This window comes from Streptomyces sp. NPDC008238 (assembly GCF_042956445.1).
Classification (GTDB): Bacteria; Actinomycetota; Actinomycetes; order Streptomycetales; family Streptomycetaceae; genus Actinacidiphila.
Genome location: NZ_JBIBGK010000021.1, coordinates 1 through 56730, shown reverse-complemented (window position 1 = coordinate 56730; position 56730 = coordinate 1). Strand labels below are relative to the sequence as shown.

General features: G+C 73.9%; 51 protein-coding genes, 1 tRNA gene and 1 pseudogene (1 of these 53 only partly in view). 31 read left to right on the top strand and 22 right to left on the bottom strand.

The features are described 5' to 3' along the window. On the bottom strand, window positions 1-494 hold the beginning of the coding sequence (locus tag ACFZAU_RS31335; RefSeq protein ID WP_500554948.1) for an MFS transporter. It extends 607 nt beyond the left edge of the window; only the first 494 of its 1101 coding nucleotides appear in the window; the start codon lies at window positions 492-494; the stop codon falls past the left edge of the window. 138 nt (window positions 495-632) lie between these two features. Here ACFZAU_RS31335 and ACFZAU_RS31330 point away from each other — a divergent pair, with 138 nt between their 5' ends. After that, window positions 633-902, top strand: a complete 270-nt coding sequence (locus ACFZAU_RS31330; protein WP_500554947.1) for a DUF6343 family protein — start codon at window positions 633-635, stop codon at window positions 900-902. Between the two features lie 143 nt (window positions 903-1045). On the opposite strand, the gene ACFZAU_RS31325 is transcribed toward ACFZAU_RS31330, so the two are convergent. Further along, a tRNA-Met gene (locus ACFZAU_RS31325) sits at window positions 1046-1119 on the bottom strand. Window positions 1120-1172: 53 nt separating this feature from the next. Continuing rightward, on the bottom strand, window positions 1173-1448 hold the full coding sequence (locus ACFZAU_RS31320; protein WP_500554946.1) for a hypothetical protein: 276 nt from the start codon (window positions 1446-1448) through the stop codon (window positions 1173-1175). A gap of 455 nt (window positions 1449-1903) precedes the next feature. Between ACFZAU_RS31320 and ACFZAU_RS31315 the strand changes: the two are divergent. Then, a pseudogene (locus tag ACFZAU_RS31315) lies at window positions 1904-3516 on the top strand (ABC-F family ATP-binding cassette domain-containing protein). A gap of 75 nt (window positions 3517-3591) precedes the next feature. On the opposite strand, the gene ACFZAU_RS31310 reads toward ACFZAU_RS31315, so the two are convergent. Continuing rightward, window positions 3592-4218 (bottom strand): hypothetical protein, encoded by a 627-nt coding sequence (locus tag ACFZAU_RS31310; RefSeq protein WP_500554945.1) that lies wholly within the window; start codon window positions 4216-4218, stop codon window positions 3592-3594. Window positions 4219-4426: 208 nt separating this feature from the next. On the opposite strand from ACFZAU_RS31310, the gene ACFZAU_RS31305 reads away from it, so the two are divergent. Beyond that, the gene (locus ACFZAU_RS31305) at window positions 4427-5869 is read left to right on the top strand and encodes a helix-turn-helix domain-containing protein (RefSeq protein ID WP_500554944.1); all 1443 of its coding nucleotides are present in this window, start codon (window positions 4427-4429) and stop codon (window positions 5867-5869) included. Window positions 5870-5885: 16 nt separating this feature from the next. Here ACFZAU_RS31305 and ACFZAU_RS31300 read toward each other — a convergent pair whose 3' ends face one another. Beyond that, window positions 5886-6647: an SDR family oxidoreductase gene (locus tag ACFZAU_RS31300; RefSeq protein ID WP_500554943.1), complete on the bottom strand. Its 762-nt coding sequence runs from the start codon at window positions 6645-6647 to the stop codon at window positions 5886-5888. Window positions 6648-6815: 168 nt separating this feature from the next. Between ACFZAU_RS31300 and ACFZAU_RS31295 the strand changes: the two genes are divergently transcribed. Further along, entirely contained in the window at window positions 6816-7697 is an 882-nt protein-coding gene (locus ACFZAU_RS31295; protein ID WP_500554942.1) for a helix-turn-helix transcriptional regulator, read from the top strand. 9 nt (window positions 7698-7706) lie between these two features. Here ACFZAU_RS31295 and ACFZAU_RS31290 read toward each other — a convergent pair whose 3' ends face one another. Both ACFZAU_RS31290 and ACFZAU_RS31285 read right to left on the bottom strand, forming a co-directional pair. Beyond that, on the bottom strand, window positions 7707-8003 hold the full coding sequence (locus ACFZAU_RS31290) for a DUF4190 domain-containing protein (RefSeq protein ID WP_500554941.1): 297 nt from the start codon (window positions 8001-8003) through the stop codon (window positions 7707-7709). A 29-nt stretch (window positions 8004-8032) separates the two neighbouring features. Then, window positions 8033-8188 carry a hypothetical protein gene (locus tag ACFZAU_RS31285; protein WP_500462325.1) on the bottom strand — a complete coding sequence of 52 codons (156 nt, stop codon included), beginning with the start codon at window positions 8186-8188 and terminating at the stop codon, window positions 8033-8035. 158 nt (window positions 8189-8346) lie between these two features. Here ACFZAU_RS31285 and ACFZAU_RS31280 point away from each other — a divergent pair, with 158 nt between their 5' ends. Beyond that, complete coding sequence (locus ACFZAU_RS31280; protein ID WP_500554940.1) at window positions 8347-8976, top strand: TetR family transcriptional regulator; 630 nt, start codon at window positions 8347-8349, stop codon at window positions 8974-8976. Window positions 8977-9020: 44 nt separating this feature from the next. Further along, on the top strand, window positions 9021-9932 hold the full coding sequence (locus tag ACFZAU_RS31275; protein WP_500554939.1) for a YceI family protein: 912 nt from the start codon (window positions 9021-9023) through the stop codon (window positions 9930-9932). Window positions 9933-9947: 15 nt separating this feature from the next. Here ACFZAU_RS31275 and ACFZAU_RS31270 read toward each other — a convergent pair whose 3' ends face one another. The 4 genes from ACFZAU_RS31270 to ACFZAU_RS31255 all read right to left on the bottom strand — a co-directional run bounded on the left by ACFZAU_RS31270 (window position 9948) and on the right by ACFZAU_RS31255 (window position 13437). After that, complete coding sequence (locus ACFZAU_RS31270; protein ID WP_500554938.1) at window positions 9948-10742, bottom strand: VOC family protein; 795 nt, start codon at window positions 10740-10742, stop codon at window positions 9948-9950. A gap of 126 nt (window positions 10743-10868) precedes the next feature. Further along, complete coding sequence (locus tag ACFZAU_RS31265) at window positions 10869-11660, bottom strand: VOC family protein (protein WP_500554937.1); 792 nt, start codon at window positions 11658-11660, stop codon at window positions 10869-10871. Between the two features lie 96 nt (window positions 11661-11756). Then, window positions 11757-12527, bottom strand: a complete 771-nt coding sequence (locus ACFZAU_RS31260; RefSeq protein WP_500554936.1) for an ABC transporter ATP-binding protein — start codon at window positions 12525-12527, stop codon at window positions 11757-11759. Next, window positions 12520-13437 (bottom strand): ABC transporter permease, encoded by a 918-nt coding sequence (locus ACFZAU_RS31255; protein WP_499604180.1) that lies wholly within the window; start codon window positions 13435-13437, stop codon window positions 12520-12522. The genes ACFZAU_RS31260 and ACFZAU_RS31255 overlap by 8 nt, the downstream gene beginning before the upstream one ends. A 148-nt stretch (window positions 13438-13585) precedes the next feature. On the opposite strand from ACFZAU_RS31255, the gene ACFZAU_RS31250 reads away from it, so the two are divergent. Next, window positions 13586-14197 (top strand): TetR/AcrR family transcriptional regulator, encoded by a 612-nt coding sequence (locus ACFZAU_RS31250; RefSeq protein ID WP_500554935.1) that lies wholly within the window; start codon window positions 13586-13588, stop codon window positions 14195-14197. 333 nt (window positions 14198-14530) lie between these two features. Here the strand turns inward: ACFZAU_RS31250 and ACFZAU_RS31245 are convergent, their stop codons facing one another. The 3 genes from ACFZAU_RS31245 to abmR all read right to left on the bottom strand — a co-directional run bounded on the left by ACFZAU_RS31245 (window position 14531) and on the right by abmR (window position 16557). Continuing rightward, window positions 14531-15064: a SixA phosphatase family protein gene (locus ACFZAU_RS31245; RefSeq protein ID WP_500554934.1), complete on the bottom strand. Its 534-nt coding sequence runs from the start codon at window positions 15062-15064 to the stop codon at window positions 14531-14533. Next, window positions 15061-15789, bottom strand: coding sequence for a hypothetical protein (locus ACFZAU_RS31240; RefSeq protein WP_500554933.1), 729 nt, complete (start codon window positions 15787-15789; stop codon window positions 15061-15063). The genes ACFZAU_RS31245 and ACFZAU_RS31240 overlap by 4 nt, the downstream gene beginning before the upstream one ends. Window positions 15790-16011: 222 nt before the next feature. After that, window positions 16012-16557, bottom strand: a complete 546-nt coding sequence (abmR, locus tag ACFZAU_RS31235; protein ID WP_500554932.1) for an ATP-binding transcription factor AbmR — start codon at window positions 16555-16557, stop codon at window positions 16012-16014. Between the two features lie 147 nt (window positions 16558-16704). Between abmR and ACFZAU_RS31230 the strand changes: the two genes are divergently transcribed. Genes ACFZAU_RS31230 through ACFZAU_RS31200 form a run of 7 tightly spaced genes read left to right on the top strand, consistent with a single transcriptional unit; the run spans window position 16705 to window position 24537 of the window. After that, on the top strand, window positions 16705-17247 hold the full coding sequence (locus tag ACFZAU_RS31230) for a (2Fe-2S)-binding protein (RefSeq protein WP_500554931.1): 543 nt from the start codon (window positions 16705-16707) through the stop codon (window positions 17245-17247). Beyond that, window positions 17244-19640 carry a xanthine dehydrogenase family protein molybdopterin-binding subunit gene (locus ACFZAU_RS31225; RefSeq protein ID WP_500554930.1) on the top strand — a complete coding sequence of 799 codons (2397 nt, stop codon included), beginning with the start codon at window positions 17244-17246 and terminating at the stop codon, window positions 19638-19640. The genes ACFZAU_RS31230 and ACFZAU_RS31225 overlap by 4 nt, the downstream gene beginning before the upstream one ends. Then, the gene (locus ACFZAU_RS31220; RefSeq protein WP_500554929.1) at window positions 19637-20494 is read left to right on the top strand and encodes an FAD binding domain-containing protein; all 858 of its coding nucleotides are present in this window, start codon (window positions 19637-19639) and stop codon (window positions 20492-20494) included. The genes ACFZAU_RS31225 and ACFZAU_RS31220 overlap by 4 nt, the downstream gene beginning before the upstream one ends. A gap of 16 nt (window positions 20495-20510) precedes the next feature. Next, complete coding sequence (locus ACFZAU_RS31215) at window positions 20511-21644, top strand: AAA family ATPase (RefSeq protein ID WP_500554928.1); 1134 nt, start codon at window positions 20511-20513, stop codon at window positions 21642-21644. Between the two features lie 5 nt (window positions 21645-21649). Next, on the top strand, window positions 21650-22786 hold the full coding sequence (locus ACFZAU_RS31210) for a vWA domain-containing protein (protein ID WP_500554927.1): 1137 nt from the start codon (window positions 21650-21652) through the stop codon (window positions 22784-22786). Continuing rightward, a complete protein-coding gene (locus ACFZAU_RS31205; RefSeq protein WP_500554926.1) occupies window positions 22779-23891 on the top strand; it encodes an XdhC family protein in 1113 nt (370 codons plus the stop codon). Before ACFZAU_RS31210 ends, ACFZAU_RS31205 begins: the two co-directional genes overlap by 8 nt. A gap of 13 nt (window positions 23892-23904) precedes the next feature. Continuing rightward, window positions 23905-24537, top strand: a complete 633-nt coding sequence (locus tag ACFZAU_RS31200; protein ID WP_500554925.1) for an SRPBCC family protein — start codon at window positions 23905-23907, stop codon at window positions 24535-24537. Between the two features lie 671 nt (window positions 24538-25208). On the opposite strand, the gene lpdA is transcribed toward ACFZAU_RS31200, so the two are convergent. Beyond that, window positions 25209-26609, bottom strand: coding sequence for a dihydrolipoyl dehydrogenase (gene lpdA / locus ACFZAU_RS31195; RefSeq protein ID WP_500554924.1), 1401 nt, complete (start codon window positions 26607-26609; stop codon window positions 25209-25211). A gap of 153 nt (window positions 26610-26762) precedes the next feature. Beyond that, a complete protein-coding gene (locus tag ACFZAU_RS31190; protein ID WP_500554923.1) occupies window positions 26763-27467 on the bottom strand; it encodes a glycoside hydrolase family 75 protein in 705 nt (234 codons plus the stop codon). Between the two features lie 199 nt (window positions 27468-27666). On the opposite strand from ACFZAU_RS31190, the gene ACFZAU_RS31185 reads away from it, so the two are divergent. The 14 genes from ACFZAU_RS31185 to ACFZAU_RS31120 all read left to right on the top strand — a co-directional run bounded on the left by ACFZAU_RS31185 (window position 27667) and on the right by ACFZAU_RS31120 (window position 49168). After that, the gene (locus ACFZAU_RS31185; protein WP_500554922.1) at window positions 27667-28671 is read left to right on the top strand and encodes a polysaccharide deacetylase family protein; all 1005 of its coding nucleotides are present in this window, start codon (window positions 27667-27669) and stop codon (window positions 28669-28671) included. 177 nt (window positions 28672-28848) lie between these two features. Continuing rightward, the gene (locus tag ACFZAU_RS31180) at window positions 28849-31341 is read left to right on the top strand and encodes a SpoIIE family protein phosphatase (protein ID WP_500554921.1); all 2493 of its coding nucleotides are present in this window, start codon (window positions 28849-28851) and stop codon (window positions 31339-31341) included. 1037 nt (window positions 31342-32378) lie between these two features. Continuing rightward, entirely contained in the window at window positions 32379-32909 is a 531-nt protein-coding gene (locus ACFZAU_RS31175; protein ID WP_500554920.1) for a hypothetical protein, read from the top strand. A gap of 228 nt (window positions 32910-33137) precedes the next feature. Continuing rightward, complete coding sequence (locus ACFZAU_RS31170; RefSeq protein ID WP_500462304.1) at window positions 33138-33974, top strand: ABC transporter ATP-binding protein; 837 nt, start codon at window positions 33138-33140, stop codon at window positions 33972-33974. Then, window positions 33967-34683, top strand: coding sequence for an ABC transporter ATP-binding protein (locus tag ACFZAU_RS31165; protein ID WP_500462303.1), 717 nt, complete (start codon window positions 33967-33969; stop codon window positions 34681-34683). The genes ACFZAU_RS31170 and ACFZAU_RS31165 overlap by 8 nt, the downstream gene beginning before the upstream one ends. Before the next feature lies 1 nt (window position 34684). Continuing rightward, window positions 34685-35560 (top strand): branched-chain amino acid ABC transporter permease, encoded by an 876-nt coding sequence (locus ACFZAU_RS31160; RefSeq protein ID WP_499604147.1) that lies wholly within the window; start codon window positions 34685-34687, stop codon window positions 35558-35560. Window positions 35561-35567: 7 nt separating this feature from the next. Beyond that, complete coding sequence (locus ACFZAU_RS31155; protein WP_500554919.1) at window positions 35568-36662, top strand: branched-chain amino acid ABC transporter permease; 1095 nt, start codon at window positions 35568-35570, stop codon at window positions 36660-36662. A gap of 88 nt (window positions 36663-36750) precedes the next feature. Next, window positions 36751-38067 (top strand): ABC transporter substrate-binding protein, encoded by a 1317-nt coding sequence (locus tag ACFZAU_RS31150; protein WP_500554918.1) that lies wholly within the window; start codon window positions 36751-36753, stop codon window positions 38065-38067. A 79-nt stretch (window positions 38068-38146) separates the two neighbouring features. Continuing rightward, window positions 38147-38881, top strand: a complete 735-nt coding sequence (locus ACFZAU_RS31145) for a TetR/AcrR family transcriptional regulator (protein ID WP_500554917.1) — start codon at window positions 38147-38149, stop codon at window positions 38879-38881. 436 nt (window positions 38882-39317) lie between these two features. Next, window positions 39318-39545 (top strand): hypothetical protein, encoded by a 228-nt coding sequence (locus tag ACFZAU_RS31140; RefSeq protein ID WP_018558045.1) that lies wholly within the window; start codon window positions 39318-39320, stop codon window positions 39543-39545. Window positions 39546-39648: 103 nt separating this feature from the next. Next, window positions 39649-40455 (top strand): hypothetical protein, encoded by an 807-nt coding sequence (locus ACFZAU_RS31135; RefSeq protein WP_500554916.1) that lies wholly within the window; start codon window positions 39649-39651, stop codon window positions 40453-40455. Next, window positions 40452-42707, top strand: a complete 2256-nt coding sequence (locus ACFZAU_RS31130) for an NHLP family bacteriocin export ABC transporter peptidase/permease/ATPase subunit (RefSeq protein ID WP_500554915.1) — start codon at window positions 40452-40454, stop codon at window positions 42705-42707. Before ACFZAU_RS31135 ends, ACFZAU_RS31130 begins: the two co-directional genes overlap by 4 nt. Window position 42708: 1 nt before the next feature. After that, a complete protein-coding gene (locus ACFZAU_RS31125) occupies window positions 42709-45576 on the top strand; it encodes an NHLP bacteriocin export ABC transporter permease/ATPase subunit (protein WP_500554914.1) in 2868 nt (955 codons plus the stop codon). Window positions 45577-46219: 643 nt separating this feature from the next. After that, complete coding sequence (locus tag ACFZAU_RS31120) at window positions 46220-49168, top strand: S8 family serine peptidase (RefSeq protein WP_500554913.1); 2949 nt, start codon at window positions 46220-46222, stop codon at window positions 49166-49168. A gap of 133 nt (window positions 49169-49301) precedes the next feature. On the opposite strand, the gene ACFZAU_RS31115 is transcribed toward ACFZAU_RS31120, so the two are convergent. Continuing rightward, window positions 49302-49826: a universal stress protein gene (locus ACFZAU_RS31115; RefSeq protein ID WP_500554912.1), complete on the bottom strand. Its 525-nt coding sequence runs from the start codon at window positions 49824-49826 to the stop codon at window positions 49302-49304. A gap of 309 nt (window positions 49827-50135) precedes the next feature. On the opposite strand from ACFZAU_RS31115, the gene ACFZAU_RS31110 reads away from it, so the two are divergent. After that, entirely contained in the window at window positions 50136-51323 is a 1188-nt protein-coding gene (locus tag ACFZAU_RS31110; RefSeq protein ID WP_500554911.1) for a low temperature requirement protein A, read from the top strand. Between the two features lie 47 nt (window positions 51324-51370). Beyond that, on the top strand, window positions 51371-51757 hold the full coding sequence (locus tag ACFZAU_RS31105) for a hypothetical protein (RefSeq protein WP_500554910.1): 387 nt from the start codon (window positions 51371-51373) through the stop codon (window positions 51755-51757). Between the two features lie 13 nt (window positions 51758-51770). Here the strand turns inward: ACFZAU_RS31105 and ACFZAU_RS31100 are convergent, their stop codons facing one another. The 3 genes from ACFZAU_RS31100 to ACFZAU_RS31090 all read right to left on the bottom strand — a co-directional run bounded on the left by ACFZAU_RS31100 (window position 51771) and on the right by ACFZAU_RS31090 (window position 53891). Beyond that, a complete protein-coding gene (locus ACFZAU_RS31100) occupies window positions 51771-52106 on the bottom strand; it encodes a hypothetical protein (protein WP_500554909.1) in 336 nt (111 codons plus the stop codon). Between the two features lie 85 nt (window positions 52107-52191). Next, on the bottom strand, window positions 52192-52521 hold the full coding sequence (locus ACFZAU_RS31095; RefSeq protein WP_500554908.1) for a hypothetical protein: 330 nt from the start codon (window positions 52519-52521) through the stop codon (window positions 52192-52194). Between the two features lie 275 nt (window positions 52522-52796). Beyond that, window positions 52797-53891 (bottom strand): mechanosensitive ion channel family protein, encoded by a 1095-nt coding sequence (locus ACFZAU_RS31090; protein WP_500554907.1) that lies wholly within the window; start codon window positions 53889-53891, stop codon window positions 52797-52799. Window positions 53892-54205: 314 nt separating this feature from the next. Here ACFZAU_RS31090 and ACFZAU_RS31085 point away from each other — a divergent pair, with 314 nt between their 5' ends. Next, on the top strand, window positions 54206-54622 hold the full coding sequence (locus ACFZAU_RS31085) for a hypothetical protein (RefSeq protein WP_500554906.1): 417 nt from the start codon (window positions 54206-54208) through the stop codon (window positions 54620-54622). Window positions 54623-54687: 65 nt separating this feature from the next. Here ACFZAU_RS31085 and ACFZAU_RS31080 read toward each other — a convergent pair whose 3' ends face one another. Together ACFZAU_RS31080 and ACFZAU_RS31075 are read right to left on the bottom strand one after the other, a co-directional pair. After that, the gene (locus ACFZAU_RS31080) at window positions 54688-56232 is read right to left on the bottom strand and encodes an elongation factor G (RefSeq protein WP_500554905.1); all 1545 of its coding nucleotides are present in this window, start codon (window positions 56230-56232) and stop codon (window positions 54688-54690) included. 28 nt (window positions 56233-56260) lie between these two features. Beyond that, a partial coding sequence (locus tag ACFZAU_RS31075) for a transposase (protein ID WP_500554904.1) occupies window positions 56261-56730 on the bottom strand: 470 nt, incomplete at its 5' end.

Sequence of the window (56730 nt, the reverse complement as noted above, 5' to 3'; positions counted from 1 at the left end):
GCCCTGCGGCCCCGGGGCTCGGGCAGGGCGAGGGCGGCCGGCGCGGTCAGTACGGTGACCGCGACACTGGCCAGCCCGACCGCCCGGTCACCACCGGCCGCGAGGAGCGGGCCGGCCAGCGCGGTCGCGGCGAGGGCCGCCGTGGTGCCGATGGCCTGCGCCCGGCCGGTGAGACGGGCGTACGCGTGGGGGGCGCCGACGCGGGTCAGCTCCTCGTGGACCAGGGCCTGCAGCGCACCGGACCGCAGGGCGGAACCGGCGCCCCACAGCACGAAGCCTGCGGCGAAGGAGGCGTAGCACGGCCACAGGGTCCACAGCGTGAAGCCCGCCCCGGCGAGCAGAGGCGCGAGCGTGAGCAGGGCGCGCCGCGAGAAGCGGTCGGCCCACACGCCCGAGGGCACCTCGAGCAGGAACGCCGTGAGTGACCACACGGCGAAGAGCGAGGAGATCCCGGCCTCCGACAGCCCGGCGTCGGCGAAGAGCACCGCGTACACCGGGTAGAGCGGGATCAGGTCCTCGAGGAACGCGTAGGCGCAGAGCCTGCGCGCCAGTGGTGACTCCGGTGAGGATCAATGTCGCCATGTCATGGGAAGAGCGTAGCCGGGTACGAACCGGTTGAGGAGGCGTTTTCCATGCGCATGGGACGTACCGGCAACGAACCCCTGCGGGCTCGCAGCGCTCTGCGGATGCGGCTCGCGCTGGCGGCCTTCGGCCTGGTCTGGGCGATCGCAGGGACGGTGCTCTTCGCGGACCTCGGAAGCACCGGGTGGGCCGTCTTCTTCGGTGTGCTGGCACTCGCCGCGGCCGTGGACCTGGTCGTGGTCGTCCGGCACATCCGCCAGGGCCCGCACTGGCAGCCCGGTCGCGACGTGCCGCCCTACGAACCGGTCCGCAAACGCTGAGGCGGACGCCGGGGTGGCCGCGGGGGCCCATCAGGGTTGCCCGCGGGGGCGACACGGCGCGCACGGCCGGACACGTACGGGTACCGGAACGGGAAGGGGAACGCCGAAGGCCCGGTGCAGATGCACCGGGCCTTCGGATCCAGTAGCGGGGACAGGATTTGAACCTGCGACCTCTGGGTTATGAGCCCAGCGAGCTACCGAGCTGCTCCACCCCGCGTCGGTGAACATCACTCTACGGGGTGTCGGCGCCAGGACCAAATCCATTTGCGGTCAGCCCCCGCCGGCGCGGACCCCGGCCTCGGCGGTGGCCACCGCCGGCGCGCCCGCCGGCACCGCGACGGGCCGGGCCGGATCGCCCCGGAGGCCACGACCGCGCCGAGCTGCGGGCGGCACCAACGCGATGGTCGCCGCGCCGGGGCCGGGGACGACCACGTGGTGCGCCCGCAGGGGCGGGACGAGGCGGTGCGGGAGCTGCTGCGGACGGCGGCGCCGCGCATGAAGGAGCAGGTCGGCGAAGTGTCGGAGCGGGTCATGGCCCGGCTGCACGCCGAGGTCCCTGGTTTTGTGGACCGCGCCGACGATCCCGACTGCTCCCTGGACGGCTTCGCGAGGATGATTCACCACGTACCTCGACCGGCTCGCCGACCCGGAGCGCGCCGTGGCGCCGGGGGTGGCGGACACCGCCGGAGGGCCGGTCGGCACGACCGACGGGAACGCCGCGGGCGGCCAGGAGCGCCCGGAGCGGGCCCACGGGGGCGCCCGGTAAATGCGTTGCCGGGTGCCCGGTCCCGGCGTAGTTTCTGCTCCGGCCCTGTCACCGCCCGATTGGAGAAGGCCGTTGCTCTTCTGAGGTCAGGGACACCGTGCCCGCGGCGCCGAACCGGCGTCCGCGTGGGCCGTGTACGACCTCGGCCGTGAGCAGCCGCCTCCGCGCAGCGCCCGCCTTCCGGTGTCCCCGTGTGCCGACCCCGTCGACATCCACGAGCACCCCGGAGGACCGCATGGGACATCCCACCCTTTCCATCACCTGCACCGACCTCTCCTTCGCCTGGCCGGACGGCACTCCCGTCCTGGACGACTTCCAGCTCGCCGTCGGCCCCGGCCGTACGGGCCTGATCGGGCTCAACGGCTCGGGGAAGTCCACCCTGTTGAAACTCATCGCGAGCGAACTGGCGCCCGTGGACGGCACGGTGCGCGTCGCGGGCGAGATCGGGTACCTGCCGCAGGACGCCGTCCTCGACACCGCGCTGCGGGTGGACGAGGCCCTGGGTGTCGCGGATGCCCGGGCCGCCCTGCGCGCCATCGAGGCCGGCGACGTACGCGAGGAGCACTTCGCGGCGGTCGGCGACGACTGGGACGTGGAGGAGCGGGCACGCGCCGCGCTCGACGGCATCGGGCTGGACCACGTCGGCCTCGACCGGGTCGTCGGGGAGCTGTCCGGCGGCGAGGGCGTCCTGCTGCGGCTGGCGGCCCTGCTGTTGCGCCGTCCGGACGTGCTGCTGCTCGACGAGCCGACCAACAACCTGGACCTGGCGGCCCGGCGGCGGCTCCACGAGGCGGTCGCGGGCTGGAACGGCGTGCTGGTGGTCGTCTCCCACGACCGCGAGCTGCTCCGGCACGTCGACCGGATCGCCGAGCTGCGCGACGGCGGGGTCCGCTGGTACGGGGGCGACATCGAGGCCTACGAGGAGGCCCTGGCCGCCGAACAGGAGGCAGCCGAGCGGATGCTGCGCGTGGCGGAGGCCGACGTGCGCCGCCAGAAGCGGGAACTGGCGGACGCCCACGTCAAGCTGGCCCGCCGGGTGCGGTACGGGCAGAAGATGTACGACTCCAAGCGGGAGCCGCGCGCCGTGATGAAACTGCGCAAGCGCAGCGCGGAGGTGTCGGCGGGCAAGCACCGCGTCCTGCACACCGAGCGGCTGGCGGAGGCGAGAAACGGCTGGACGAGGCCGTCGACGCGGTGCGGGACGACGACGAGATCCGCGTCGACCTGCCGCACACCGCGGTCCCGGCCGGCCGGACGGTGCTGACGCTGCGTGCGCTGCGGACGGCGTACGGGGCGCCGGCCGGGGACCTGGAACTGCGGGGCCCGGAACGGATCGCGCTGATCGGCCGGAACGGCGCCGGCAAGACGACGCTGCTGCGGACGATCACCGGTGAACTGCCCCCGGCGGCGGGCGAGGCGGTGGCGCACGTGCCGTTGCGCTTCCTGCCGCAGCGGCTGGACGTCCTGGACGACGAGCTGTCGGTGGTGGCCAACGTGGCGCGGTTCGCCCCGGAGGCCACGGGCAACCGCATCCGCGCGTCGCTCGCCCGCTTCCTGTTCCGCGGCGGGCGGGCCGACCAGGCGGCCGGTTCGCTGTCGGGCGGGGAGCGGTTCCGGGCGTCGCTCGCGGCGCTGATGCTCGCCCAGCCGGCGCCGCAACTGCTCCTGCTGGACGAGCCGACGAACAGCCTGGACATGGCGAGCGTGCGGCAGTTGACGACGGCGCTGGCCTCCTACGAGGGGGCGCTGGTCGTGGCGAGCCACGACCTGCCGTTCCTGCGGGACATCGGCGTCACGCGCTGGCTGCGGCTCGACGCGGAAGGCCTGACCCGCGTCGAGCCGCTGTGACGGGTACGGTGCCGCTCCGGCGGCGGGGCTCCCCCCGGGGCCCCGCCGCCGGTGTCCGTGGGCCGCTCGGCGGCGTCAGCGGTAGAGCTTGTTCACGGCGGTCCGGGTGGTCTTCTTGAAGGCCTTCAGCGGGATCCGGTCGAGGGTGCCCATCTGGCCCCACTCGACGACGGTGACGGTGCGGCCGTCGCGCCCGATGCCGTAGAGCCGGACGTTGTGCTCGGACTCGGGGGGCGCCACGTGCACGCCGTAGACGTGCGCGCCCTCCTCCACGGCGAGGCCGCCGAAGTCCTTCCAGTCGGCCTGGGAGCCCGGGTTCTGCTCCATGAAGCGGGCGACGCAGCCCCGCACGGACGAGCGGAGCTCGGCGGCCAGGTCGCGCGCGGCCTTGGTGTTCTTGGCCGTGAAGGTGACCTGCTGGGCGTTGGTGTCGAGTTCGGTCCAGAACGAGCGGTAGGAGACGCCCTTGCGGGGCAGGCCGCTCAGGGCGCAGGCGACGCCGCCCTCGGGCAGGCCGGCGCGGACCCGGTCGGCGTACCAGGGCGAGAAGGAGTAGGGCGGCAGTTCCTTCGGCGCGAGGAACCTCGGCGCCTTCGTGGACGCGGCGGCCCCGGCCTCGGCGGAGCCGGCGGCGAGGAGCGAGGTGGCGGCGACCGTGGCGAGCGCGGTCGCGGCGGCGCGGCGGACGGCGGTGCGGTTCAAGGTGGATCCCCCGTGGTCAGGTCGTGGACGAGGACCGTCGCCGGACGGCGGCGGTGCTGCACCCCAGCCTGTGCGGCGCCGTCACGGCCCGGCAACAGCCGAGGCCGCTTCCGGGACGCCGGAACGGTTGCGCGTACCCTGGCCTGGGGAGACGTGAGCGCCCTGGAACGGGCGGCCGGGACACGGGAAGGCGTCGGGGGCGCGGGACATGGGTGGTACGGCGGCGGGCAGTGAGCACTTCGCCCGGAACTTACGGGAGCTGAAGGACCGTTCGGGGCTGAGCTACGGGCAGCTGGCGACCCGGTTGCACGTCAGCACGTCGACCCTGCACCGCTATTGCAACGGTGACGCGGTGCCGGCCGACTACGCGGTCGTGGAGCGTCTGGCGCGGCTGTGCGGCGCGGGACCGGACGAGCTGGTCGAGCTGCACCGCCGCTGGGTGCTCGCGGACGCGGTCCGCCGGGTGGGCAACCGCGGCGGCGCCGCGGGGGCGGCGGAGCGGCGTGAAGAGGGCGACGGCTCCGGGGAAGGCGATCCGGACGGCGGCACGGACACGGCCCCCGACGGGAACGCGCCCGCGCGCGACGGCCTGCGGCCGGAGGTCGACGTGGCTCCGGAGGCGGCACCTGGGACGGCTCCGGGCGCTGCTCCCGGGACGGCACCGCAGCCGCCCGCCGGGGAACTCGAGCCGATCGGCACCGTCCCGGCACCGCGGCGGCCGCGCTCCTGGCGCCGCCGCTTGTCCCGGCCCGCCGTCGCCGGATCGGTGGCCGCGCTGGTGCTCACCGGCGCCGCGCTGGCGATGACCGACGGCACCGGCGGCGAGGACCCGCCGGCCCGCGCCGCCTCCTCGCCCTCCACGCGCTCCGGCGACGCGGTGGGCGCCTCTCCCTCGACGGCTGTCACGGGCAAGGCCCCGGCGTCGCCGGGCGCGTCCCCCTCGCGGCGGGCGCCGTCCACCGAGCCGGGGGTGACGGGCTCGAAGGCGGTTCCGCGTCCACCCGGCGGGGTGGGCACCACCTCCCGCGCCCCGGTGCCGGCGCAGCCACTGGTCTGGAGCGTGCGCTCGCACGTCTGGGAGAACGGTTGCAGCCACCGCTACCTCATCGACCGGCCGCCCGCGGACGTCCCTCCCCCGCCGGTCTCCCAGGACGCGCGCGCCTGGGCCGGTGCCCTGGGCGCCGTGCACGGCGCCACGACCGTCGTCGAGGCCACGATCCGCGGGAAGGGCGCGGCACCTGTGGTGGTGCAGGCCCTGCACATCCGCGTCGTCGACCGCCGGAGCCCGCTGCGCTGGTCCACGTACTCGATGGACAACGGCTGCGGCGGGGCGCTGTCGCCCGCCGAGTACGCGGTGGACCTCGACGCCGCCCGCCCGCAGCCGCAACCGCGGGACGGCAACGACAGCGAGCACACCATCCCCGTCGTCCGGCTGCCCTACCAGGTCTCCGACCGGGACCCGCTCGTGCTCCGGGTGCACGCCCGCACGCTGCGCTGCGACTGCGACTGGTTCCTGGAACTGGAGTGGAGCGCCGGCGGCCGCTCGGGCACCGTCCGGCTCGACGACGGCGGACGCCCCTTCCGCACCAGCGGCGTCAAGGGCCGTCCCGAGTACGGCTACTGGTCCCCTTCCGGCTGGACCCTGAACTAGCACCGCGGCAAGGGGGTCAGCCCGCGCGGCCGGGGAGCATGGCCAGGGCCTTGGAGCGCTGTGCGACGAGCCCGTCGTAGGTGCCGTCGCGCTCGGCCCAGCGGTGCGTCAGGACGCGCTTCACGAGGACTTCGCGGGGGGTGGGGTCCTGCGAGAGCAGCTGCAGGACCTCGGTGGCGAAGTCGTCGAGCGGCAGCGCGTGCGGGTTCACCTTCTCCTGGCCGGCCGTGGCGACGGCCGGGGGGACGAGTTCGACGACGTCGACACCGGTGCCGTCGAGCTGCGCGCGCAGTGCCTCGGAGTAGGCGTGCACGGCGGCCTTCGACGCGGCGTAGCTGGGCATGGGCGGGAACGGCAGGAAGGCGATGCCGGAGGTGACGGTGACGAAGGTGCCCTCGCCCCGCCGGACCAGGTGCGGGGTGAAGGCGTCGACGACGCGGACGGTGCCGAGCAGGTTGGTGTCGATCGTCGTGCGTGCGGTCTCGAAGTGCGCGGGGTCGCGCAGGTCCTCGACGAGCATGACGCCCGACGTGACGACGACGGTGTCCAGCCCGGGGTGGCGGACGAGGACCGCGTCACGGAGGGAGGCGACGGAGGAGCCGTCGGTGACGTCGACGGCGAACGTGCCGAAGCCCTCTCCGGCGAGTTCCGCGAGGGCCCGGGTGCTGCGGCCGGCGACGGCCACGGTGCTGCCCGCCGCGGCGAACCGGCGGGCCAGCTCCCGGCCGATTCCCGAGGTCCCGCCGACGACGAGGACGGTGCGGTTGGAGAGATCCACGAGATCTTCCCTTCGGATCGGAACGCCGAGGGGGTTCGGACCCGCGGCGCAGACTGTGTTGTCGGTTCCGAAGTCTCGAACGTGTCCGCCGGACCCGGCAGAGCCCCCGTCCTCCCTGGTCCTGCCAGGTCCCCCTTCGCGGCGCGCGGACCGCATTACGGTGGCGGTATGAACGACGAGGAATCCGGCAACCGGCTCGGCGGCTACCTCCGCGCCCGGCGCGAGCTGGTCTCCCCGGCCCAGGCGGGCCTCCCGCCCGGCGGCAACCGGCGCGTGCCCGGGCTGCGCCGTGAGGAGGTCGCCCTGCTCGCCGGGATCAGCCCGGACTACCACCTGCGCCTGGAGCGGGGCCGGGACAAGAACCCCTCGCCGCAGGTCCTCGAGGCGCTCGCGCGGGTGCTGCGGCTCGACGACGTCGAGCGCGCCTATCTGCTCGGCCTGACGGCGGCACGCCCGAGGGCGCCGCGCCGCAGGCGGCCCGAGCACGTACCGCAGCGGGTGCACGAGCTGCTCGCGCACCTGCAGATCCCCGCGTTCGTGGAGGGGCGCGCCTTCGACGTGCTGGCCTCCAACCCGATGGCGGTCGCGCTCTCCCCCCGTCTGCGGCCGGGCGAGAACCGGCTTCGTTCCCTCCTCCTCGATCCCGAGGAGCAGGCCTTCCAGCAGGACTGGACGAGAGCCACCGCCGATTTCGTGGCCGCCTTGCGCACGACCATCGGGGACGACACCGACGACCCACGGTTCGTCGAGCTGGTCGGGGAGCTCGCGCTGTCCAGTCAGCGGTTCCGCACCCTGTGGGCCCGGCACGACGTCCGCACGCTGGACGGCGGCACGACCACGGTGAACCACCCCGTCGTCGGCGAACTGCGCCTCCACCGCGAGAAACTCGCCATCGACGACGTCATCCTCGTCCTCTATTACCCCGACAAGGGCAGCGACAGCGACGAGAAGCTGCGGCTCCTCGCCGCGCTCTCACCCGCCGGGTCCGACGCCACGGCGCCCGACGGGCCGAAGGGCACCCCCCGCGGGAAGGCACCCCGACGTCCCTGACCCCCGCGGTCAGAGGCCGAACGGCCAGATGAAGCCGCGGTTCATGGTGATGAGCACGACCAGCACCATCAGGTCGGCCGCGCCGAGCACCAGACCGGCGATCGCCCGTACGGGACGCCGGGTGCCCCGGACGAGCGCGACGCCGCCGAGGATCAGGGCGAAGGGGCCGAGCACGATGTTGAAGGCCAGCAGTCCGACCAGGCCCAGCACGAACGCGGCGACGGCCATGCCGTCGGAGCCGTCCGAGCCCGACTGGGCCTTCGCTGCGCGCAGTTCGCGCTCGTGGGCGGATGCGTAGGAGTCCATGGGTGGGTTCCCCCCTGGGAGACGTGGGATCAGCGGTGGCGGTGGTGTGCGACGCGCTCGCGGACGTAGAACGTGAGCAGCCAGGCACCGACCACGCCCACCGCGACGAAGAAGACGGGCAACGGGGTGTACGAGACGGTGCCCAGGAGGATCCCCATGGCGACCAGGACGACGAGGAGGGTCACGGGCGGGTGCCTTTCTCGGTTGCCGGATGGCACTGCGGGCTGCGGACGTCGGCCGACGGGTGCGGACGTCGACTCAGTGAACAACTGAAATAACAGTTGTTCACTGAGTCGGAAGTCTACTGTCGCGCAACTCGGCGAACAGCTGTTTACTGGATGACATGAGTCACACCCTCGGGGCCCGTGAGGCCCAGAAGCAGCAGACCCGGCGGGCCCTCCTCGACGCGGGCCTGCGCCTGCTGGAGAACCAGAGCCTGAGCAGCCTGGGACTGCGCGAGGTCACCCGCGAAGTGGGCGTCGCGCCCGCCGGGTTCTACCGGCACTTCCGCGACATGGGCGACCTCGGGGTGGCCCTGGTCGCCGAGTCGCTGGGCAGTCTGCACGGCATGATCCAGGCGATCATGGCCGAGCAGGACGACGCGGAGGAGGTCATCGCCCGCTCCGTCCGGCTGATCGCCCTGCACGTGCGCGACCACCGGCCGCACATCCGCTTCATCGCCCGCGAGCGGCACGGCGGCGTGCAGGCCGTCCGCGAGGCCATCGCCACCGAACTCTCGCTGTTCGCCCGGGAGGTGGCCGAGGCGCTCGGCGCGCAGCCCGTCGCGCACGGCTGGGCGCCCGAGGACGTCCGCATGCTCGCCGAACTGTACGTCGACCGCATGCTGATGACGGCGATCGCCTTCATGGAGGCACCGGCCGGCGACACCGCGACCGAGGAGCGGGTCGGCGAGCGGGCCCGCAAAGAGCTGTACCTGATCCACCTGGGACGACGGCACTGGCTGGACACCTGAGGGCGAATTGACACTTGCGTGGATTCACCATCTAAGGTGATCGCATGGTTTTCGCACTCTTTCGGCGCAATCGCACGGTCAACGGCGGCACGAATCCCGGGCTGTTGCCACCGATCGCCGAGGGTGCGGGACTGATCAGCTGTCAGGTGCTCGACCCCTCGGGCCGGCCGTTGGACGGTGCCGAGGTCACGGTGTCCGAAGCCCGCACCCGCCTCCCGCGCGTGACGGCCACCACCGATCCCTACGGGACGTTCCTGGCCACCCTGCCGCCCGGGCACTACACCGTGATGATCGGCGCGGACGGCATGCAGCCCTACCGGGGCACCGTGCAGATCGCGCAGGGGCTCCAGTCCCCCGTCGGCGCGGTGCGGTTGACGCCCTCGCCGGAGCGCGAACTGCCGCCGCCGGGCGCCTGGTTCTTCGACCCGCCGCACACGGCCGTCCGGTTCATCGCCAAGCACGTCGGCATGGCCCATGTGCACGGCCGCTTCGACCGCTTCACGGGCGGGATACGCGTCGCGGAGCGCATGGAGGACTCCCACGTCGAGATCACCATCGACGCGGCGAGCATCAACACCGGAAACCGGACCCGGGACGGCCACCTGCGCTCCGCGGACTTCCTCGACGTGGCCGCCCACCCCTGGATCCGCTTCGCGAGCGACCGCTTCGTGCACCAGGGCGGCTCGCGGTGGGCCGTCCAGGGCCACCTCAGCATGCACGGCGTCAGTCGGTCGGTGACCCTGGACACCGACTACCTGGGCATGGCCACCGGCGGCTACGGTGAGGAGCTGCGCTGCGCGGCCCTCGCCACCGCCGAACTGCACCGCGACGACTACACCCTGAACTGGCAGAGCATGCTGGCGCGGGGCATCGCGGTGGTGGGCCCGACCATCAAGCTGGAGCTCGACGTCCAGGCCATGTTCTCCCGCCACGACACCCCGACACCGCCGGAGTAGCCGCCGCGCGCGCCCTCAGGCCGCGGTCGGCGCGGGCGTGATGACGGCGAACGCCGCGCCCTGCGGGTCGACGACCTGCGCGAAGCGCCCGACCTCCGGCACGTCCACCGCGGGGAGGCGCACCGTGCCGCCCGCCGCGACGGCCTTGGCCAGCGTCCCGTCGCAGTCGGCCACCGCGAAGTACGGCAGCCAGTGCGCGCCGGCGCCCGCGGCGAGCATCTCCTCGTCGAGCTGCATGACGCCGCCGTGGGCGTCGCTCTCGCCGCCGCCCGCCGGGGAGACCAGGGTGTAGACCATGCCGGGCATCCGGGAGTCCTCGGTCCTCCAGTCGAAGACCGCGCGGTAGAAGGCCAGTGCCGAGGGCGCGTCGGGGGTGAAGAGCTCCGTCCAGTACAGCGAGCCGGGCTCGTCGACGACGTCCAGGCCCTTGTTGGCGCCCGGCTGCCACACGCAGAACCGGGCCCCGGTCGGGTCGGCGTAGGCCGCCATCCGCCCGAGGTCGAAGACGTCCATGGCGGAGAACCGCACGGCTCCGCCGGCCTGTTCGACGGACTTGGTGGTGGCGTCGGCGTCGGCCGTCTGGAAGAACGGCTCCCAGGCCGCGGCGGTGGCGCCGGGTTGGTTGTTCGGTCCGATGCCGGCGACGGTGCGGTCGCCGATCCGGAACATCCCGTAGCCGCCCGCTTCAGGTCCGGCCGACCGGAAGTCCCAGCCGAAGACCTCGCGGTAGTAGGCCGCCGAGGCCTCGACGTCGGGAGTGCCCAGGTCGAGCCAGTTGGGGGCGCCGGGTACGTAGTTGGTGTTGAGCATGGTGTGCTCCTTCGACGGGGTGCTGTGCCCTGGTCGCTCCCAGTCTTGCAGCGGGCACTGACAGTGGCCCCGTACCGCCCCGTCGCCGCCCCCGGCGCGGCCCTGTCACCGGCTCCTGCCGCGCCGTCAGCTCCGCCGCGGCTGGCTGGTGATGACCGCGAACAGCGCGCCGAAGGGGTCCGCGAGGTGCGCGAAGCGCCCGACGCCCTCGGCGTGCTGGGGTGCCTTGACGACCTTCCCGCCGAGCTGCGCGGCCTCGGCGACCACCGCGTCGGCGTCCTCGACCTCGAAGTAGGGCAGCCAGTGCGGGGTGACACCGGCGGCCCTCATCGCGTCGGTGATCTCCACGATCCCGCCCAGGGACGCCTCCCGGCCGCCGCCCGAGGTCGACAGCACGCTGTAGCGGGTCGTGCCGAGCGGCACGTCCTGCGCCTGCCACTCGAGGACCGCGCCGTAGAAGGCGCCGGCGGCGGCCGCGTCGGGCGCGTACAACTCCGCCCATCCGAAGCTGCCCGGCTCGGTGACCACGTCGAGGCCCTTGGTGTCGCGGGGCTGCCACACGGCGAACTCGGCTCCCCCGGGGTCGGTGAAGCCGGCCATCCGGCCGTTGGTGAAGACGTCGAAGGGCGGGAGGCGCACCGTCCCGCCCGCCTGCTCGACCGCCTTGGCGGTGGCGTCGGCGTCGGCCGTCTGGAAGTACAGCGTCCAGGAGGACCGCACGCCCTCCTCGCTGAGCGGGCCGAAGGCGGCCACGGTCTTCCCGCCGAGGCGGAAGAAGCCGTAGCCGCCGGCCTCGGGCCCGAGGGACTGCGCCTCCCAGGAGAAGAGCCCGGTGTAGAAGGAGACCGCCGCCCCGGGGTCCGGGCTGCCCAGGTCGATCCAGTTCGGGGCGCCGTTGACGTACTGGGTGGTGAGCATGGCGGTCTCCTTGGCCTGCGTGCGTGCCCGGTGCTGCCGTGGTCCCGGTGTCCGTTCCTCAGTCTGGCACCGGTGCCCGGCTCGCGCCGGGCGGCGTCACTTCCCCTGGGTGAACGCGTCGTAGGCCTTGAGCACCTCGTCGGTCGGGCCGTCCATCCGCAGCGTGCCGTGCTCCAGCCAGATGGCGCGGTCGCAGGTGTCGCGGATCGACTTGTTGTTGTGGCTGACCAGGAAGACGGTGCCGGCCTCCTTGCGCAGCTCGCGGATCCGCGCCTCCGAGCGCTTGCGGAACCGGTTGTCACCGGTCGCCAGCGCCTCGTCGATCATGAGGACGTCGTGGCTCCTGGCCGCGGCGATCGAGAAGCGCAACCGGGCCGCCATGCCGGAGGAGTAGGTGCGCATCGGGAGGGAGATGAAGTCCCCCTTCTCGTTGATGCCGGAGAACTCGACGATCTGCTCGTAGCGCTCCTTGACCTCGTCCTGCGACATGCCCATCGCGAGGCCGCCGAGCATGACGTTGCGCTCGCCGGTCAGGTCGTTCATCAGGGCGGCGTTGACGCCGAGCAGCGAGGGCTGCCCCTGGGTGTACACCTTGCCGCTCTCCGCGGGCAGCAGCCCCGCGACGGCCTTGAGCAGGGTGGACTTGCCCGAGCCGTTGGAGCCGATGAGCCCGATGGACTCGCCGCGGTAGGCGGTGAAGCTCACGCCGCGCACGGCGTGCACCGTGCGGACGTTCGGGTTGCCGCCCTTGCGGCGGACCAGCCGCGTCAGGGCGTTGACCGCGGTGCCGCGGCCGGCGCCCGCGCCGTGCACCCGGTACACGATGTGCAGGTCGTCCACGATCACGGTGGGGATGCGCTCAGCCACGGCCGTACCTCTCCTCAGCCTTCCAGAACCAGACGAAGCCCCCGATGCCCATGACCAGGGCCCAGCCCAGGGCGACCGCCCACACGTGCGGCGGCAGCTGCTCGGAGGTGAAGCTGTCGATCAGCGCGAAGCGCATCAGGTCGATGTAGACCGCCGCCGGGTTCAGTCCGAGCAGGATCTTCACGGCCTGCGGCGCGTGCGCCGCCACGTGGCTGATGCTGTACATGACGCCGGAGGTGTACATCCAGGTGCGCAGGATGAACGGCATCAGCTGCGCGAGGTCGGTCATCTTGCTGCCGAGCCGCGCCATCACCAGCGCCAAACCCGCGTTGAAGACCGACTGCAGCAGGAGCGCCGGGAACACCAGCAGCCAGGACGGCCCCGGCACCTCGCCGGTCATGAGCACGATGGCGACGAGCACGAGCATCGACATCAGCAGCTGCTGCAGCTGCATGATCGTCTGCGCGATCGGCAGGCTGGCCCGGGGGAAGTGCAGGGCCCGCACCAGGCCGAGGTTGCCGGAGATCGCACGGACGCCCGCCATCACCGAGGACTGGGTGAAGGTGTAGACGAAGATGCCGGTGACCAGGAACGCGATGTAGTTGTCGACGCCGCGGTCGGTGCCCAGCAGCAGGCCGAAGATCAGGTAGTACACTGCCGCGTTGAGCAGCGGGGTCAGCACCTGCCACAGTTGCCCCAGGCGCGCACGCGTGTACTGGGCCGACACACGGGCGGTGGCGTACGAGGTGATGAAGTGCCGGCGTCCCCACAGCTGCCGCACGTAGGCGCCCAGCCCGGGACGGGCCCCGCTGACCGTGAGGCCGTGCTTGGCCGCCAGTTCTGCGGGGGACGGCGCCGGGGCGCCGGGCGGCGCGGGCGCCGCTGAGGAGGACTCGATGTCAAGGCTCACGAGGGGGGCGCTTCCGTTCGGGGGGTGATGCGCGAGGGGGCCGTTTGTGCGCGGACGGAACGAAACCGTATCGTCGTTACCAGGACGTTAGACCACACGGGCGCTGGAACGCAACCGTTCCGTCCCGTCGTCGCGTAGGCTGCCGGACATGGCACCGGACACCGCACCCCCACGACGCGCCCCCGCCGGGGCGGCAGTGCTCCGAGACGATGTCACGGAGGCGATCCGGGCGGCCGTCTTCGAGGAGCTCGCCGCGGTCGGGTACGGGCGGATGTCCATCGAGGGCATCGCACGCCGCGCGGGCGTCGGCAAGGCCGCGGTCTACCGGCGCTGGCGCTCCAAGCTGCCGCTCGTGCTCGACGTGGTGTCCGCCGTCGCGGCCGTCGGCGTCCCGGCGCCCGCCACGGGCAGCCTGCTGGGCGACATCCGGATGCTGCTGGAGGTGACGGCGCGGGCGCTGCGGCACCCCGTCGCCTCGCAGATCATCCCCGACCTGCTGGCGGAGGCCTCCCGCAACCCCGAGATCGCCGCGACACTGCAGACCGCGCTGCGCGACACCCAGCGCGGCATCGCCACCGCCATCGTCGACGCCGCCGCCGAGCGCGGCGAGCTGCCCGCCGGCACGGACCGCGACCTCGCCCTCGACCTCATCGCCGGCCCCCTCTACTGGCGCCTCGCGGTCCTCCGCTCCCCTCTCACCCCCCGCTACCTCGACCGCCTCGCGGTCGCGACGACCGCCGCGCTGGCGGCCTCGGCCTAGGGACGGGGCCCGGGCGGTCGACGCCACGGCGCCGGTGGCACCTCCGGCAGCGCGGGCAGTACGCCCCCGGCACACCGTGACCCGCCGCAGCGGCGCCACGACGCTTCACCTGCGCACCGCGAGCCGGGCGGCGGAGGAGGCCACCCGAGCCGGGCCCGCCAGCCGGGACACCCGCCGCCCGAGACAGCCGCCGCCGCGCACGCGGCTCCCGGGCTGGGGTGACCCGCGCGGATGCGGTTGCCACGCCACCGCCGCCGCGGCACGTTGTCCCCGTCACACGGCGGGCGAAGCAGCCGGACGAGCCGCGCGCCCCTCCCCCGCAGCCTCCGGGGATCAGCCGCGGGGGACGGCGAAGTCCTCGAGGCGGGCGCGTTCCGGGGCGAGGGCGGACCACGGCTCGGACCAGGTGAGGACGGCCAGGGCGGACGTCGGGAACTTGTCGGCGGCTCGCAGCAGGGCGTCGGCGCGGGCCTGGCCCGTCAGGCGGAGGACGAGGTCCTGGACCCCCGGGTTGTGGCCGACCAGCACCAGGGACCCGGCGTCCTCGGGGGCCTCGCGCAGGACGTCGAGCAGGGCGCGGGCGGTGGCGGCGTAGACCCGCTCGTCCAGGCGAACGGGCACGGACCGCTTGGCGCCCAGGGCCGCGGCGGCGAGTTCCCAGGTCTCCTGGGTGCGCCGGGAGGTCGAGCAGATCACCAGGTCGGGGGTGTGTCCGCTCTCCCGCAGCCAGCGGCCGACGGCGGGGGCGTCGCGGCGGCCGCGGGGGCCGAGCGGGCGGTCGTGGTCCGGGACGTCCGGGGGCCAGGCGGACTTGGCGTGCCGCAGCACGACGAGGCGTCGCGGACCGGCCTCCGCGCGTCGCTTCACGACCGCACCCCGCCGACCTCGGCGCTCAGCTCCAGGGCCAGCACCCGGTCCGCCCGGGCGAACGTCTCGAAGCGGGAGCCGTCGGGCAGGGCGGCCTCCTCCTCCAGCCGGTCGAGGACGGCCAGGTGGGCGGCGGTGTCGAGGTCCGCGTCCAGGGCGGCCTGGAGGCGTTCGACGTACTGCGCGCACATCGGCTTCGACGGCGACTCGGCCCAGCGGGCCACCGCGCCGCGCCACCGCCGCAGACCGGCGTCGGCCCCGTCGAGTACCGGCGCGGACAGGTCCGCGGGCGCCCTGCGGTCGAGCCGGAGCAGCGCGAGCCGTACGGCGGGGCCGGGCGCGGCTACTTCGTCCGGGTGAACCTGCGCGACGTCGAGACGGAGGCCGCCGGTCCCGGTGCCCGTCGGGGCGACGTGCACCCGGGCCGGGCCCGCGAGCGCCGCCTCCGCCTCGCGGACGTCGTCCCCGCGCGCCGCGCGGGGCCCGATGCCCAGCGCCGCGGCGGCAGCGTCCAGTGCGGGATCGGCCGGGCCGACCGAGGCGACCAGCACCTGCCCGCCATGGGTCTCCACGGCACGGGCCAGCACGTCCGCCACCAGCAGCACCCGCAGCGCCGTCGTCCTCCCGCCCGCGGCGCCGGTGTGCGCCAGCACCCGAAGCGGCACGCGCCGCCCCGGGTCGAGTTCCACGGGCTCCCCGCTCCTGCCGTCCACGATGCGCAGCACGCCTTTGAATCTAACCCGTACGGCCCACGGGCGCAGGTGCCCCTCCCGGGTGACGGGCTCTCCCACGGCGCTCCGGCTGCGTGGGGGACGACGCGGCCGCCCGCCCTCCCCGGCGCCCGAACCACCCACCAGGGCACCGCCCTTCGGGGCAATCGGGTCCCCGGCGGGCCCGCGGCCGGCCTCGGGCCCCGCGTCGCACGCCCCCTCGTCGGGGCCGGGCGGTCAGTCGTCCTCGGCGGGCGGCGCGGCGCGGTCCGGGCCCTGGGCGCGGACGCGCTGGACCTGCTCCAGGGAGTCGCGCAGGTCGCCGAGCCAGGTGTCGGTGTTGGCGCGGACGAGGCGCACGCACCAGGCGAGGGCCTCGCTGCGGCTGCGGGCGACGCCGCCCGCGACGAGGGTGTCGAGGACCTGGCGCTCGGGCTGGCGGAGCCGGGTCATGACGGGGACGGAGACGGTGGTGTACAGGGCCCGGCGCCCGCCGCACTCCACGCCCCAGGAGACCTTGCGCCCGAAGCGGTGCTCGGCCTCGCGGGCGACGGCGACGCGGTCCTCGCGGGTGCGCTCCCGGAACTCGGCGACGCGTCCGTCGAACGCGGCCTCGCGTTCGACGGGTGACGCGCCGACGGCGACCTCCGGTGCGGGGATGCGGCCGACGACGGTGATCTCCTCGCGGTCGACCGTGACCTCCACGAGCGCCTCGAACAGTCCGTCGGGGAGCCGCCCGGCGAGCCAGCCACGCAGGGCTTCCAACTGTTCGGTCGTAATCATGTAATTAACATTACACCTCGGATATCCGAGCACAAGAGGCCCGTGGAACTCGCGTCCGAGGCGTCGCGTTGTCCCCGGGCGCGACTTACAGTTGCGCGTATCGGAGCAGAACGGGGGAATCGCCACGCGGCGCCTCTGGGAGGCCTCATGACCCGCATCTCGGTGAAGGTGGACGGCACGGCCTACGAGGACGAGGCGGAGCCCCGCCTCCTGCTCGTCCATTACCTGCGGGACCGGCTCGGCCTGACCGGTACCCCCATCGGGTGCGACACCACGAACTGCGGCGCCTGCACGGTGGACCTCGACGGCGCGAGCGTGAAGAGCTGTTCCGTGCTCGCCGTACAGGCCGACGGCGGCGAGGTGACGACGATCCAGGGGCTGGCCTCCCCCGACGGCGAGTGGCACCCCCTGCAGCGGGCGTTCCACGAGCAGCACGCGCTGCAGTGCGGCTTCTGCACGCCCGGCATGATCATGGCCGCCCGCGACCTGCTGCGGGAGAACCCCGACCCCACGCCCGAGGAGGTCCGCGAGGGTCTGGAGGGCAACCTGTGCCGCTGCACGGGTTACATGAACATCGTGCGCGCCGTGCTGGCGGCCGCCGCCGAGGAAGGCCGCCACCAGGCGCCGGAGCCCGGCGCCGTGGCCGAGCACGCCGCGCCGAGCCCGGCCGGGAGCGGGGCGCCGGTATGACCGACCAGCTGACCGGACGCGAACCCGAGGTCGGCCGGGCCCGGGTCCGCAAGGAGGACGCCCGGCTGGTGACCGGCCGGACGACCTGGACCGACAACATCAGCGTCCCGGGGCTGCTGCACATCGCGATCCTGCGCAGCCCGATGGCGCACGCCCGCATCGAGCGGATCGACGTCACCCCGGCCCTCGAACGGCCGGGGGTCGTCGCCGCCTACAGCGGCCGCGACCTGGCCGAGGGGCTCGGGTCGCTGCCCTGCGCCTGGCCCGTCACCGAGGACATCGTGCTGCCCGAGCACCCGCCGGTCGCCGTCGACGAGGTCCGCCACACCGGCGACCCGGTCGCGGTCGTCGTCGCCCGCGACCGCTACGCGGCGGCCGACGCGCTGGAGGCGATCGACGTCGACTACGAGCCGCTGCCCCCGGTCCTCGACATGGAGGCGGCGCTCGCCGAGGGCGCCCCGCTGGTCCACGCCGACAAGGGCACCAACCGCTGCTACACCTGGCCGCTGGCCACCGGCGAGGACTACGCCACCGTGCGCGAGCGGGCCGACGTGGTGCTGCGCCGGCGCTTCGTGCAGCAGCGGCTCATCCCCAACGCCATGGAGCCGCGGGCCGTCGTGGCGGTCCCGCCGGACACCTCGGACCAGTACACCCTCTACTCCGCGACGCAGATCCCGCACATCGTGCGGGTGATGATGGCCGTCGTCACCGGCATCCCCGAGCAGCGGCTGCGGGTCGTCGCGCCGGACGTCGGCGGCGGCTTCGGCTCCAAGCTCCAGGTCTACGGCGAGGAGGCGATCGGCCTGGCCGTCGCCCGGAAGCTGGGCCGCCCGGTGAAGTGGACGGAGTCCCGTTCGGAGGGGTACCTGGCCACCCACCACGGACGTGACCAGATCCAGGACCTCGAACTCGCCGCGACGCGCGACGGCAGGCTGCTGGGCCTGAAGGTGGACCTGCTCGCCGACATGGGCGCGTACCTGATGATCGTGACGCCGGGCGTCCCGCTGCTCGGGGCGTTCATGTTCCCCGGCATCTACAAGATGGACGCCTACGACTTCACCTGCACGGGCGTCTTCACCACCAAGACCCCCACCGACGCGTACCGCGGCGCGGGCCGCCCCGAGGCGACGTTCGCGATCGAGCGCATGATGGACGAACTCGCCGCCGAACTCGGCATGGACCCGGTGGAGGTGCGCCGCCGCAACTGGATCGGCCACGACGAGTTCCCCTACACCACCATCGGCGGGCTCACCTACGACAGCGGGGACTACGAGTCGGCGACGGACAAGGCGCTCGCCCTCTTCGGCTACGCCGACCTGCGGTCCGAGCAGCGCGAGCGGCAGGAACGCGGCGACCCGGTGCGGCTGGGCATCGGCGTGTCGACGTACACGGAGATGTGCGGGCTCGCGCCCAGCCGGATCCTGCGCGACCTGCGCTACGGCGCGGGCGGCTGGGAGGCGGCGTCGATCCGCATGCTGCCGACGGGCAAGGTGGAGGTGCTGACCGGCACCAGCCCGCACGGGCAGGGCCATGTGACGAGCTGGAGCCAGATCGCGGCGGACGTGCTCGGCGTGCCCTTCGAGGACGTCGAGGTGCTGCACGGCGACACCCGCACGGTGCCGCAGGGCATGGACACCTACGGCTCGCGCTCGCTGGTCGTCGGCGGCGTCGCCGTGCACCGCGCCGCGCGGAAGGTGGTCGACAAGGCCCGCAAGGTCGCCGCGCACCTGCTGGAGGCGAGCGAGGACGACCTGGACTTCGCCGGCGGCGTCTTCTCGGTGAAGGGCTCGCCGGACGCGCGCCGGACCATCCAGGAGGTGGCCTTCGCGACGTTCACCTCGCACGACCTGCCCGACGGGCTGGAGCCGACGATCAACGCCGAGCACGTGGAGGACCCCGAGGCCTTCTCCTACCCGCACGGCACGCACCTGTGCGCGGTGGACGTGGACACCGAGACCGGGCGGGCGCGCATCCGCAGTTACGTGTGCGTGGACGACGTCGGCAAGGTCGTCAACCCGATGATCGTGGAGGGCCAGGTGCACGGCGGGCTCGCCCAGGGCATCGCCCAGGCCCTGTTCGAGGAGGCGGTCTACGACGAGGAGGGCAACCTGGTCTCCGGCACCATGGCCGACTACCTGGTGCCCTGCGCGGCCGACCTGCCCGACTTCCTCACCGACCGCACCGAGACGCCGGCGACCACCAACCCGCTGGGCGTCAAAGGCGTCGGCGAGGCCGGGACGATCGCCTCGACCCCCGCGGTGGTCAACGCCGTGGTCGACGCCCTGCGGCCGCTGGGCGTCACGGACGTGCCGATGCCGTGCACGCCGGAACGGATCTGGCGGGCCCTGCGGGACGCGCGGCGCTCCGCACGGCCGGAGGAGGACGGCTCATGATCCCCGCGTCGTTCGAGTACGCCAGGCCCCGCACCGTGGAGGAGGCGGTGCGGCAGCTCGCCCTCGCCGGGGAGGACGCGAAGGTGCTGGCGGGCGGTCAGAGCCTGCTGCCGATCCTGCGGATGCGGCTCGCCTTCCCCGAACTGCTCGTGGACGTCGGCCGGATCCCCGGCCTGCGCGGGGTGCGGGTCGACGGGGACGACCTCGTCATCGGCGCCCTGACCTCGCACCACGACGTCGTGCACGACCCCCTGGTGCGGCGGCACGCCGGGCTGCTGGCCGCCGCCACGGCCACGGTGGCCGATCCGGCGGTACGCCACCGGGGCACGATCGGCGGCTCGATCGCCCACGCCGACCCGGCCGGGGACGTGCCCGCGGCCGTCCTCGCCCTCGACGCCGAACTGGTCGTCCAGGGTCCGGACGGACAACGGACCCTCCCGGCGCGGGAGTTCTTCACCGACTACCTGCAGACGGCGCTGCGGCCCGACGAACTGCTGGTGGAGGTGCGGGTGCCCAAGGCGGACGCCTGGGGCTTCCACTACGAGAAGTTCCAGCTCAGCGCCCAGGCCTGGGCCGTGGTGGGGGTGGCGGCGCTGGTGCGGCGCGACGACGGCCACATCGTCGAGTGCCGTGTCGGGCTGTCGAACATGGGGCCCACGCCGGTGCGCGCCACCGCCTGCGAGGCCGCGCTCGCGGGCGCCGACGCCGCCCCGGAGGCGGTGGCCTCGGCCGCCGGCAGCGCCGCGGATGGCACCCGGCCCGCCTCCGACCTGTCGGCGTCCGCCGAGTACCGGGAGCACCTGGTGCGGGTGCTCACCCGCAGGGCGGTCCTCGCCGCCGCGGAGCTGACATGAGGAGCGGACGCAGCGCATGACCTGGCCGGCGCACGGGAATCCGCCGGGGTGGACCACCCCGGCGGGCGCCGCCTGCGGGCCGCTCCCCCTGGCGACGGCCCGCGCCGGGGCGGTGGGTCCGCACGGCCCCGGCACTCCGGCTCCCGCCCCCGGCGCCGGACCGGCCGGCGGACCGGCCGCCGCTGCCACCGGACCGGCTTCCGCGCCGTACCGTGCCGCCCGCGCCGCCGACCGGGCCGACGAGGCGGTCGGGGCGGTGCCGGCGATCTCCGGCCCCGAGGAGATCCGGTCCCGGCTGGAGGAGACCGGCTACCTGGTCGACGACGGCCTCGCGGTCGCCTGCTACCTGGCGCTGACGCTGCACCGCCCGATCTTCTGCGAGGGCGACGCAGGCGTCGGCAAGACGGCCCTGGCGCACGCGCTCGCCGGAGCCCTCGGCGCGCCGTTGATCCGGCTGCAGTGCTACGAGGGCATCGACGCCTCGCAGGCGCTGTACGACTGGGACTTCCCCCGGCAGTTGCTGCACCTGCGGGCGGCCGAGGCCGCGGGCGTCAGCGACCCGGAGACGCTGGAGGGCGAGCTCTACAGCCGGCGGTTCCTGCTGGCACGGCCACTGCTGCGGGCCCTGGAGACCAGCCCCTCGGTGCTGCTGGTCGACGAGGTCGACCGCGCGGACGACGAGTTCGAGGCCTTCCTGCTCGAACTGCTTTCGGAGTACTCCGTCACCGTCCCCGAACTGGGCACCCTGCGGGCGCAGTCGCCGCCCGTGGTGGTGCTGACGTCCAACCGGACGCGCGAGGTGCACGACGCCCTGAAACGGCGCTGCCTCTACCACTGGTTCGAACACCCCGGCTTCGAGCGGGAGCTGGCGATCGTACAGCGCAGGCAGCCGCATGTGGCGGCGCGCCTCGCGGCGCAGGTGACGGCCGTGGTGCAGTGCCTGCGCGAGCAGGACCTGGTGCGGCCGCCCGGGGTGGCGGAGACCATCGACTGGGCGGAGGCGCTCGCCGCGCTGGGGGCGACGGAACTCGACGCGGACCTGGCGATGACCACCCTCGGCTCGGTGCTCAAGTACCGCGAGGACGCCCAGCGGGCACGCTCGCTGGACCTGTCGGGGATCCTCGCCGCGCGGGCGGACGGGGCGCGGTGAGCACGATGCGCACGGTCACGGCGGACGGCACGGCGGGGGTGGTGGGCTTCGCCCGCGCCCTGCGGGCCGCAGGGGTGCCGGCCGGCCCCGACCGGGTCGCCTCGTTCCTGGCCGCGCTCGGCCGGCTCGACCCGTCGCGGCGCCGCGACGTGTACTGGGCGGGACGCCTGACGCTCTGCGGCGGCCCGGACGACCTGGAGCGCTACGACCGGGTCTTCGCGGCCTTCTTCGACGGCGAGCGGCCGCCGCCCCGCCGGGTGCGTCCGGCGGTCCGGCCCCCGCGCCCGCCCGCGGTGCCGTGGGCCGGCGCCGGGGAGCCCGCCACCGATGCGGAGGGCGGTGCGGGGCCCACCGCGGTCGCGCTCGCCAGCGCGACGGAGGTGCTGCGGCACCGTGACGTCGCCGCGCTGACCGCCGCCGAACGGGCCCAGCTGAACCGGCTGCTGGCGGTGTTCGCGCTCGACGGCGAACCGCGCCGCACCTCCCGGCGCCGTCCGGCGCGCCGCGGGACGGTGGATCCACGGCGCACCGTGCGGGAGTTGCTGCGGCGGGGCGGCGAGCCGGCCGCGCTCCTGCGGCGCGCCCCGGCCCGCACGCCGCGCCGGGTGGTGCTGCTGCTGGACGTCAGCGGGTCGATGGCCCCGTACGCGGACGCGCTGCTGCGCTTCGCGCACGCCGCCGCGCACGGTTCTCGCGGCCGTACGCCCACCGAGGTCTTCACCCTCGGCACCCGGCTGACCCGGGTCACCCGCGAGATGGCGCGCCGGGACCCGGACGCGGCGCTGGCCGCGGTCGCGACGGCGGTGCCCGACTGGAGCGGCGGGACGCGGCTCGGGGAGACGCTGCGGGCGTTCCTGGACCGCTGGGGCGCGCGGGGGACGGCGCGCGGCGCGGTCGTCGTGGTGCTGTCCGACGGCTGGGAGCGCGGCGACCCCGCCCTGCTGGCCGGGCAGATGCGGCGACTGGCACGGCTGGCGCACCGCGTGGTGTGGGCCAACCCGCGCAAGGCCGGGCCGGGGTACGCCCCGCTGGCGGCGGGCATGGCGGCGGCGCTGCCGAGCGTCGACGCCTTCGTCGAGGGGCACAGTCTGGGCGCGCTGGAACGTCTGGCCGCCGTGGTGAGAGGAGCCGACGGTGCGTGAGATCCTTCCGGCGCTGGACGACTGGTACGCCTCGGAAACTCCCTTCGGACTGGCCACGGTCGTCGCGGTGAGCCGCAGCGCGCCGCGCGGACCGGGCGCGGCCATGGCGGTGGGGCCCGGCGACGAGGTCGTGGGAAGCGTCTCCGGGGGCTGCGTGGAGGGCGCGGTCTTCGAACTGGCCAAGGAGGTCGTCGAGTCGGGCGAGGCCCGGCTGCACACCTTCGGCTACAGCGACGCCGACGCCTTCGAGGTGGGCCTGACCTGCGGGGGTGAGATCACCCTGCTGGTCCGTCCGGTGTCCCGGGCCACCGACGCGGGCTTCGGCGAGGTGGCGGCCTCGGTCGCCGCGCACCGGCCGGTGGTCACCGCGACGGTGCTCGACGGTCCCGCCCCGCGCGGCGCGACGCTCACGGTGTGGCCGGACCGGGTCGCCGGCACCCTCGGCTCGGAGGGCCTCGACGCGGCCGTCACGGACGACGCCCGCGGCGAGCTGGCCCAGGGCGCCACCGGGCAGCGCCACTACGGCCGCCACGGCGAACGGCGCGAGGACGACGTGACGGTGTTCCTGCAGTCCTTCGCCCCGCCGCCGCGGATGCTGGTGTTCGGCGCCATCGACTTCGCGGCGGCGGTGGCGCGCATCGGGCTGTTCCTGGGCTACCGGGTGACCGTCTGCGACGCGCGTCCGGTGTTCGCGACCCCGAAGCGCTTCCCCGAGGGCGTGGAGGTCGTCGTCGACTGGCCGCACCGCTACCTGGGCGGCACGGAGACCGACGACCGCACGGTGGTGTGCGTCCTCACCCACGACCCCAAGTTCGACGTGCCGCTGCTGGAGGTCGCGCTGCGCCGGCCGGCCGCGTACATCGGTGTGATGGGCAGCCGGCGCACGCACGACGACCGGCTCAAGCGGCTGCGCGACACGACGCTCGCACCGGCCGAACTGGCCCGGCTGCGTTCGCCGATCGGGCTGGACCTGGGCGCGCGCACCCCCGAGGAGGTCGCGGTGTCGATCGCCGCCGAGATCATCGCGCTGCGCTGGGGCGGCAGCGGCACCCCGCTGTCGGGTACGGCCGGCGCGATCCACCCTCCGGTGCTCAGGCCGGTGTGACGAGGAGTAGATCATGGAACTGCACCACGAGTTCACGGTCCCCGTCCCGGTGGCGGAGGCCTGGCCGGCGCTGCTGGACATCGAGCGCGTCGCACCGTGCATGCCGGGCGCGACGGTGGACGAGTACGACGGCGAGACCGTCATGGGCACGGTGCGGGTCAAGGTCGGCCCGGTGACGGTGACGTACCGCGGCACCGCGGTCTTCGAGGAGCGGGACGGGACCGCGCACCGCGTCGTGCTGGCCGCCCGCGGCAAGGAGGTCCGCGGCCAGGGCACGGCGCGGGCGACGGTGACCGGCACCCTGACGGAGAAGGACGGCGCGACGGTCGTCTCGGTCACGACCGACCTCGCCGTGACGGGCCGGCCCGCGCAGTTCGGCCGCGGTGTGATGGCCGAGGTCGGCGACCGGATCATCGGCCGGTTCGCCGACTGCCTCGCCTCCCGGCTCGCCGCCCCGCAGCCCGCCGCCGTCGGCGAGGACGCCGCGGAGACCACGCCCCCGGCGCCGGCCGGCCCCGAGGACGAGCCCCTCGACCTCCTCCGCATCGCCGGCGCCCCCGTCGCCCGACGCGCCGCGGTGGCGGGTCTGGCGGCTGCGGCTGCCGCGGCGGCGGTCGTCGTCCTCCTGCGGCGCCGCAGGCGCTGAGGGGGGTAGGGGTGGGGTGGGGTGGGGGTGGGGTGGTCGTTCGGCTGTCCCGTCGTCTCGCGCCCTTCGGGCGCAAAGCGGCCGGCTGCGGAGGGGAGGTTGGGGGCTCGGGGCTTGTCGGCAGTGTGCGGGGCGGTGCGTGGCTGGGGTTCAGGCGCCGGAGCGGGCCTGGTTGTTCGTCTGGCTCGGGTCTCGTTGCCGTCCGCGGGTGCAGATGGCCGGTGACCACGCCCACCCTCCGTGGGTGGCGCGCCCGCCGTAACCGGCGTCTGCGGGTGCTTCCCCGATCCGAGGATCGGGCTCTGTTTCGACGGCTATACCGCTGAAAGAGAGCCCGATCTCCGTCCGGGCAAAGATCGGGCTCTGTTCCGACGTATATACCGTCGAAAGCGGGCCCGATCTCCCGACAGCACCTCGAAGCAGCCGCAGACGCGGGTTACGGCGGGCGCGCCCAGCACCGGGAGTAGGCGTGGAAGCGGCCATCTATACCCGCTGACGGCAACGAGACCCCAGGCCAGCGGAAAGGCAACCCGCTCCGGCGCCTGAACCCCAGCCCCGCATCAACCCGCACACTGCCGACAAGCCCCGGCCCCCCACCCTCCCCTCCGCAGCCGGCATCTTTGCGCCCGCAGGGCGCGAGACGGCGCGACAGCCGAACGCCGCCCGCGGGCTCAGAAGTTGATCATGTGGCCGGCCAGCCCGTGGACCGCCTCCTGCACGGCCTCGCTGAGCGTCGGATGACCGTGGACGTTGCGGGCCAGTTCGGCCGCGGTGAGGTCCCACTTCTGGGCCAGCGTCAGTTCCGGCAGCAGCTCGGTGACCTCGGGGCCGATCAGGTGGCCGCCCAGGATCTCGCCGTACTTCGCGTCGCTGATGAGCTTCACGAAACCGCTCGCGTCACCGAGGCCGTGCGCCTTGCCGTTGGCGGTGAAGGGGAACTTGGCCACGCGCACGTCGAGCCCGCGCTCGCGGACCTGCGCCTCCGTCCACCCGAAACTGGCGATCTGCGGCTGGCAGAAGGTGACGCGCGGGATCATCACGTACTCGAGCGCCATCGTCTCGGCCTCGGCGATGGTCTCGGCGGCGACCACGCCCATGGCCTCGGCGGCGTGCGCGAGCATCAGCTTCGCGGTGACGTCGCCGATGGCGTAGATGTGCGGGACGCTGGTGCGGCAGAACTCGTCGACGTCGATGGCGCCGCGCTCGGTGAGCCGGACGCCGGTCTGTTCCAGGCCGTAGCCGGAGATCCGCGGCTGGAAGCCGATGGCCTGCAGCACCTTGTCGGCCTCGAGCGTCTGCCGCTGGCCGCCGGTGGTCACCATGACCTTCACCGAGTCGCCCGCGTCGTTGATCGCCTCCACCCGGGTCGAGGTGAGCACGTCGATGCCGAGCTTGCGGTACTGGCGGGAGAGTTCGGCCGACACCTCCTCGTCCTCCAGCGGCACGATCCGGTCCAGGAACTCCACGAGGGTCACCTTCACCCCGTAGTTGTGCAGGACGTACGCGAACTCCACACCGATCGCGCCGGCGCCCGCGATGAGGATGCTCCCCGGGAGGGTGTCCGTCATGATCTGCTCCTCGTACGTCACGACCCGCTCGCTGAGCGAGGTGCCGGGGAGCAGCCGGGTGGTGGCGCCGGTGGCGATGATGCAGTGGTCGAAGGTGACGGTCTCGCTGCCGCCGGAGCCCAGCGCGACGTGCAGGGTGTGGTCGTCGGTGAAGGTGCCGTGGCCCTCGAACTTCGTGATGTCGTTCTTCTTCATCAGGAAGTGGACGCCCCTGACGCGGCCGTCGGCGACCTTGCGGCTGCGCGTGAAGGCCTCGCGGTAGTCGAAGCTGAGCTCGCCGTTCACCCGAATGCCGAAGGTCTTGGCCTCCTTGGTGAAGATGTGCGCCAGTTCCGCGTTGCGCAGCAGGGCCTTGGAGGGGATGCACCCGACGTTGAGGCAGACCCCGCCCCAGTAGCGCTCCTCGACGATCGCCGTGCGCAGCCCCAGCTGGGCGGCCCTGATGGCGGCGACGTACCCGCCGGGTCCCGCGCCCAGGACGACGACGTCAACGTGTGTGCTCATGCGGCGACCCCTGTGTGGACCACGGTGCGGAAGCCCGAGCGGGCCGGAGTGTCCCTCGGCCCACGATCACGTGCCGGGGGCGGCCGCGCAACACGGAGGGGGCGTCCGCCGCGTCGCATCGGCCGCCCGGCGTACGTCGGCGCCGACGGCGGGTCAGTTGTCCGCGAGGAACCGGCGGGCGAGCGTGTCGCCGAGGGAGACCGCCTGGGCGTGGCTCTCGATCGGCGTGACGGAGGAGTTCTTGAAGAGGATGTACGTCACGCCGGACTCGGCCCCGCCGGTCTCCGGGTCGGGGTCGATGCCGAGGGCCTGCGCGGTGGCGTAGGAGGCCTCGCCGATGATCGCGGTGGGGCCGGTGTCGCCGACGACGGCGTACTCGACCTTGCCGCCGTACACGACGGCGACGACGCCGCCGCCCTTGATGCCGGCGCCGCGGTAGTCCCAGGTGCCGCTGGGGCTGGGGACGACGACGTAGGGGAGCGTCTCGGCGTTGAGCGGGCGGCCGTCCGACTGGTGGAAGGCCGTGTCGTCCTGGAACCAGGGGTCGGTGTCCCAGTTGCAGCGGGCGGTGACCTGGCCGTCGCAGTCGATGTCCATGTCGGCCTTCCAGAAGACGGCGCCGTTGGCGCCGCAGACCGGGACGGTGGCGGAGGTCTCCTCGTCGGTGCGGTACCTGCTGTGGGAGATCTGGGTGCAGCCGTTCACCTTGGCGAGTAACTGGGAGGCGGTGACGGAGCCCTCCTGGGGGCTGCGGGGCGCGGACCCGGCCGTCCCGGCGGCGCCGGCGGCGGGGGTGAGGAGGGCGGCCAGCAGGGTGGCTCCGGCACCGGCGGTGGCGAGTGCGAGGCGCTTGCGCACGATGGACTCCTTCCGTTAGGAAACTTTCCTGTCCTGTAGCCTGGCACCTTGTCGCGCGCATGCCAATAGGACCAAGGTCCCGCCGACGAAGGACCCGAAGATGACCGAAAGACCGGGGGCGCGCCGCCGCGCGCCCCCTACGGTGGGGGGCTGATCCGCATGCCCGGCATGCCGGCAGCCGGCCCCAGGAGGTACCACCGTGGCACTGACGACCCGCGCGACCCGAGCCCTCGGAGCGGCCGCGGCGGCGACGCTCGCCGGAGCCGCGCTCGCCGCCTGTGGCACGGAGCACATGATGAGCAGCGCCGGTGCGACCGCCTCCGTGCCCTCCGTCCGTGCCTCCGCCCCCGCCGCGCCCTCGTCCGCCCCCGCCGCGAAGCCCTCCACGACACCCGGCACCCCGTCCGGCACCCCGTCCGATGCACCGGGCGCGGCCCGTACCCCGGCGGGCACCGGGCACCACGGCACCGCGCACCACGGCACCACCGCCCCGGGGACCGGCCGGCCGCAGGCACCGGGCCACGGCGCGCAGGCCCCCCACGGCACGGGGGCCCACGGGACCGCCGTCCAGGCCCCCGCCCGTGGCACGACGGTGACCGCGGCCTCGATCCAGCACGGCGTGGAGGCACCCGGCAGGTCGGTGGCGCTCACCTTCGACGACGGCCCGGACCCGGTGTGGACCCCCGAGGTCCTCGACGTCCTCGCCCGGCACCACGCCAAGGCCACCTTCTGCGAGATAGGCCCCAACGCCCGGGCCCACCCCGACCTGGTGCGGCGGATCGCCGCCGCGGGCCACCGGCTGTGCGACCACTCCGTCCACCACGACGAGGCGCAGAGCGGCAAGTCGGAGGAGTACAACCGCCACGAGATACTCGACGCCCGGGACGAGATATCCCGAGCGGCCGGCTCCGGCGACACGCCGCTGTGGTACTACCGCGCCCCCGGCGGCGACTTCTCCCCCGCGATCCGCGCCATCGCCGCCGGTCACGGGCTGCGCCCGCTCGGGTGGACCGTCGACTCCGACGACTGGCGCCGCCCCGGCGCGGACGCCATCCTCGCGACCGTGAACCGCGAGCTGAAGCCGGGCGCCATCGTGCTCATGCACGACGGCGGCGGCGACCGCAGCCAGACCGTGCAGGCGCTGGAGACGCTGCTCGACCGCCTCGACGCGGCCGGCTACACGTACACCTTCCCCCAGCGCTGACCCCTGCGCGCGGGCCCTTCCGCCACGGTCCCGTCCGGCGCTGGAGGGCGCCGGATCGCGGCGCCCGCGCGCCCGTCGCACCGCGGACGGAGAGCCCGGCCCCCGTTCCTCTCACGCCGCGTGACGATTCCCCGCACACGGGCTGCGCCGGGGCCCCGGAGGCGGTGTAATGACCACGTGGTCAGCGACGGCGCGAAAGGACGCAGAGTACGGGCGCTGTCCGCCGAGCTCGCGCTCAAGACGCTCCGATCCGACCTCGGCCGTTCCGCCCGCCTGCGAGCCGTCATCGAACAGGCACTGGTCTTCACCGGTGCGACCCATGTCGCGGTGTACGCACCCTCGGAGACGGGCGGCGAGTTGTGCCTGGTCGCCTCGGCCGGGGTGCCGCGCGCCCTGCACGGGCTGCGCCAGAGCTACGCGACGGACGGCGCTTCCCCCATGGCCGTCGCCGTGCGCCAGGACCGCGTGGTGACGGCGGGACCCGCGGAGGTCGCCAGGCTGGTGGGCAACGGGACCCCGGAACCGCTGGAGGTCTCGCTGACCGCCCTGCCGCTGCGGGCGGACCACGTGAGCGTCGGCTGCCTGGTGGCGGTCACGGACCGGCCCGGCGGCTTCGACGCGGAGGACCGGCAGGACCTCGAACTGTTCGCCACCGCGATCGGCCATCCCGGCCCCACCCCCGGCGACGCGTGCGCGGACACCGATCCGATGGCCGGGGCGGAGTCGCGCGGCACCGGCTTCACCCTCGACATGGACACCGGCTGGATCAACGTCGGCGACGACGTGCTCGCCCTCTTCGGGCTGGAACCCGCGGGGTTCGACGGCCGGGTGGAGACCCTGCTCGCGCAGACGGTGCCCGAGGACCTCCCCGCGCTGATGTCGGTGGTCGAGGCCGGGCACATGGCCACCGGCGACCGCGAGCTGGAGTTCCGCATCCGCCGGCCCTCCGGGGAACTGCGCTGGCTGCGGCTGCGCGGGCGGGTCCTGTTCGCCCCCGACGGCCGCCCCGTGCGGCTGCTCGGCACGGTCGGCGACGCCTCGCGGATGCGGGCCGGGGTCAACGACGTGGGCCGGGTGCAGCAGCTCGCCGCCGACCTGGCCAACGCCTCGACCGTGCGTGACGTCAGCACGGTGGTGGTGACCTCGCTGCGCCGCCCGCTGAACGCCGACCGGATCGCGCTCGCCGAACTGGAGAACGACCGGCTGGTGGTCACCGTCCTCGACCCGGCGGACCCCTCGGCGTGGCCGGAGGTGTGGCGCACCGAATGGCGTTCGGAATGGCCGGACGCGCCGACCCGGGCCATGCCCACGCTGGCGACCGCGCTCCGCGAGGGCCGGGTCGGCTTCTGGCCGGCCGGGGCGCCGCTGGAGTCCACGCTGGCCGGGGTCGGCCCCGGCGGCCTCGCGGTGCTGCCGCTGCCCGCGGCCGGCCGGGTCGTCGGATGCTGCATCATCGGCTGGGACGAGCCCCACGAGTTCGGCGCGGACGAACGGGCCGTGCTGACCGCCGCGGCCGGCCTGGTCGGCCAGGCGCTGGTGCGCGTGAGGGCCTTCGACGCCGAGCACGAACTGGTGGGCACCCTCCAGCGCACCCTGCTGCCGCGTCGGCTCCCGGTGCTGCCGGGCGGCGTCGCGGTCGCCCGGTACCTGCCGACTACCGGCGGGCTGGAGGTCGGCGGCGACTGGTACGACGTCATACCCCTGCACGACCACCACGTCGCGCTGGTCATCGGCGACGTCCAGGGCCACAACGCCGGGGCGGCCACGCTCATGGGCCAGATGCGCACCGCGATCCGCGCGTACGCCGTGGAGGGCCACTCCCCCGACGTCGTCGTCTCGCACGCCAACCGCCTGCTCGTGGGCATGGAGACCGACCTCTTCGCGACCTGCTGCTACGTCAGCATCGACATGGAGGAGGGCAGCGCCTGGTGCGTGCGCGCCGGACATCTGCCCCCGGTGCTGCGGCTGCCCGACGGCAGCACCCGGACCGTGGAGGGCGACGGCGGGCCCCCGCTGGGCGTCGTCGACGACGCGGACTTCCCGCTGATCCCGCTGCGGCTGCAGATCGGCGCGGTCCTCGCGCTCACCACGGACGGCCTGGTGGAGTCGGCCGAACTCCCCCTGGACGAGGGCATGCAGAGAATGTCGCGCGAACTGTCCGAGGCCGATCCCTCCCACCTGGGCCGCATGGCCGACGCCCTGCTCAGCGCCGCCACCCGCAGTGACGACGTGGCGCTGCTGCTCATGCGCTACGACGGCATGGCCGTCAAGCCCGTGCGCGAGAGCTGGACGGTGTGGCGGCTCCCCGACGCCGCCTCGCACGCCCGCCGCTTCACCGCCCGCACCCTGCGCGCGTGGGGGCTCGGCGAGGCGGCCGACACGGTGCTGCTGGTCGTCTCGGAGCTGGTCACCAACGCCCTGGTGCACACCGAGGGCCAGGTCCGGCTGGACCTCACGCTCACCGGGGACCGACTGCGGATCGCGGTCGGCGACGCCTCCCCGCGGACGCCGGTCAAGCCGGCGATCATCAACTGGCACGACACCGGCGGCCGCGGCATCCTCCTCGTCGAGGCCATGTCCGCCGCCTGGGGCACGATGCCGCTCAGCGGCGGCAAGCAGGTGTGGTGCGAGGTCCCCGTCCACCCCCCGTACCCCGAGACAACCGGCTGACGCGGCCTTCCGCCCCGCGGTGGTTGACGCGGAGTCGCCGCGCGCCCGAGGACCCGCGCCGAGGCCCCTCCGACCGTCCGCGGGCCCGCGGACGGCGGTTGCGCCGCCAAGAGGCAGCTCCCGCGAGGTCGAGCCCCTGAAGCCGACGGGGGCGCGACCCCGGCCCCCGGGGTACCGGGTGGGAGCCACCCCATCCCGTGACGCTGCCCGCGAGGGCCGGCACCGGGAACGCAACCGAGGAGCATGGCGGTTGGACCGATCCGGCTATCGCGGACGCGACCCCGGACTCGCGCCCGTGCCGTCCCGCCGCGAGCTGCCCCCGCAGGCGTGCGGCTCCAAACCGCACCCAGCGCAGGGCAGTTTCCCTCAGCCCGGTCGGGCCCGGGCTCGGCGGACCCGGCGCCCGGCCGGGTAGCCACGCCCCCGCCGCAAGGTGCGCCCACCGGTCCGCGCGGCTCCCATCCGCGCTCAGCGCCACGACAGGTCCATCCCGTGACGCTGCCCGCGAGGGCCGGGACCTGAAACTCGACCGAGGCGCACGGCGGTTGGACCGATCCGGCTGTCGCGGACGCGACCCCGGGCCCGGGCACGTGTCGTCCCGCCGCGAGCTGCCCCCGCGGGCGTGCGGCTACAAACCGCCTTCAGCACAGGGCAGTTGCCCTCAACCCGGTCGGGCTGCGCGGGTCCACGCAGGCGTCCCCGGACCGGGACGCCCTGGTCCGGGGGCGGGTCGGACGGCCTGGACGTGCCGGTTCCGCATCCCTGTCTCGAGCGCCTGCCGGTCCCGTGAAACCGTCCCGGAAATGCGGGAGTCGGGCCCCGATCGGGGGCAGGACCGGGGCCTGGGCGGGCCCCGTCCGGCGCCCGGGCACGCGGTGCTCCAACCGTGACCTGCAGCACCTCTTCCCGACATGCCGACCAGTCGGTATCGTGCGGCCACTCCGGGGCACCGACGCCCCGGGGCGTCCGGCCGAACCTGCCCGTCCCCCACCGCGCCCGCACACCCCTCGCCACGCAAGCCGCTTGGAGACCGCGCGATGACGTACCACGGCGACACCTGGCACCACCGGCAACCACCGCCACCCGGCGGGACGCTGCTGTCCTCCGTGTCGGGGCTGACCCTGGCCGCCGCGTCGCCCCTGGCGCACGACCTGTTCGGGCACGCGATGCGCGACGGGCGCGCCGGCCCGCGACCGGAGCCGGCGGTGGCCCGGTGGGCGGCCGTGGGGGTCGGCGCGGCGGCGGTGGCACCGGCCCTCACGTACGCGTTGTTCTGGCGGGGCTTCGGCCGTACGGGCCTGCCGGCCGCGCTCTACGGGGGAACGGCGTGCGTCCTGCTGCTGACGGTGTTCCCGACGGCGGTGGCCGGCGGTCCCACGGCGCTCTTCCCCGGCCGTGACTTCCACTGGTTCCCGCTGCAGACCGCCGGGTTGGTGTCCATCCCCTTCGGCTTCCTCGCCGGCCGGCTCGGCAGCCGCTGGGACCGGCGGCGCCGCGACGGGACGGCCGCCGAGAGCCGACGGCTCTACGAGGCCGGCGAGGCACGGCTGCTCGCGGGCGCCGGCTAGCCGGACTCCCCGTCACCGGGGGCTTGTCAGCGCTTCGGACAGGGGTCACCCTCAGTCGGAACCGAATCCGATTCTGATTCGGTCGGGCTGGGAGGAGCCCTCCCGAACGGCAGGCCACCGAGCCGCCGGAGCGCCGGGCGGCCCGCACGATCCGACCCCGATCCCGATCCCCGACCCCGCCCCTCTCGTCCCGTACCAACCCGCCGAACTCCCAAGGAAGGGTGACTGGTGGAAAGCCTCCTGCGCATCGACGGACTCGAGGTCTCCTTCGGAGGCCTGTCCGCACTCGATGCGGTGTCCCTGTCGGTCCGGCCGGGCGAAGTGCTCGGCGTCATCGGCCCCAACGGGGCCGGAAAGACGACCCTGTTCAACGCCGTGTGCGGCTTCGTGCGCCCGGCCGCCGGGACGCTGCACTGGCAGGACCGGCCGCTGCCCTGGCCCCGACCGCACCAGCTGGCCCGGCTCGGCATCGCCAGGACCCTGCAGGGCCTGGGGCTCTTCCCCCGGCTCACCGTGCTGGAGAACGTCATGGTCGGGGCGACCCGGCACGCGCGGGCGGGCTTCGCCTCCGCGCTGCTGGGCCTGCCCCGTTCGGACCGCGACGAGCGGCTGCTGCGGCACCGCTCGCTGGCCGTCCTGCGGGAGCTCGGCGCGGAGGACGCCGCCGGCCGGCTCCCCGGCGAACTCCCCTACGGGGTGCAGAAGCAGGTCGCGCTCGCCCGGGCGCTGGTCGGCGAGCCGCGCCTGCTGCTGCTCGACGAACCCGCCTCGGGGCTGTCCGAGGAGGGCATGCGCGAGCTCGGCGAGGTCATCTCCGGGCTGCGCGAACGGATGGCGGTCGTCCTCGTCGAGCACCACATGGACCTGGTCATGCGGGTCTGCGACCGGGTCCTCGTCCTCGACTTCGGCAAGGCGATCGCCTACGGCACCCCGGACGAGGTGCGCGACGACCCGCTGGTGACCGAGGCGTACCTCGGCGACGAGGTCACCGCGGGGACACCCGCACCGGGCGGCACCACGACGCCGGCCGCCCCCGGGACGCGAGAGGGGTCCGCCCGTGCTTGAGGTCCGCGAACTCGTCGTCTCCTACGGCATGGTGCGGGCCCTGGACGAGGTGTCCCTCACCGTCGAGCGGGGCAGCATCACGGCCGTGCTCGGCGCCAACGGCGCCGGCAAGACCACGCTGCTGCGCACCGTCAACGGGCTCGTGCGGCCCCGTTCCGGCAGCGTCCTGCTCGACGGCACCGACATCGCCGGGCTGCCCGTCGAGGAGGTCGTGCGGCTGGGGCTGGCCCACGTGCCGGAGGGCCGCGGGGTCATCACCGAGCTGACCGTCCACGACAACCTGCGGCTGGGCGTCCTGTGGCGGGACCGGCGCGAGCGCAGGGCGCTGCAGTCGGCCGGCCTGGAGGAGGTGTACGCCCTCTTCCCCGCGCTGGCCGAGCGGCGCGCGCGGACCGCCGAGACCCTCTCGGGCGGGGAGCGGCAGATGCTCGCCATCGGCAGGGCGCTGATGACCCGGCCTCGGCTGCTGCTGCTCGACGAACCGTCGCTGGGGCTCGCGCCCCGGATCACCGCGCAGATCCTCGCCGTCCTGCGGGACCTGCGGGAGCGGCAGGGGCTCACCGTGCTCCTGGTGGAGCAGAACGCGCGCAGCGCCCTGTCCGTCGCGGACCAGGGCGTCGTGCTGAACCTGGGGCGGGTGGTCGCGGCCGACGCGGCCGCGCGCCTCGCCACCGCGGACGACCTCCGCCACGCCTACCTGGGGTTCTGACATGTACTTCATCAATCTGACACTGGGCGGGGTGACCAGCGGCATCGTCTACGCGGCGGTCGCGCTGGCCCTGGTGCTCATCTGGCGGGCGACCCGGATCGTCAACTTCGCCCAGGGCGGGATGCTGATGGTCACCAGCTTCATCGCCCTCGGCGTGATCCACGCGACCGGTTCGTACTGGCTCGGGCTGCTGGCCGCCCTCGCCTCCGGCTTCGTCCTGGGGGCGGTCGTGGAACGGGTGCTGGTCCGCCCGGTGGAGAACGGGCCGCCGATGAACGCGGTGATCGTCACCCTCGGGCTGCTGCTGTTCCTGCAGGCGGTGGCCGGGATGGTGTGGGGCGGCTCGCCGCGCTCCTTCCCGCCGCTGCTGGGCATCAAGGGCTTCACGGTGGGCGACGCCCGGCTGCTGCTGTCGCCGTCGGACCTGTTCGTCATCGGTGCCGTGCTGGTGGTGATGGCGCTGCTCGTGCTGCTCTTCCGGGTCACCCCGGTGGGGCTGCGGATGCGGGCGGCGGCGTTCTCCCCCGAGGTGGCCCGGATGTTCGGGGTGCGGGTCGGGCGGGTGCTCACGCTGGGCTGGGCGCTGGCGGGGGCGGTCGGGGCGCTCGCCGGGGTGCTGGTGGCGCCGGCGACCTTCGTCGGTCCCAACCAGTTCGACGCGGTGCTGGTGTTCGGCTTCGCCGCCGCGGTCGTCGGGGGGCTGGACAGCCCGCCAGGTGCGGTGGTCGGCGGGCTCGTGGTCGGGCTCACCCTCTCCTACGTCTCCGGGTACCTGGGGTCGGAGGTCGCGCTGCTGGGCGCGCTGGCGGTGCTGATGACGGTGCTGATGATCAGGCCCAACGGCCTGTTCTCGGGCACCTCCGTGCGACGGGTGTGAGGGGCAGATGACCGACACGACCGACACCACGAAGGACCTGGGCTCGCCCCTCGGCGGCCCGGGCGCCGCGGGCCTGCGGGCCCGGCTGCGGGGACCGGCGGACCGCACCGTGGTACGGCACCTGGTGCCCGCGCTGCTCGGACTGCTGGTGGTCTGCGGCCTGAGCGCGCTGCTGTCGCCGTTCCAGAACCTGGAGGTCGCCACCGTCGCCACGTACGTGTGCGCGGTCGCCGGGCTGACCGTCCTCACCGGCACCAACGGCCAGATCTCGCTGGGGCACGGCGCGCTGATGGCGGTCGGCGCCTACGGGACCGGCCTGTTCCTCACCGAACTCGGCTGGTCGCTGGGCGTCTCGCTGGTGGCCGGCACCGCGGTCACCGCCGCCCTCGGCACTCTGGTGGGGGCGGCGGCGGCGCGGCTGCAGGGCCCGTACCTGGCCGGTGCCACGCTCACCCTGGCCGTCGGGCTGCCGGCGCTGGCGAACTACCGGCACCTGACCGATCTGCTCGGCGGCGAGAACGGCCTCGTGGTGGCGTCGCCCCCGCCGCCCGAGGCGCTGGGCGCGTACTTCCCGCTGGAGCGCTGGCAGGCCTGGGTCTGCGTGCTGTGCGCGGTGGTCGTGCTGGTGCTCCTCGCGGACCTCGGGCGCAGCCGGGTGGGCCGGTCGTGGCGGGCGATCCGGGACGACGAGGTCTCCGCGGCGCTGGCCGGCATCCACGTGGCGCGGCTGCGGGTGCTCGCCTTCGTCGTCAGCGCGGCCTGCGCGGGCCTGGGCGGCGGGCTCCTCGCGGTGGTCAGCTCGCTGGCCGCGCCCGGGGCCTTCCCGCTGGCGCTCTCGCTGTCCCTGCTGACCGCGGCGGTGCTCGGCGGCCTCGGCAGCCTGGCGGGCGCCGTGTACGGCTCGGTGCTGCTCGTACTGCTGCCCAACTGGACGGGTGACGTAGCGGACGCGCTGCACCTGTCCCGGGGCTTCTACGCCAACCTGCCACTCGCCCTGTACGGCCTCGCCCTCGTCCTGTCGATGCTGCTGTTCCCGCAGGGCATCCAGGGGGCCCTCATCCGTCTGGTCCGGCGGCTCCGCACCCGGGGCTCCGGTACCTGACCGTCCACGTCCCGTTCCCTCGACCAGCGTCACCCCACGTGAAATCCGTTCAGAACCCACCGAATCAGATTCGGTTCCAGGAGGGGTCATGAGAAGAAGTCACCGACACGGCCTGCGCCTGCGCGGCGGCGCCGCGCTGGCCGTGCTGGCCCTGGTGCTCACCGCGTGTTCCGGCGGCTCCGGAGGCGGTTCCGCCGCGCCGGGCGTCACCAAGGACAAGATCGTCATCGGCAGCCACCAGCCGCTGACCGGGCCCGCGGCGCCGGGCTACAGCAACGTCTCGGCGGGCGCCAAGGCGTACTTCGACCACGTCAACGCCAACGGCGGGGTCAACGGCCGGAAGATCGAGTTCCGGTACAAGGACGACGCGTACAACCCGACCCAGACGGTGAAGGTCACCAAGGAGCTCGTCCTGGAGGACAAGATCTTCGCGATGGTGGGCGGGCTCGGCACGCCGACCCACACCAAGGTGGTCGACTTCCTCAACACCCGCCGCGTGCCCGACCTGTTCGTGGCCTCCGGCTGCCGCTGCTGGGACGAGCCCGACAAGCACCCGCAGACCTTCGGCTGGCAGCCGGACTACCTCGTCGAGGGCAAGATCCTCGGCCAGTACATCAAGGAGAACTTCGCGGGCAAGAAGGTCGCCTACTTCTACCAGGGCGACGACTTCGGCAAGGACGGCGTCGAGGGCCTGGACCAGTACATCCCCAAGGAGTCGGTGGTCAGCCGGCAGAGCTACCAGCCCGGCGGCACCGACATCGCCCCGCAGGTCACGGCCATCGCCCAGTCCAAGGCGGACGTGGTGGTGCTGTTCACCATCCCGACGTACACGGCGCTGTTCAAGCTCACCTCGCTCAAGCTCCAGTACAACCCGCAGATGGTGGTGACCAACGTCGGTTCCGACCCGACGACCCTGGCGGGCCTGCTGCAGTCCTTCGCCAAGCAGGCGGGCGGCACGGCCGACCCGGCGGCGCTCATGGACGGCATCATCACCGACACCTACATGCCGCCCACCAGCGACACGTCCAACAGCTGGATCAAGCTGTTCCGCGAGGTCCACGACAAGTACATCCCGAAGCTGCCCTTCGACGGCAACGTCGAGTTCGGGATGTCCATGGCCTACACCTTCGTGCAGGCGCTGCAGGGCGCCGGGAAGGACCCCACGCGGGAGTCGCTGGTGAAGGCCGTGGAGAAGGGCGGCTTCACCGGGCCCGGGCTGGTGCCGTTCCGGTTCAGCGGGGACTCGCACGCGGGCTACACCGGCGTCCAGATCGGCATCCTGAAGGGGAGCACCGACGTCGTCCTGCAGGGCACGCCGCTGGTGACGGACGACGAGCAGGGCGCCATCACGCCGTACACCACGGCGCCGCCGGAGGCCCCGGCAGGCGGCATCCCGGCGTCCTGAACGACCAGGGGTAGTGTGCTGCCCCGCCAGGCAGTGGGTTCACGGCGCCACGCCGCCGTGACGGACGGAAGGTCCCGGGATGGGCGACACACGCGGTGACGAGCTGCTCATCGGCGATCCCGCGGACCTCCCCACGACCGGTGGGGCGTCCGGGCCGGCCCCGGCCCGGACGCCCGGCCGGGCGGCGACCACCCGGCAGGCGCTGCTCGCGGCGGCCCGCGAGGTCTTCGGGGAGTCGGGGTACGCGGCGGCGGGCATCGCCGAGGTGGTCCGCCGCGCGGACGCCAGCGTCGGCGGGCTCTACCACCACTTCGACGGCAAGGTGGACCTCTTCCTGGCCCTGTGGGAGGAGTTCCGCACCGCGCAGGCGCAGACCACGGCGCGGGCGGTGGCCCGGCTCCGGGCGAGCGGCGAGGACCGCCCGCGTGCCCTCTTCCTCACCGGCACCCGCGCCTACCTGGAACACACCAGGGCGCGGCGCGAGATGGCCGGGCTCTTCTACACCGGGGACACCCCGCCGGGCTTCGACCTGCTGGGCCGGCAGAACCTGAGGACCTGGATCAGCCACAACGCGACCCTGCTCGGCATCACCCACGAGCGGCCGGGCGACCGCGCCCTGCTGATCGCGCTCACGACGACGATCGCCGAGATCGGCCGGGAGCTCGTCGCCTGCGACGACGCGCGGGAGGCCGCCGTCCTGACCGACACCGCCCTGGAACTCATCGGCAGGCTCTGCGACTTCGGACTTTCCGACGCCCAGGACGGCGCTCAGGACGGCGCCCGGCATGGCGCCGGGGACAGCGCCGCGGGCTGAGTCCGCCCCCTCCACCGTTCCCGCCGTACGGCCGCCGGACCCGTGTGCCGCGCGCCGCGGATCAGCCCTGCTCAGGGCGCGGCGGGACGGGCCCGAGCCCAGGGCCGAACATTACCTCCGGTAAATCTGCACACCGCACACGCGGGCGACATACGCCCGCACGTCCGCACGCGAACCGAGCCGCCGGTGCGCGCGGTTTGATCCGGAGTGCCCGGTTCCGCCACCACGGAACGACCCCGGGCTGTGAAGGAATTGCCACCGGGGCGTGGGAAATCCGGCACACCGGTGAAGCCGGGAATCCGAACCCAATTCGAACGCACCGGTCGGCAATTGGCCGTCCCAGCTGCTCCCATGCTTGTATCCCGTGCCGTGGCGAAGAGGTTGCCCCCCTGATGATTCGCCACACGAAATGTGTTCACACGAAGGGAAACCCCCCATGGACTTCACCTCCCAGGTCGAGACCCGCGAGATCTCCGACGCGGACCTGGACAACGTCTCCGGCGGTCTCGTGGGCGGTCTCGTGGCCAACGCCACCGGCACCGTCGAGTCGATCGCCCCCGTCGCCGGCACCGTGTCCGGTGTCGTCGGCACCGTCGAGGGCATCTCGGGCGTCAACACCGGCGCCGTGACCGGCCTGGCCACCGGCCTGATCGCGGGTCTCTGAGACTGATCGATCCGCGGGCCCCGGATACCTCCCTTCCGGGGCCCGCGGACGCCATTGCGGCCTTGGGCCCCAATGGCGGGGGATGCGGCCGAGGAAAGAGTCCGTGCAGTTTCGCCAAAAGGCCCTTGCCAAGCTCCAGTCACCGGAAGAACTCGATCTCCCGGTGCGTTTCGCGCGCCCGCAGGGCCGTCTCGTGCTCTCCGTCGCCATTCTCGTGATGGCCGCCGCGGCTTCCTGGGCGGTAAACGGTTCCGTGTCCTCGAAAATGAGCGCACCCGGAATTGTCGGCTACGGGCAGGGCAGTTACGTCCTGCAGAGTCCGGTCGCCGGACAGGTCACCCGGGTCCTCGCCGACGAAGGGGAACGCCTGCCCGCCGACGCCCCGCTGCTCAGCGTGCGCACAGCGGACGGCGACACCGTCGTCCGCACCGTGGCCGCGGGCCGGGTCAGCGCCCTGGTGGCCACGATCGGCACCGTCGTCACCGTCGGAGCGGACGTGGCGACCGTGGAACGCGCCGCCCGCCCGGGCGACCCGCTCGTCGCCACCCTCTACGTCCCGGCGTCGGGCGCCTCCTCGGTGCCGGTGGGCGCCGCGGTGGACCTCGCCGTCGAGTCCGCGCCGCAGGCCCGGTACGGGGTGCTGCGCGGCCATGTGAAGGCCGTCGGCCGCACCTCGCGCACCGCCCGGCAGCTCGCCGCCGACCTCGGCGACCCGCAGCTCGCCGAGCAACTCACGCGCGCGGGACGCCCGGTGGCCGTCGTCGTGACGCTGGACGCCTCCTCCCGCACCCCGACCGGCTACCGCTGGTCCAAGGGCGACGGCCCCTCGTACGAGCTGGACTCCATGACCCTGGCCACCGGCGCCGTCCACCTGGCCGCACAGCGCCCGATCGATTGGCTGCTCCCTTGACCGCGCCCGCCCGGACCCAGCAGCGGCCGCTGCCGCCCGCCGGCCGCCGCAGACACCGCCCCGAGCCCGCGCGCACCCGCCGGCAGCGTCCGCGCCGCAGGCCGCGCACCGTCCGCACGCCGACCGTGCTGCAGATGGAGGCCGTGGAGTGCGGCGCCGCCTCCCTGGCGATGGTGCTGGGCCACCACGGCCGGCACGTGCCGCTGGAGGAACTGCGCATCGCCTGCGGCGTCTCCCGCGACGGCTCCCGGGCCAGCAACCTGCTGAAGGCCGCCCGCGGCTACGGCCTGCAGGCCAAGGGCATGCAGATGGAGACCGCGGCCCTCACCGAGGTGCAGGCGCCCGCCATCCTCTTCTGGGAGTTCAACCACTACGTCGTCTACGACGGCACGGGCCGCCGCCTCGGCCGGCGCGGCGTGCACGTCAACGACCCCGACAAGGGGCGGCGTTTCGTGCCCCTGGAGGACTTCGACACCAGCTTCACCGGTGTCGTGCTGACCTTCGAACCGGGCCCGGACTTCCACCGCGGCGGCCGCCGCCCCGGCGTCCTGCGCGCCCTGCCGGCCCGGCTGCGCGGCACCAGCGGCACCATGCTCGCCGCACTGGTGGCCAGCCTCCTGCTGGTCGCGGTCGGGGCCGCGCTGCCCGCGCTCAGCCGCACCTACATCGACCTGTTCCTGATCGGCGACCAGACCTCGCTGCTGGGTGTGCTGTTCGCGTCGATGGCGGCGATGGTGGCGCTCACCGCGGCGCTCACCGCGGTCCAGCAGTCCAACCTGCTGCGCGGCCGCATCATCTCCTCCACCCTCGGCAGCGCCCGCTTCCTGCGCCACCTGCTGCGGCTGCCGGTCACCTTCTTCACCCAGCGCAGCCCGGCCGACCTCGTCCAGCGCCTGCAGTCCAACGACGCGGTCGCTGAGACGCTCGCCCGCGACCTGGCGGCGGCCGCCGTCGACGGCGTCGTCGTCGTGCTCTACGCGCTGCTGATGTGGACGTACGACCCGCAGCTCACCGTGCTCGGGGTGGGCATCGCCCTGCTCAACGCCGTCGCCATGCGCGTCGTGACCCGGCTGCGGGCCACCCGCACGCAGAAGCTGCGCGCCGACAGCGCACGGCTCACCAACACCTCGTACACCGGCCTGCAGTCGATCGAGACGATGAAGGCCACCGGCGGCGAGAACGGCTACTTCCGCCGCTGGGCCGGGCAGCACGCCTCCACCCTGGAGGAACAGCAGCGGCTCGGCGTGCCCAGCGCCTGGCTGTCGGTCGTCGCCCCGACCCTCGCGACGCTCAACAGCGCGCTGATCCTGTGGATCGGCGGTCTGCGGGCGGTGGAGGGGCACATCTCGATCGGTCTGCTCGTCGCCTTCCAGGCGCTGGTCACCCGGTTCACCGCGCCCATCACCCGGCTCAACGGCGTCGCCGGCCGCATCCAGGACTTCGCCGCCGACGTGGTGCGCCTCAAGGACGTCGAGAACTTCCCCGTCGACTCCCTGTACACGCGCCCCGGCTCCGGGGCGGACAACCGCCGTCTGAAGGGCCACGTCACGCTGGAGGGCGTCACCTTCGGCTACAGCCCCCTCGACAAGCCGCTGCTGTCCGGCTTCTCGCTGTCCGTCGCCCCGGGCCGGCAGGTCGCGCTGGTCGGCGGCTCCGGGAGCGGCAAGTCCACCGTCTCCCGGCTCATCGCCGGGCTCTACAGCCCGTGGGAGGGCGCGATCCGCATCGACGGGCAGCGCCTGGAGGACATCCCGCGCGGCGCGCTGGCCGCCTCCGTCTCCTTCGTCGACCAGGACGTCTTCCTCTTCGAGGGCACGGTCCGCGACAACGTGGCGCTGTGGGACCCCTCCATCCCCGACGCGGACGTGGAGGCCGCGCTGCGCGACGCCTGCCTGTACGAGGTCGTCGCCCGCCGCCCCGGCGGCGTCCACAGCCGGGTCGAGCAGGACGGCCGCAACTTCTCGGGCGGCCAGCGGCAGCGGCTGGAGATCGCCCGGGCCCTGGTCCGGCGGCCCAGCGTGCTGGTGCTCGACGAGGTGACCAGCGCCCTCGACGCGGAGACCGAACAGGTCATCATCGACAACCTGCGGCGCCGCGGTTGCGCCTGCGTGGTGATCGCGCACCGGCTCAGCACGGTCCGCGACAGCGACGAGATCGTCGTCCTCGACCACGGCACGGTCGTCGAGCGCGGCCGCCACGAGGAGCTGATCGCGGCGGGCGGCGCGTACGCCGCACTGGTCAAGGAGCACTGAGGTGATCCCCGTACAGCCCGGCACCGCCGCCGGCGACCCGGTCCTGACCGCCCTCGGCGGGCTGGGCGGCCCCGTCGACTGCGCCGGCCTGCGCAGCATCCCCCTGGAGGGGCCGCACGTGCTGTGGCTCGTGGTGGCGGGCTCCCTCGACCTGTTCGCGGTCGACGCGGCCCAGCAGGGCCACTGGCACTACCTGGGCCGCCTGGAACCCGGCACCCTCCTGCTCGGCCCCGTGGAGGGCCCCCGGCACACCCTCGTCGGCCGCCCCCTGCAGGGCTGCCACCTGCGCCGCGTGCCGCTGCGCGAGCTGTACCGGCCGCCGCAGCCGCACCCGGCGGCGTACGGCGACGGCTGGGACGGGCAGGGCCCGTACGGTGCCGGGCACGGCACCCGGGAGCTCGCCCTCAGCCTCCTCGAGCACGCCTTCGCGCTCGGCGTCGGGCGCAGCCAGCGCGTGCTGTACGAGGCCCCGTTGACCGGCCGCACCACGGACGGCGAACACGTCGCCGACGACGACATCCTGTGGCTGCCGGTCCTGCCGGGCAGCGTGCAGTACGGGGCCGCGTACTCCGCGGAGGCGGCGGGCGACCTGCTCCTCGACGGCGCGATGTGGCAGAGCATGGTCAACCAGCAGTACCGGCTGCTGTCGACCCTGGACGGCTGGATCGAGGGCCTGGAACGCGCCCACGAGGACCGCACCGCCGCGGGCATCAAGGCCGGGGAGGCCGTCCGCGAACAGGCCGACCGCGATCTGCTGGCCTCCATCGGCACCTCCCGCAAGGCCGCCTCGCGTTCTGCCGCGGCCGCGTCCGACGACGCGACGTACGCCGTCTGCCGGCAGGTCGCCGAGGCCGCCGGCATCACCCTCGTCCCGCCGTCGCGCGGCGGCGCCGTCAGCGACCGCATGGACCCCGTCGAGCGGGTCGCCGTCACTTCGGGCATCCGCACCCGCCCGGTGCGGCTCGACGGCGAATGGTGGCGGGAGAACACCGGCCCCCTGGTGGGGCGGCGCGCCGCGTCCGGCGCGCCCGTGGCCCTGCTGTGGCGGCGCGGCGGCTACGAGGCGGTGGGGCCAGGCGGCAGCAGCCGCGTCCGGGTCGCGGAGTACAACGCGGAGGACTTCGAGCAGCGTGCCGACATGCTCTACCGGCCGCTGCCCGAGCGGGGCACCGGCCTGGCGGGTCTGCTGCGCTTCAGCCTCCGGGGCTCCGCGGGCGACCTGCGGAACCTCGTGCTGAGCAGCCTGGTCACCGTCGGCCTCGGCGCGCTCGTGCCGATCGCGACCGGCCAGGTGCTGGGCACCTTCGTGCCCGACGCGGAGACCGGGCTCATCGTCCGGGCCGCGCTGGCCGTCGCCGTCACCGGCCTGGTGTGCGCCGCGTTCATGCTGACGCAGAACCTCACCGTGCTGCGCATCGAGGGCCGCATCGAGGCCACCTTGCAACCGGCCGTGTGGGACCGGCTGCTGCGCCTGCCGACCGGGTTCTTCGCCGGGCGCTCCACGGGCGAACTGGCCAGTGCCGCGATGGGCATCAGCGCCATCCGCCGGGTGCTCGCGGGGGTGGGCCCGGTCGCCGTCCAGGCGACGACGGTCGGCGCGATGAACCTCGTCCTGCTGCTCCTGTACAGCGTCCCGCTCGCGCTCGCCGCCCTCGGCATGCTGGTCGTCATCGGCGCCGCGCTCCTCGGCCTCGGCCTGTGGGAACTGCGCTGGCAGCGACGGCTGGTGCGGCTCGGCAACAAGCTCAACAACGAGGCCTTCCAGACCCTGCGCGGGCTGCCCAAGCTCCGCGTCGCGGCCGCCGAGAGCTTCGCGTACGCCGCGTGGGCCCGCCGGTTCGCCCGCAGCCGCGAACTCCAGCAGCGCGCCGGCCGCGTCAAGAACGTCACGACCGTCCTCAACGCGGTCTACCTGCCGCTCTGTTCGCTCATCATGTTCATGTTGCTGGCCGGCCCGGCCCGGGGCGCGCTGTCGGCGTCCGGATTCCTCACCTTCAGCACCGCCATGACCATGCTGCTGACCTCGGTCACCCAGCTCACCGGGGCGCTGCTGTCGGCGGCCGCGGTGCTCCCGATGTACGAGCAGGTCAGGCCGATCCTCGACGAGGCGCCCGAGGTGCGCGGCGGCAGCACCCAGCCCGGCGTCCTCTCCGGCGCGATCGAGGCCCGCAACCTCTCCTTCCGCTACTCCGACGACGGCCCGCTCGTCCTGGACGACGTCTCCCTGCGGGTCGGGCCCGAGGAGTTCGTGGCGATCGTCGGCCCCAGCGGCTGCGGCAAGTCCACGCTGCTGCGCCTGCTCATCGGCTTCGACCGGCCCGCGTCGGGCAGCGTCCTCTACGACGGCCAGGACCTGGCCGCCCTCGACCAGGGCGCGGTCCGCCGCCAGTGCGGCGTCGTACTGCAGAACGCCCAGCCGTTCACCGGCTCGATCCTCGACTGCATCTGCGGCGCGGAGGCGTACACGCAGGACGAGGCGATGGAGGCCGCCGCCATGGCCGGTCTGGCCGAGGACATCCAGCGCATGCCCATGGGCCTGCACACCATGATCGCGGGCGGCAGCACCGTCTCCGGCGGGCAGCGCCAGCGCCTGATGATCGCCCAGGCGCTGATCCGCCGGCCACGCGTGCTCTTCCTCGACGAGGCCACCAGCGCCCTGGACAACGAGACCCAGCGCATCGTCATCGACAGCACCCGGCGGCTGCGGGCCAGCCGTGTGGTCATCGCCCACCGGCTCTCCACCGTCATGGACGCCGACCGCGTCGTGGTGATGGAGGACGGCCGGGTCGTGGAGGAGGGCCGCCCCGCCGACCTCCTGGCGGACCCCGGCGGACGGCTGCACGAGCTGGTCCGGCGCCAGATGAGTTAGGGCCGGGGGGACGACACCCCTGTACCGTGCGGACGCCGCGTACGGCTGACGCGGCGTCCCGGTGAACTTCCGCTGCCCTGGGCGTCGTCGGCGGCGGCTGTCCGGCGTCGACGGCAGCTGCCGGGGCTCGCCTGTGCGTCCCCGGCCCGAACACACCGGCCGGGGTTCGGCGGTGGTGCGCGTGGCGCCCCGCTGGTGCGCTCGGTCAACCGCGAACGTGCTCAAGGGTGTCGGCATCCCGACACCTGTCCGCAAGACGCCAGACAGGTGGGTGCCCACGTCGCACAGGGCTTCTGCAGGATGCCGCCTCCCCGGAACCCCGCGTTGAGCGCCCGGGAGCACGGACCGAACCACGTCCACCCGTGGGCGAGTTTGCGCTGGTCAGCGTCCCGACAGGCACAACTCCGCCCGCACCTGGGGATGGACCGGACACCGTTCCCGGCGCGGGGGACTCATCGCGCCGTGGCGGCGGAACATCCCCGACGGGCCGCCGCGACAACACCGGGTGCGACGGATCGTCATACGAACGTGATCTTCCCGTGATCGATTGGGGGTTGGGTGTGACGGACATTCACACCGTTCACTTCATGGGAGGAGACTCGTGGTCACGAGCGCGAGCCTTCGACGACGACGCCGCATAGTCGTGGCGTCGGCAATCACCGTCCTAGCCACCCTGTTCAGCGGCCTGGGGACCACCGGGCCGGCCGCGGCACAGACCGGCACCCCGCTGCCGGACCTGAAGCTGGGCCGGTACGACCACACCCGGGCCGCCCTCACGGGCGGTGGCGCCCTGCACACCGCCGCGCAGCCCGACACCATCAAGGGGCAGTACGTCGTGCGGCTGCGGGAAGCGCCCGTCACTTCGTACACGGGCGGCGTCAAGGGACTCGCGGCGACGAAGCCGGCGGCCGGGCAGGATCTCCAGCCGCACTCGTCCGCGGCCGAGAAGTACCGGCAGCACCTCGGCGAAGCGCAGCGTGACGTACTCGGCGACTTCGGTGTACGGGCTGAGCGGACGTACACGACCGCCTTCAACGGCTTCGCCGCCGAACTGACCGGCGCGCAGGCCGGCAAGCTGTCCAAGGACCCGCGTGTCGAGGCGGTCACCCCGGCCCAACTCGTGAAGGCCGACGCGGCGACGACCCTCACCACGCAGGCGGCGCAGCACACCGCGCAGGCGCCGGCGCGGACGGCGGCACAGACGGCGGCGCAGACCAAGCCGGCCCACGGCTCGGATGTGGTCATCGGCGTCATCGACACCGGGATCTGGCCCGAGAGCGCCTCCTTCGCCACCACCATGGCGCCGCCCGCGGGCTGGCACGGCACCTGCCAGACCGGCAGGGACTTCCCCGCCACCGCCTGCAACGGCAAGATCGTCGGGGCGCGGTACTTCGCCGACGGGTGGCTCAGCGCCTACGGCTCGCTGCCCGACGGTGAGAGCCTCTCGCCCCGGGACATGAGCGGACACGGCACCCACACCGCCTCCACCGCGGCGGGTCTTCCCGTCAAGCACGCGATGGTCCTCGGGCACGACTACGGCGCGATCTCCGGAGTGGCGCCCGACGCGCGGATCGCCGTGTACAAGGCCCTGTGGGGCGGCTCGGGCACGGACGCCGACATCATCGCGGCGATCGACGCGGCCGTGGCCGACGGCGTCCAGGTGATCAACTACTCGATCGGCAACTCGATGGGGGACTACCAGCCGAACAGCCCGATCGGGAACGCCTTCCTGAACGCGTACCTCGCCGGGGTCTTCGTCGCGGCGTCCGCCGGCAACGACGGCATGTCCGGAATGATCAGCAACGCCGAGCCCTGGGTCACCACGGTCGGTGCGACGGTGGAGCGGTCCCACGAGGCGACCGTACGGCTCGGCGACGGCACCCGCATCGTCGGCACCTCCATGGACCGACTGCCGTCCCGTCGCAGCACGCCGATCGTCTTCGCCGACCAGGCCGGTTCGCTTGACGACGGCGCGCAGTACTGCTGGTCCGGAAGCCTCGACCCCGCCAAGGTCAAGGGCAAGATCGTGGCCTGCGACTTCATCGACTCCGTCGACGCGGTGGCGACGGTCAAGGCCGCCGGCGGTGTCGGCGTGGTGCTGTTCCAGTCGACCGGCAACACCCGCCTCAACGTGATCTACGACTTCCCGACCGTCTACCTGTGGAGCGCCGAGCAGGCGGGCAAGCTCTTCAACTACCTGTGGGCGCACCGTACCGACGGGACCGCTTCGCTGGCCGAGGGCGGGGACGGCAGCAGCGTCGTGGGACTGCCGAGCGTGGCGAGCCTCTCGTCCTACGGCCCCGACCAGCAGCACACCGGGCTCCAGAAGCCCGACCTCGTCGCTGACGGCATCGACGTGGTCGCGGCGGTGTCGCCGATGGCCGGCGGGCGCCTCTTCGACGCCTACTCCGGCACCTCGATGGCGGCCCCGCACGTGGCCGGCATGGCCGCGCTGCTGCGCACCCGGCACCCGAAGTGGTCGCCCGGCGCGACCGCCTCGGCACTGCGCACCACCGCCACCGACACCCGGGGCACGACCAGCCCGCTCCGCCAGGGCTCCGGCCTGCCGCGGACCTCGTCGGCCGACGACCCCGGCCTGGTGGTCGAGCCCTCGGCGGCCGAACTGACCGCCTTCGCGGCCGCGGCGACCCCCGACGGCAAGGAGATCAACCTGCCGTCGATCGCGCTGCGCGAGTACGACGGGACGAAGCCGGTACGGCTCACGCGACGGCTGACCAACGTCGGCACGCGGACCGAGACGTACACGGCGCACGTCGACGGGCTCGCCGGGATGAAGGTGACGGTCAGCCCCCGGACGATCTCGGTGAAGCCGGGAGCCACCGCCACGGTGACCATCACCCTGGAGCGCGGCACCGCGACCTGGGACCGCTACACCACCGGCTCGCTCGTCTTCAGCAGCGCCAAGCACCGCGTGCGCCTGACGGTCGCCGGCCGGCCGTGGGGCTTCACGCCGCGGCCGTACGACGACACGGGCATCGAGTTCGGCCGCACCGGCGGCCAGGGCCAGGGATACCTGGAGCCCGGCTTCACCGGCCCGCTGACCGGCCGCACCACCGGGTACACCCCCGTGACCTGGACGGACAAGCAGCTCACGACCTCCGTCAGCGGCGGCGTGTTCTCCCCCGGCGGGGTGGGCACCCAAGGCACGAAGATCGTCGTGCCGCGCGGCTCGGCCGGACTGATCGTGCAGACCGCCTCCGACGACCCGGACACGAACCTGGACCTCTACCTCTACAAGGACGGCGAACTCGTCGACCGGAGCTGGGCGTCCTGGCACAGCAGCGAGCGCAGCGCCCGGTTCTTCCCCGAACCCGGCGTCTACACCGCCTACGTGCATGCCCGGACGGCGACCTCGGCCCAGGTTCCCTACCGGCTCGGGGTGACCGTCGTCCCCGAGAAGGGCGACCGGCACAACGCCACCTTGACCACACCGTCCCAGGCGGAGCGGGGCGGGTACTCCCCGGTGACGCTGGACCCCGTGGGCCCGCAGCCCGACGTCGAGCAGTGGGCGTACACCGAGTTCCGCACCGGCCGAACGGTCGTGCCCGGCCTGCTGATCAGTTCCCGCTGACCGCGGACCGCACACCGACGCGCTGACCGGCTCACGCCGGACCGGGGCCGGCCTTCCCGACGGAAGGCCGGCCCTCCGCCGTCGGGTGCGCTCCCCCGCCGGGCGGTCCGCGCAGGGGCCCCGGCGGCCGCCGTCAGGGGACGACGATCACCGGGCGCTGGGCGCCGCGCGCCAGGCGGTCGGAGATCGAGCGGAAGAGCCGGAGGCCGGCCGCGCGCCCGCTCCCCACGATGATGGCGTTCGCCCGGTAGGTGCGGCCGGCCTTCTCCAGTTCGTCCGCGACGGCGCCCCTGCGGTGGATGAGCGTCCAGGGCAGCCCCGACAGGTGGTCCTCACGCGCGAGTTGCCGCAGGAGCGCGCGCCTGCCGTCGCCGTGCGTCCCGCACCCGCCGGCCACGTCGTAGTAGCCGAGCAGCGACGCGACGGGGTTCTCCCGCGCGACGTGGACGATGAGGAGCGCCGCACCGGTGCGCCGGGCCATCCCGGCGGCGTAGGACAGCGCCCGCCTGCTGGTGGCGGAGCCGCTGTAGCCGACGAGCACCCCGTACTCGTCGACGTTCGCGTGGACGCCGCGGGTGACGGGAACCGGCTCCCCGGCGGTGGAGGACCGCGGCAGGGGGTCGTCGCCGAGGGGGCCGGGGTCGCGGTGGCCTGCCATGGGAAACCTTTCGGGCTGTGCTGGACGGAGGACGGCCCCCGGGAAACCGGAGGGGGCCGCCCGAGGACGTGCGGGCATCCACCGTTACCGACCGGCGCCACCCGCGAAGTGTGACAAGCCCGGCACCGCGGGACAGGACGGCGCGCCCGGCGGCGCCGGGTTCCCCGGGGTGTGTCACACGCGCGTGGGACGTCCGGTCTCAGTGGGGGAAGCAGAGCCTTGTCGCCGGGAATGCGAGGAACGTGACGTGAGCGAGGAAGGGGTTCCCGTCCGGTGCGGCACGGGGTACGCCGCGGGGACGGGAGCGGGGTGAGCGCGCCGCAGACCGCCGCCACGGCGTGGCGGCGGCGGATGGTCGCCCGCGTCGCCGACGAGAAGCACCGCACCGCCACCACGCTGGAGCTCTTCTTCGACCTCTGCTTCGTCGTGGCCGTCGCCCAGACGTCCGCCGCGTTCGAGGAGGAACTGGCCGCGGGGCACGTCGGCAGCGGCGTCCTCGGCTACGCGCTGGTGTTCTTCGCGATCTGGTGGGCGTGGATGAACTTCACGTGGTTCGCCTCCGCCTACGACACCGACGACATCCCGTACCGGCTGCTCACCGTCGTGCAGATCACCGGCGCCCTCGTCATGTCGGCGGGCACGTCGGCCGCCCTGCAGCACGGCGACTACACCGTCATCACCTGGGGTTACGTCCTCATGCGGCTCGCCATGGTGAGCCAGTGGCTGCGGGCCGCCGGTTCGGACCCCGAGCGGCGCAGGAGCTGCCTGCGGTACGCGGCGGGCATCCTGGTGGTGCAGACGGGCTGGCTGGCGCACCTCGTGGTGCCCGGGTCCTTCCGTCTGACGTCGCACGTCGTGCTCGCCCTGGCGGAGCTCGCGATCCCCGTGTGGGCCGAGCGGGCGGCCAACACGACCTGGCACCCGCGTCACATAGCCGAGCGCTTCGGCCTGTTCACGCTCATCGTGCTGGGCGAGTCCATCACGGCCGCCGCCGGGGCCGTGCGCGCCGCCCTCGACACCGACGCGACCTTCGGCGGCATCGCCACGCTGGTGGTGGGCGGCACCCTCACGGTCTGCGCGCTGTGGTGGCTGTACTTCGCCCAGAACGCCTCCCGCCGCCTGGGCGGCTTCGCCACGGCCACGCTGTGGGGCTACGGCCACTACGCGGTCTTCGCCTGCGCCGCGGCGGTGGGCGCCGGACTCGCCGTCAACGTCGCCCGGTCCACCGGGCACGGCCACCTGACCGCCTACGGCGCGGCGGCCGCGTACACGGTGCCCGTCGCCGGGTTCGTGCTGTCCGTATGGCTGCTGCACCGCGGCGCCGCCGGGCACTCCACCGCGCCCGACGCGGTGCACGCGCTCGCCGTCGCGGCGCTCCTCGCCGCCACGTTCGCCCCCGCCCCGGTCCTGGTGACGGGCCTGGTCTGCGCGCTCCTGGTCGCCGCGACCTGCGTACCGCGCGGGCGGCGCACCGGCGTACGGCCCGCGGCCGCCTGAGGGGGCCGCGGACGGAACCCGGCCCGCGGCGGGCACGTCCAACGGCCATGAGCAGCAGGCACTCCGCACGCGCCACCGCCCTCGCGGCCACCGTCGCCGCCGTCGCTGCCGCCCTCACCGGCTGCGCCGACCGGAACGACCCCGAGCCTCCCCGCGTGGTGTTCCCCACCGCGCCGGCCCCGACCACCATCCCCTACGAGCTCTACACCCACTGCGGCATCGACGAGGCCCTGATCGGGTCCACGTACTTCGAGGCCGAGACCCCGCTCACCGGCGACGCCTTCAACCCACCGCCGGGCTGGGACAATCCCACGCAGCGGGGCACGATGACGCTGCTGTCGCCGACGGCGGCGGTCTTCACCGACGCCAAGGGCCACGAGGTCCGCTTCCGCGCGCGGGTGGGAGCGGACGGCCCCAAGCGCGTCTGCGAGTGACCGCCGCGGTCCGTCACCGCACGGTCCAGGTCGAGAAGACGTGGAGCGCCGCCTCGATCCGGGCCTCCTCCCCCGCGCCGGGTCGTCCCGCGAACCGGACGAAGACCACGGAGGAACCGGGGTCGCGCGCGACGAGCAGGGCCAACGGGACGCGGCCGGAAAGCGGGTACGCGTACCAGCCGTCTCGGTGTCCGGCGTCGGTCGCCGGGAGGGCTCCCTCGACGGCCTGCCAGTCCCAGTCGTCGAACGCGTATCCCGTGAAGTACGACACCGCCTCGCACAGCGGCCGCAGATTGGCCTCGAAGACCCAGTGACCGGTGAAGACCCGGTCTTCGTCCCCGGTGTTCACTTCGGCTGCTCCCCTGCACCCGGACCGACCTCACTCAGGGCACCATTGTCGGTCCGTGGGGATCGGGGCGGTGTGCGGGGCCGGCTCAGCAGTAGGAGTTCCAGCCGGAGCGGTAGCCGTCGCGGTAGCCGCGGCGGTATTCGGAGTTCCAGCTCCGGGGGCGGAAGGAGTCCCACTGGTTGCGGCAGCGTGGGCGGGAGCGGGCGTCGCGGCGTCCGTCGTCGCGTCCGTCGCGGAAACCGCGCCAGTACCGGTTGCTCACCTGCGGGGCGAGGGCGCCCGCGGCCTGGGCCTGGACCGTGCCCGCCGTGACGTGGCCGGCGGTCGCGGCCTGTGCGGGCGCCGCCGGCAGGACCGCCAGGGCTCCTACGGCTACCGGGCCTGCGAGCAGTGCGAGGAATCGCTGTGCGCGCATGGCTGTTCGTCCTCTCGGATGCGTACGGGGTGGGTGCCTCGTCCCTGGTCAGGCCCAAATCCATGCGTGAGGTGCGGCCTTGGGGAGCGGCGGGGCACCGGCTCGAGGGGCGGATCGCGCCCACCCCCGACCGTAGCGAGCCGGGTCCAGCATGTCCACCTTTGGAGTAATTTGCCACGGATTGATACTTTCGCGCACCGTCCGTGCCTCCTCCGTCACCTTCGGCGCCCCCCGCCGGGCACGCACCCCTCGGCGCGTGCCCGGCGGGCCGGCCGTCAGGTGCCGGGGGTGCGGTCCGGCGCGGGGACCGTGCGCTGGTGCGGCAGCGTTATCGCGTCGGGCTGCTCCTGACGCAGCACCACGTTCCGCGTCGGGAAGGCGATCTCGATGCCCTCCTCCTGGTAGCGGCGGTGCAGGCGCTTGATGAACTCGTGCTTGATCCGGTACTGCTCCCCGTACTCCGAGGTCCGCAGGATCACCGAGAAGTCGATCCGCGACTCGCCGAAGGTGTGGAAGCGGACGACCGAGTCGTGCTCGGGGATGCCGCCCTCGACGTGCGCCATGACCTCCCCCGCGACCTCTATGGTCACCCGCTCCACGTGCTCGAGGTCGTTGCCGTAGCCGACGCCCGCCTGGACGATCAGCGACATCTGCTGCTCGGGCTGGTGGAAGTTGGTGGCGATCGCGCTCGCGAGCTTGGCGTTGGGGATGATCACCAGGTTGTCCGACAGCTGGCGGACCACGGTGTTGCGCCAGTTGATGTCGACGACGTAGCCCTCCTCACCGCTGCTGAGGCGTATGTAGTCGCCGGGCTGCACGGTCTTGGACGCCAGGATGTGCACGCCCGCGAAGAGGTTGGCCAGCGTGTCCTGCAGGGCCAGGGCGACGGCGAGACCGCCGACGCCGAGGGCGGTGATCAGGGGCGTCACGGAGATGCCCAGGGTCTGCAACAGGACCAGGAAGCCCACCGCCATCACGGCGACACGGCTGATGTTGACGAAGATCGTCGCGGAGGCGGCGACCCCGGACCGGGACAGCGCCAGCGACCGCACCGTCTCGGCGACCATGCGGCCCGCGGCTATCGTGGCCGCCAGGATCAGCACTGCGACGAGTACCTGGTTGACCGTCCGGTCCACGACGCGGGTCAGCGGCAGCGCCGCGGCCCCCACCCAGGCACCGGCCGCCAGCGCGGCCCACGGCACGACGGTGCGCAGCGCGGCGACGACGATGTCGTCGCCGCCCCACCGGGTGCTCCTGGCCCGCTCGCCCAGCCACTTCAGGGCCAGCCGCAGCAGCAGCCCCGCCAGGGCGCCGGCGGCGATCGCCGCACCGGCGACGATCAGGTCGTGCAGCGTGAGGGCGCGGTTCACCGGTCGCCTCCCCACGTGCGTACGGATTCACCCACGGGGCGCGGGGGATGCTGTGTCGTCACTGGTCGCCTCATCGTTCGGGGGACGTTCGGGGGACGTTCTGGAGTCGCGCCGAACAGGCGTTGTCCTGGCGCGATCTGACACATCCTGCCGCAGCGGCGGCGCACTCCGCATACGGCCCCCGCCTCCTCCGCCCGATCCGGCGGGGCTCACCCCGGCCGGGCCCGGTGGCGGCGGTCGTGCCGGTATCCTTCCTGGTCACGATGCCCGTCCCCGGCCGGGGATCGGGGCGTTCCCGGTGAGGACCCCACCCCTTGGCCCCACGTTTCGACACCGCCCGCTTCCATGTGGCCACCGGCCCCGCGGCGCTGTTCGCACGGGTGCGGCACGTCCTGCGCGAACCCGCACGGCTCACCGCGCGCGGGCCCCACGTGACGGAGCGCCTCGAGCGCCGGGGAGCACCGGTCGAGGCGCTCCTCGCCTTCGCCCCCGCGTCCTGGGAACCGGTCTCGGCGGAGGTGCGGACCGACACCGGGAAGTGGGTGAAGGCGACATGGCGGGTGCGCTTGGCCGGACAGGACTGGTGGGCGGTGATCGGCTTCGGCGACACCCTCGTCACCGTCGTCGACGTGGCGCCGCACCGGCAGGGCCTCGGGGACGACATCGTGCGGGAGGGTCCGCTGTACGAGCGCGTGGCGGCCGTCAACGAGGCCCTCATGGCGGGGGGCTGAGCCGCCCGACGGGGTCCGGCCCCGCTCCCCGCAGCACGTGCGGGGAGCGGGGCCGGGCGCGCCGTTCAGCGGGTCGCCGTGCCCGCCGGTGCCGGGGCGTACCCCGCGGGGCGGGTGGTGAACGTGCCCCGCCCCTGCGTGCGGCCGCGCAACCGGGTCGCGTAGCCGAACAGTTCGGCCAGCGGCACCGTCGCCGTGACGACCGCCGTGCCCGAGCGCGCCGTGGAGCCGGTGACGCGGCCGCGACGGGCGGCGAGGTCGCCGAGGACGGTGCCCACGGCGTCGTCGGGGACGGTGACCGTGAGCTCGACGACCGGTTCCAGCAGGGCCATCACGCCGCCGCGCAGGGCCTCCCGCAGGCCGAGGCGGCCCGCGGTGCGGAAGGCCGTCTCGGAGGAGTCGCGGGAGTGCGTGGCGCCGTCGGTGAGCGTGACCCGCACACCCGTGACGGGGTGGCCGCCGAGGGGGCCCTCGGCGAGGGCGTCCCGGCAGCCGGCCTCGACCGCGCGCACGAACTCCTTCGGCACCCGCCCGCCGACGACCGTCGAGGCGAACGCGAACGCGGCCTCCTCGTACGGCTCGACGTCCAGGACGACGTGCGCGAACTGGCCCGCGCCGCCCTCCTGCTTGACGTGCCGGTGGACCAGGCCCCGCACACCGCGCACGAGCGTCTCCCGGTAGGCGACCCGCGGCCGCCCGACGCGGACGTCCAGCCCCCGCTCCCGGCGGATCCTCTCCACCGCCACCTCCAGGTGCAGTTCGCCCATGCCGGACAGGACCGTCTGACCGGTCTCGGGGTCGGTCCGCACGGCCAGCGAGGGATCCTCCTCGGCCACCCGGGCCAGCGCCACCGCCAGCCGGTCGGTGTCGATGGTGCGGGCGGCCTCGACCGCGGCGAAGACGACGGGCTCGGCCACCGACGGCGGTTCGAGGACCAGGGGCGCCTCCGGGGCGCACAGGGTCGCGCCCGCTGCCGCCGACCTCACCCCGACGACCGCGACGATGTCCCCGGCGACCGCGGCGTCGACGTCGGCGTGCCGGTCCGCGCGGACCCGCAGGATCCGGCCGATCCGCTCGGTGCGTCCGGCGCGCGCGTCGAGCACCGTGTCCCCCTTCCTGATCGTCCCCTCGTACACCCGCAGGTAGGTGAGCCGCCCGGAGGCGGTCACGGTCACCTTGAACACCAGCGCGGCGAACGGCGCCGCCGGGTCGGCCGCCTCCCGTACCGCCGGGACGTCCAGCGGTGACGGCAGGTAGTCCACGACGGCCTCCAGCAGCGGCTCGATGCCGCGGTTGCGGTACGCCGAGCCGCACAGCACCACGACGCCGTCGCCCGACAGCGTCAGGTCGCGCAGCGCGGAGCGCAGGGTCGCCTCCGACAGCGCCGACCGTTCGCAGAACTCCTCGAGCGCGGCCGAGTGCAGTTCCGCCACCGCCTCCTCCAGCGCACGGCGGCGGCGCAGCGCGTCCTCGCGCAGGGCGTCGGGCACGGGACCCTCGGCGTAGGTGCCGTGGCCGTCGGCCCACACCAGGGCGCGCATGCGCAGCAGGTCCACGACGCCCGTGAAGCCGTCCTCCCGCCCGATCGGCGACTGGACGACGAGCGGCACGGTGTCTAGACGAGTAGTTCCGATGTGGTCAGTGGTCGAAGGCGATCAGTGACCTGGTGGTGGGTGCGTTGGTGTGGTGGTTGTGCCAGATGGCTGCTGCCATCGCCAGGATTCGTTGGGCGACGCGGACTGCCACGCCCTCGAAGGTGCGGCCGCCGTGCTGTTCCAGGCCGAGCTGTCCCTTGAGGGTGTCGTTGACTGACTCGATGAGCTGGCGGACCGACTTCAGCAGCGGTTCGCCCGGTCGGGTCTTCTCCCGTTTGAACGATGGCCTCAGGAGCGTGACGCCGCGCGTTGCCAGGTCGGCTTCGAACTCCTTGGACGCGAAGCCTTTGTCCGCGATCAGCAGCAGTCCCGGCCGGTCGGTGGCCAGATGCGGCTCGCGGTCGAGCATCGCGGCCAAGACCTCGCGTTCGTCGATTTTCGGGCTGGCCAGGGCCCAGGTGATGGGCATTCCGGCCGGGGTGCAGATCAGGAACAGTCGCAGTCCCCAGTACC

Bases quoted from the DNA above. Each gene is read 5' to 3' on its own strand.
- ACFZAU_RS31330 (WP_500554947.1), top strand. From the start codon at position 633: ATGCGCATGGGACGTACCGGCAACGAACCCCTGCGGGCTCGCAGCGCT.
- ACFZAU_RS31305 (WP_500554944.1), top strand. From the start codon at position 4,427: ATGGGTGGTACGGCGGCGGGCAGTGAGCACTTCGCCCGGAACTTACGG.
- ACFZAU_RS31295 (WP_500554942.1), top strand. From the start codon at position 6,816: ATGAACGACGAGGAATCCGGCAACCGGCTCGGCGGCTACCTCCGCGCC.
- ACFZAU_RS31290 (WP_500554941.1), bottom strand. From the start codon at position 8,003: ATGGACTCCTACGCATCCGCCCACGAGCGCGAACTGCGCGCAGCGAAG.
- ACFZAU_RS31280 (WP_500554940.1), top strand. From the start codon at position 8,347: ATGAGTCACACCCTCGGGGCCCGTGAGGCCCAGAAGCAGCAGACCCGG.
- ACFZAU_RS31275 (WP_500554939.1), top strand. From the start codon at position 9,021: ATGGTTTTCGCACTCTTTCGGCGCAATCGCACGGTCAACGGCGGCACG.
- ACFZAU_RS31270 (WP_500554938.1), bottom strand. From the start codon at position 10,742: ATGCTCAACACCAACTACGTACCCGGCGCCCCCAACTGGCTCGACCTG.
- ACFZAU_RS31265 (WP_500554937.1), bottom strand. From the start codon at position 11,660: ATGCTCACCACCCAGTACGTCAACGGCGCCCCGAACTGGATCGACCTG.
- ACFZAU_RS31250 (WP_500554935.1), top strand. From the start codon at position 13,586: ATGGCACCGGACACCGCACCCCCACGACGCGCCCCCGCCGGGGCGGCA.
- abmR (WP_500554932.1), bottom strand. From the start codon at position 16,557: ATGATTACGACCGAACAGTTGGAAGCCCTGCGTGGCTGGCTCGCCGGG.
- ACFZAU_RS31230 (WP_500554931.1), top strand. From the start codon at position 16,705: ATGACCCGCATCTCGGTGAAGGTGGACGGCACGGCCTACGAGGACGAG.
- ACFZAU_RS31225 (WP_500554930.1), top strand. From the start codon at position 17,244: ATGACCGACCAGCTGACCGGACGCGAACCCGAGGTCGGCCGGGCCCGG.
- ACFZAU_RS31220 (WP_500554929.1), top strand. From the start codon at position 19,637: ATGATCCCCGCGTCGTTCGAGTACGCCAGGCCCCGCACCGTGGAGGAG.
- ACFZAU_RS31215 (WP_500554928.1), top strand. From the start codon at position 20,511: ATGACCTGGCCGGCGCACGGGAATCCGCCGGGGTGGACCACCCCGGCG.
- ACFZAU_RS31210 (WP_500554927.1), top strand. From the start codon at position 21,650: ATGCGCACGGTCACGGCGGACGGCACGGCGGGGGTGGTGGGCTTCGCC.
- ACFZAU_RS31200 (WP_500554925.1), top strand. From the start codon at position 23,905: ATGGAACTGCACCACGAGTTCACGGTCCCCGTCCCGGTGGCGGAGGCC.
- lpdA (WP_500554924.1), bottom strand. From the start codon at position 26,609: ATGAGCACACACGTTGACGTCGTCGTCCTGGGCGCGGGACCCGGCGGG.
- ACFZAU_RS31175 (WP_500554920.1), top strand. From the start codon at position 32,379: ATGACGTACCACGGCGACACCTGGCACCACCGGCAACCACCGCCACCC.
- ACFZAU_RS31160 (WP_499604147.1), top strand. From the start codon at position 34,685: ATGTACTTCATCAATCTGACACTGGGCGGGGTGACCAGCGGCATCGTC.
- ACFZAU_RS31155 (WP_500554919.1), top strand. From the start codon at position 35,568: ATGACCGACACGACCGACACCACGAAGGACCTGGGCTCGCCCCTCGGC.
- ACFZAU_RS31150 (WP_500554918.1), top strand. From the start codon at position 36,751: ATGAGAAGAAGTCACCGACACGGCCTGCGCCTGCGCGGCGGCGCCGCG.
- ACFZAU_RS31145 (WP_500554917.1), top strand. From the start codon at position 38,147: ATGGGCGACACACGCGGTGACGAGCTGCTCATCGGCGATCCCGCGGAC.
- ACFZAU_RS31140 (WP_018558045.1), top strand. From the start codon at position 39,318: ATGGACTTCACCTCCCAGGTCGAGACCCGCGAGATCTCCGACGCGGAC.
- ACFZAU_RS31115 (WP_500554912.1), bottom strand. From the start codon at position 49,826: ATGGCAGGCCACCGCGACCCCGGCCCCCTCGGCGACGACCCCCTGCCG.
- ACFZAU_RS31105 (WP_500554910.1), top strand. From the start codon at position 51,371: ATGAGCAGCAGGCACTCCGCACGCGCCACCGCCCTCGCGGCCACCGTC.
- ACFZAU_RS31095 (WP_500554908.1), bottom strand. From the start codon at position 52,521: ATGCGCGCACAGCGATTCCTCGCACTGCTCGCAGGCCCGGTAGCCGTA.